At 67.3% G+C, this 40,706-nt stretch carries 36 protein-coding genes, 1 tRNA gene and 1 other RNA gene (1 of these 38 only partly in view); 17 read left to right on the top strand and 21 right to left on the bottom strand.

Annotated features, from left to right (window positions below):
* Nucleotides 1–536: 536 nt before the first annotated feature.
* Nucleotides 537–1,151, bottom strand: coding sequence for a DUF3159 domain-containing protein (locus tag ACYVDK_RS05245; protein WP_460518948.1), 615 nt, complete (start codon nucleotides 1,149–1,151; stop codon nucleotides 537–539).
* A gap of 451 nt (nucleotides 1,152–1,602) precedes the next feature.
* Here ACYVDK_RS05245 and ACYVDK_RS05240 point away from each other — a divergent pair, with 451 nt between their 5' ends.
* From ACYVDK_RS05240 to ACYVDK_RS05230, 3 genes are all read left to right on the top strand, one after another.
* Entirely contained in the window at nucleotides 1,603–4,149 is a 2,547-nt protein-coding gene (locus tag ACYVDK_RS05240) for a bifunctional lysylphosphatidylglycerol flippase/synthetase MprF (protein ID WP_460518945.1), read from the top strand.
* Entirely contained in the window at nucleotides 4,149–5,891 is a 1,743-nt protein-coding gene (locus tag ACYVDK_RS05235) for a bifunctional 3'-5' exonuclease/DNA polymerase (protein ID WP_460518942.1), read from the top strand. The genes ACYVDK_RS05240 and ACYVDK_RS05235 overlap by 1 nt, the downstream gene beginning before the upstream one ends.
* 124 nt (nucleotides 5,892–6,015) lie before the next feature.
* Nucleotides 6,016–6,861, top strand: coding sequence for a DUF1684 domain-containing protein (locus tag ACYVDK_RS05230; RefSeq protein ID WP_460518940.1), 846 nt, complete (start codon nucleotides 6,016–6,018; stop codon nucleotides 6,859–6,861).
* Between the two features lie 135 nt (nucleotides 6,862–6,996).
* Here ACYVDK_RS05230 and ACYVDK_RS05225 read toward each other — a convergent pair whose 3' ends face one another.
* From ACYVDK_RS05225 to ACYVDK_RS05215, 3 genes are all read right to left on the bottom strand, one after another.
* Nucleotides 6,997–8,274: an RNA polymerase sigma factor gene (locus ACYVDK_RS05225; RefSeq protein WP_460518937.1), complete on the bottom strand. Its 1,278-nt coding sequence runs from the start codon at nucleotides 8,272–8,274 to the stop codon at nucleotides 6,997–6,999.
* A gap of 10 nt (nucleotides 8,275–8,284) precedes the next feature.
* A complete protein-coding gene (locus tag ACYVDK_RS05220; RefSeq protein WP_460518934.1) occupies nucleotides 8,285–8,653 on the bottom strand; it encodes a YciI family protein in 369 nt (122 codons plus the stop codon).
* A gap of 316 nt (nucleotides 8,654–8,969) precedes the next feature.
* The gene (locus tag ACYVDK_RS05215) at nucleotides 8,970–9,701 is read right to left on the bottom strand and encodes a PadR family transcriptional regulator (protein ID WP_460518931.1); all 732 of its coding nucleotides are present in this window, start codon (nucleotides 9,699–9,701) and stop codon (nucleotides 8,970–8,972) included.
* Nucleotides 9,702–9,848: 147 nt separating this feature from the next.
* Between ACYVDK_RS05215 and ACYVDK_RS05210 the strand changes: the two genes are divergently transcribed.
* Nucleotides 9,849–10,352 carry a DUF3145 domain-containing protein gene (locus tag ACYVDK_RS05210; RefSeq protein ID WP_460518928.1) on the top strand — a complete coding sequence of 168 codons (504 nt, stop codon included), beginning with the start codon at nucleotides 9,849–9,851 and terminating at the stop codon, nucleotides 10,350–10,352.
* Between the two features lie 25 nt (nucleotides 10,353–10,377).
* On the opposite strand, the gene ACYVDK_RS05205 is transcribed toward ACYVDK_RS05210, so the two are convergent.
* The 6 genes from ACYVDK_RS05205 to aceE all read right to left on the bottom strand — a co-directional run bounded on the left by ACYVDK_RS05205 (nucleotide 10,378) and on the right by aceE (nucleotide 17,979).
* Nucleotides 10,378–11,616 (bottom strand): beta-ketoacyl-[acyl-carrier-protein] synthase family protein, encoded by a 1,239-nt coding sequence (locus ACYVDK_RS05205; protein WP_460518925.1) that lies wholly within the window; start codon nucleotides 11,614–11,616, stop codon nucleotides 10,378–10,380.
* Between the two features lie 95 nt (nucleotides 11,617–11,711).
* Nucleotides 11,712–11,960, bottom strand: coding sequence for an acyl carrier protein (locus ACYVDK_RS05200; RefSeq protein ID WP_460518922.1), 249 nt, complete (start codon nucleotides 11,958–11,960; stop codon nucleotides 11,712–11,714).
* A 55-nt stretch (nucleotides 11,961–12,015) separates the two neighbouring features.
* On the bottom strand, nucleotides 12,016–13,020 hold the full coding sequence (locus ACYVDK_RS05195; RefSeq protein ID WP_460518919.1) for a beta-ketoacyl-ACP synthase III: 1,005 nt from the start codon (nucleotides 13,018–13,020) through the stop codon (nucleotides 12,016–12,018).
* A gap of 4 nt (nucleotides 13,021–13,024) precedes the next feature.
* A complete protein-coding gene (locus ACYVDK_RS05190) occupies nucleotides 13,025–13,951 on the bottom strand; it encodes an ACP S-malonyltransferase (RefSeq protein WP_460518916.1) in 927 nt (308 codons plus the stop codon).
* 89 nt (nucleotides 13,952–14,040) lie between these two features.
* Nucleotides 14,041–15,243, bottom strand: a complete 1,203-nt coding sequence (locus ACYVDK_RS05185) for a PucR family transcriptional regulator (protein WP_460518913.1) — start codon at nucleotides 15,241–15,243, stop codon at nucleotides 14,041–14,043.
* A gap of 9 nt (nucleotides 15,244–15,252) precedes the next feature.
* Entirely contained in the window at nucleotides 15,253–17,979 is a 2,727-nt protein-coding gene (gene aceE / locus ACYVDK_RS05180; RefSeq protein WP_460518910.1) for a pyruvate dehydrogenase (acetyl-transferring), homodimeric type, read from the bottom strand.
* 195 nt (nucleotides 17,980–18,174) lie between these two features.
* On the opposite strand from aceE, the gene ACYVDK_RS05175 reads away from it, so the two are divergent.
* From ACYVDK_RS05175 to ACYVDK_RS05165, 3 genes are all read left to right on the top strand, one after another.
* Entirely contained in the window at nucleotides 18,175–18,642 is a 468-nt protein-coding gene (locus ACYVDK_RS05175) for a peroxiredoxin (protein WP_460518972.1), read from the top strand.
* A 42-nt stretch (nucleotides 18,643–18,684) separates the two neighbouring features.
* Nucleotides 18,685–18,757 (top strand) — tRNA-Val (locus ACYVDK_RS05170).
* A 64-nt stretch (nucleotides 18,758–18,821) separates the two neighbouring features.
* Nucleotides 18,822–19,304 (top strand): GNAT family N-acetyltransferase, encoded by a 483-nt coding sequence (locus ACYVDK_RS05165; protein WP_460518907.1) that lies wholly within the window; start codon nucleotides 18,822–18,824, stop codon nucleotides 19,302–19,304.
* 36 nt (nucleotides 19,305–19,340) lie between these two features.
* Here ACYVDK_RS05165 and ACYVDK_RS05160 read toward each other — a convergent pair whose 3' ends face one another.
* Nucleotides 19,341–20,336 (bottom strand): M23 family metallopeptidase, encoded by a 996-nt coding sequence (locus ACYVDK_RS05160; RefSeq protein ID WP_460518904.1) that lies wholly within the window; start codon nucleotides 20,334–20,336, stop codon nucleotides 19,341–19,343.
* A 13-nt stretch (nucleotides 20,337–20,349) separates the two neighbouring features.
* Between ACYVDK_RS05160 and ACYVDK_RS05155 the strand changes: the two genes are divergently transcribed.
* Complete coding sequence (locus ACYVDK_RS05155; protein WP_460518901.1) at nucleotides 20,350–20,709, top strand: hypothetical protein; 360 nt, start codon at nucleotides 20,350–20,352, stop codon at nucleotides 20,707–20,709.
* A 335-nt stretch (nucleotides 20,710–21,044) separates the two neighbouring features.
* Here ACYVDK_RS05155 and ACYVDK_RS05150 read toward each other — a convergent pair whose 3' ends face one another.
* Complete coding sequence (locus ACYVDK_RS05150) at nucleotides 21,045–21,536, bottom strand: dihydrofolate reductase (protein ID WP_460518898.1); 492 nt, start codon at nucleotides 21,534–21,536, stop codon at nucleotides 21,045–21,047.
* Nucleotides 21,533–22,342 (bottom strand): thymidylate synthase, encoded by an 810-nt coding sequence (locus ACYVDK_RS05145; RefSeq protein WP_460518895.1) that lies wholly within the window; start codon nucleotides 22,340–22,342, stop codon nucleotides 21,533–21,535. The genes ACYVDK_RS05150 and ACYVDK_RS05145 overlap by 4 nt, the downstream gene beginning before the upstream one ends.
* A gap of 238 nt (nucleotides 22,343–22,580) precedes the next feature.
* Between ACYVDK_RS05145 and ACYVDK_RS05140 the strand changes: the two genes are divergently transcribed.
* The 4 genes from ACYVDK_RS05140 (at nucleotide 22,581) to rnpB (ending at nucleotide 26,697) form a co-directional block, all read left to right on the top strand.
* Nucleotides 22,581–24,563, top strand: a complete 1,983-nt coding sequence (locus tag ACYVDK_RS05140; RefSeq protein ID WP_460518892.1) for a purine-cytosine permease family protein — start codon at nucleotides 22,581–22,583, stop codon at nucleotides 24,561–24,563.
* 52 nt (nucleotides 24,564–24,615) lie between these two features.
* Nucleotides 24,616–25,431, top strand: coding sequence for a Nif3-like dinuclear metal center hexameric protein (locus ACYVDK_RS05135; RefSeq protein WP_460518889.1), 816 nt, complete (start codon nucleotides 24,616–24,618; stop codon nucleotides 25,429–25,431).
* A 77-nt stretch (nucleotides 25,432–25,508) separates the two neighbouring features.
* Entirely contained in the window at nucleotides 25,509–26,237 is a 729-nt protein-coding gene (locus ACYVDK_RS05130) for a zinc ribbon domain-containing protein (protein ID WP_460518887.1), read from the top strand.
* Between the two features lie 72 nt (nucleotides 26,238–26,309).
* Nucleotides 26,310–26,697, top strand: an RNA gene (rnpB, locus tag ACYVDK_RS05125) — RNase P RNA component class A.
* A 43-nt stretch (nucleotides 26,698–26,740) separates the two neighbouring features.
* Here the strand turns inward: rnpB and ppgK are convergent.
* Nucleotides 26,741–27,520, bottom strand: a complete 780-nt coding sequence (ppgK, locus tag ACYVDK_RS05120; protein ID WP_460518884.1) for a polyphosphate--glucose phosphotransferase — start codon at nucleotides 27,518–27,520, stop codon at nucleotides 26,741–26,743.
* Between the two features lie 17 nt (nucleotides 27,521–27,537).
* Nucleotides 27,538–28,404 carry a type I methionyl aminopeptidase gene (gene map / locus ACYVDK_RS05115; RefSeq protein WP_460518881.1) on the bottom strand — a complete coding sequence of 289 codons (867 nt, stop codon included), beginning with the start codon at nucleotides 28,402–28,404 and terminating at the stop codon, nucleotides 27,538–27,540.
* 12 nt (nucleotides 28,405–28,416) lie between these two features.
* Between map and ACYVDK_RS05110 the strand changes: the two genes are divergently transcribed.
* Nucleotides 28,417–28,617, top strand: coding sequence for an SPOR domain-containing protein (locus ACYVDK_RS05110; RefSeq protein ID WP_460518878.1), 201 nt, complete (start codon nucleotides 28,417–28,419; stop codon nucleotides 28,615–28,617).
* Between the two features lie 71 nt (nucleotides 28,618–28,688).
* On the opposite strand, the gene panB is transcribed toward ACYVDK_RS05110, so the two are convergent.
* Entirely contained in the window at nucleotides 28,689–29,561 is an 873-nt protein-coding gene (panB, locus tag ACYVDK_RS05105; protein WP_460518875.1) for a 3-methyl-2-oxobutanoate hydroxymethyltransferase, read from the bottom strand.
* A 97-nt stretch (nucleotides 29,562–29,658) separates the two neighbouring features.
* Here panB and glnA (ACYVDK_RS05100) point away from each other — a divergent pair, with 97 nt between their 5' ends.
* Entirely contained in the window at nucleotides 29,659–30,996 is a 1,338-nt protein-coding gene (gene glnA / locus ACYVDK_RS05100) for a glutamine synthetase family protein (RefSeq protein WP_460518872.1), read from the top strand.
* 19 nt (nucleotides 30,997–31,015) lie between these two features.
* Entirely contained in the window at nucleotides 31,016–34,006 is a 2,991-nt protein-coding gene (locus ACYVDK_RS05095; protein ID WP_460518869.1) for a bifunctional glutamine-synthetase adenylyltransferase/deadenyltransferase, read from the top strand.
* Between the two features lie 117 nt (nucleotides 34,007–34,123).
* Here the strand turns inward: ACYVDK_RS05095 and glnA (ACYVDK_RS05090) are convergent, their stop codons facing one another.
* Nucleotides 34,124–35,548 carry a type I glutamate--ammonia ligase gene (gene glnA, locus ACYVDK_RS05090; RefSeq protein WP_460518867.1) on the bottom strand — a complete coding sequence of 475 codons (1,425 nt, stop codon included), beginning with the start codon at nucleotides 35,546–35,548 and terminating at the stop codon, nucleotides 34,124–34,126.
* A 137-nt stretch (nucleotides 35,549–35,685) separates the two neighbouring features.
* On the opposite strand from glnA (ACYVDK_RS05090), the gene ACYVDK_RS05085 reads away from it, so the two are divergent.
* The gene (locus tag ACYVDK_RS05085) at nucleotides 35,686–36,111 is read left to right on the top strand and encodes an RDD family protein (RefSeq protein WP_460518864.1); all 426 of its coding nucleotides are present in this window, start codon (nucleotides 35,686–35,688) and stop codon (nucleotides 36,109–36,111) included.
* 45 nt (nucleotides 36,112–36,156) lie between these two features.
* On the opposite strand, the gene ACYVDK_RS05080 is transcribed toward ACYVDK_RS05085, so the two are convergent.
* The 3 genes from ACYVDK_RS05080 to lipB form a co-directional block, all read right to left on the bottom strand.
* Complete coding sequence (locus ACYVDK_RS05080; protein ID WP_460518861.1) at nucleotides 36,157–36,858, bottom strand: DUF4191 domain-containing protein; 702 nt, start codon at nucleotides 36,856–36,858, stop codon at nucleotides 36,157–36,159.
* A gap of 62 nt (nucleotides 36,859–36,920) precedes the next feature.
* Entirely contained in the window at nucleotides 36,921–37,910 is a 990-nt protein-coding gene (gene lipA, locus ACYVDK_RS05075) for a lipoyl synthase (RefSeq protein ID WP_460518858.1), read from the bottom strand.
* Nucleotides 37,907–38,542, bottom strand: coding sequence for a lipoate--protein ligase family protein (lipB, locus tag ACYVDK_RS05070; protein ID WP_460518855.1), 636 nt, complete (start codon nucleotides 38,540–38,542; stop codon nucleotides 37,907–37,909). Before lipB ends, lipA begins: the two co-directional genes overlap by 4 nt.
* 189 nt (nucleotides 38,543–38,731) lie before the next feature.
* Between lipB and ACYVDK_RS05065 the strand changes: the two genes are divergently transcribed.
* Nucleotides 38,732–40,240, top strand: coding sequence for a protein kinase domain-containing protein (locus ACYVDK_RS05065; protein WP_460518852.1), 1,509 nt, complete (start codon nucleotides 38,732–38,734; stop codon nucleotides 40,238–40,240).
* A gap of 15 nt (nucleotides 40,241–40,255) precedes the next feature.
* On the opposite strand, the gene sucB is transcribed toward ACYVDK_RS05065, so the two are convergent.
* Nucleotides 40,256–40,706, bottom strand: partial view of a 2-oxo acid dehydrogenase subunit E2 gene (sucB, locus tag ACYVDK_RS05060; protein WP_460518850.1) — the 3' end only. 1,067 nt of this gene lie beyond the right edge of the window; the window shows 451 of its 1,518 coding nt (coding positions 1,068–1,518); its start codon lies off the right edge, out of view; it ends in the stop codon at nucleotides 40,256–40,258.

Below are 40,706 nucleotides of genomic sequence, written 5' to 3'. Positions count from 1 at the left end.
GCGACGGCACCCTCTATGACCCTGGCCACGCCCTCGCCGCTTGACAACGACATAAGGACACACACTTGAATGAAAAGCAACGTGATCACAGTGATCATATGGTCTTCAAAATCCGCGCAATTCCGCGGATTTTGCAGTGAAGCGCCCGCGTTCCAAGGCCTTGACTAGAGCATCGGACTCATAATCCGCCGGTCACGGGTTCAAGTCCCGTCCGCCCTACTTTCCGTGAGGACCGAATGCGGATCCGTCGCGTATCCCGCAGTACCGTTCAGGTCTTCGGCCCGTCGACAAGCCGCTTCGACGAATCGCGAAAGGGCCCCAGATTGTCCGCAGCGATTGAGCGCCCGCCGAGCAGGCGCAGAAGCCCAACCGCCGGCATCAGCCGAAGTCGCTGTAGCGACCCAGGTCGGCACCTGCGTTCGGTTCGTCGAGTTTGAGCAGCGTGGCACGCTACGCGCCCGGGCGTTGGAGACGCTGTTACGCCTTCATCCACGTAGCGCAGCCGAACGTATCGCGCCGACGCACGAACACGAATGTCAACTCGCCACCTGGGGCGCCGTGGTTGCATCCTTCTTGATGCGCGAGCGATACCAGCGCATTGTGAGGAGCCCGGCGACGACGACCGCGACGCCGACCAGGCGGCCGACGGCAAGGAAGACGGCCACCGGTAGGGCGAGCGCAAGCACGAGCACCGTAACGAAGTGCGCCACAAGAGTCGCGCCGACGATCGCAGTCAGCACACCGAGCTGCCGCGGGCTCATCGACCTGCGCAGGGGAGGTACCAAGGCTGCGACGGGGCGACGAATGGCGGCCGACGCCAACACCACCAAGCCGATCGGTCCGGTGAAGACTGCTTCGTGAGGTTCGAGCACGAGCGGGTTGCCGCCTGTCAGGGCGAGAAGCCCAATGAGAAGCATGAACATGACGATGGATGCCACGCCGATCGGATCGAAGCGCTGCTTGATGACGAAACCAATCGTCGTCACGATGACCGGGACGACTGCGCCGAGCAACAACGCAACAGTGTCGCTCGGTACGAGCGGGCGCGCCAGCTCGTAGACGCCGAACGGGATGACTGCGTTGAAGAACAGACTCGGCAAGAGCTTCTTCCAGGCGGCCGAACGTCGAGTCGCGTGATCTTGGGTTCGCATGACTTCGATCGTCGCGGCCCGGTCGTCAAGGCGAATCAATCTACGGGTGGACTGCGAACCAACCCGGGTGGATCTTGTGGGTGGATGTCCTCGGTTGACGATCCAGTCCAGGCGGTCGGGCGCAACCCGCGTGCGTGAGCGCCCACCATTAGTGAAATGCAGCACCGGCATTAGTGAAATGCAGCACCGACCCAACCTGTGAGGCGGCTCACGCTGGGCGGCAGCCCCGTGTGGCGGCCGTCTGTGTCGTGTGCGCCCGCTGTCACGTTTCTGAATACGCTGTTCAGCGGGGTCGTGCGGTCAGATCCGCGAGGAAGAATCGACTCGGCTGCACACGCACGCCGAAACGGAGGCGTCACATGGGCAACCGACATCGTCACCCGGTTCTCTGCGATCCGTGCTCGTGTCCTCAGTCGTCGTGTCATCCGCATGCCTTAGGGTTAGCGGTCGGATGACAGCTTCACCCACAAGCACACGTACGAAGCCGTCGGGTTCGCGCCTGCTGCGCGCTGCGCTCGACGGCGCCGCGAGCGCGCCGTTCACGATCGCCTACCTGGTCGTCGTCACGGTCGTCACACTGGTCTTGAGTACACCAGCCGGCGTGCGTGCTCCGGTGCGACGGATGCTCGGCACCGGCTTCGATCCACTGGGATTGTGGGGCCACTGGTGGAGTCCTGTCACCTCGCTGATCGTCGCCACCGATTACGTGGCGCTCGTCTTCGCGCTGGTGCTGGGCGGGATCGCATTGGCGATCAGCGAACGCCGCATGGGCACCTGGCGCACGGTCGCCGCGTTCTTCGCCACCGCCGTCGCCGCCGATGTGCTCGGCGCCACCCTCCAGACCGTGATCGGGTCGGCCGGCGGCATCTTCAACGAAGGCGTGCTCGACACACTCGTTCTCGACCCGCTGACGGGCGCGGCCGGCGCCGTCATGACGGCGAGTGCGTTTGCGTCGGTTCGCACCAGGCGGCGCATCCGGGTGCTCACGACCGTGATCGTGCTGATGTTCCTGCTGTATCGCGGCGGACCGGTCGACATGTACCGTGCGCTCGCCGTGCTGATCGGGTTCGCACTGGGCCTGGTGCTGAATCCGTCGGGCAGGTCGCGCAAGTGGGGTTGGAGTTCCCACCACGAGGTGCGCGTGCTCATGGCGTCGGTCGTGGCCACGGGCGCGATCGGGCCGATCATCGCGGCGTTGTCGAGGCATCCGCATGGTCTGCTCGCCCCGCTTGCGCTGCTGCTGGACAACGGCTCTTCTTCTGACCCGCAGGGATTGCGGGCGTGCACGGTCTATGCGGTGAGTCACTCCTGCGTGCAGGCGATCACGCTGGAGCGCATCGGCTCGTTCGGGCCGATCGTGCTCAGCGTGCTTCCCCTGCTCATGCTCATTCTGGTGAGCTGGGGGCTCGCCCGGGGGCGTCGTTTCGCTGTCGGGCTGGGCATAGCGATGAACGCCCTGCTGGCGTTCTGCGCCGCGTACTATCTCGGATTCCTGCCACGCACCGGCATCGCCGGTGTGCAGCGGCTTCCCGATCATGGCTCATGGGGCGTTGTCGCGTCCCTCGGCGCAACAGTGATAGCCCCGGTCGTGACGGCAGTGCTGCTGTTCGCCACCCGACGCAGCTTCACGGTGATGCCCACGCGGCGCTCGATCGTGCGCTATCTCACGATCGTTGGCGTCAGCGCCGGCGCCCTGATCGTGCTGTACGTGGGCCTGGGCTGGGCGCTGCGCGACATCGCCTTCGACCGGCCGATCAGCATCGGGGACCTGCTGCTCGACGCCGTCGAACGCTTCATCCCCGTCGAATTCCTGCACCGGGAGATCCCCGACTTCCTGCCGTCCTCGCTGGCAGGCCGCATCCTCTACCATGGCGTCGGACCGCTGTTCTGGCTGATCGCGATAGGTGCTGCCATCCCCCCACTGCTCGCCCGTCCTGCATCGACCGTGCACGATGCCGACCGCGCCAGGCGCATCCTCAAAACGTACGGTGGCGACCACCTGTCGTTCATGACGACGTGGCCCGACACCTCGTACTGGTTCGGACCGGAGGGGAGCACGGCTGTCGGCTACCGGGTCGTCGGCGGCGTCGCGATCACGATCGGGGCGGCGTTCGGCGATCCGGGCAGAGTGGCGGATGCCATGGCCGGCTTCGCACGCTACTGCGACGACCGCGGCTGGATCCCCGCCTTCTACAGCGTTGACGCGGGGGAGTGGGATGCCCACTTCGCCACGATCGGCTGGGATCGCCTAGTCGTTGCCGAGGAGGCCGTGATCGCGCCCCAGGCCTGGAGCACGACCGGCAAGAAGTGGCAGGACATCCGCACGGCCGTCAATCGTGCGAAGCGCGACGGCTACACACTGGAGTGGACGAGGCAGGTTGATCTGCCGCGCGAGACCGCCCGGCAGATCGCGGATCTCTCCGAGCAGTGGGTCGCTCAGAAGGAGCTCCCCGAGATGGGCTTCACGCTCGGCGGCCTCGACGAGCTGCACGACCGCGATGTCGCGCTTCTGCTCGCCAGGGACGGCGAGGGCGTGATCCAGGCGGTGACGAGTTGGATGCCCGGCTATCGCGACGGCCGCGTGCACGGCTGGACGCTGGACTTCATGCGGCGTCGCATCGACGGGCCGAACGGCGTGATGGAGTACGTGATCGCCGGTGCCGCCGAACGCGCACGCGACGACGGCATGAGCTACCTCAGCCTCTCCGCCGCACCTCTGGCGAGGACGACGACAGCGGATTCCCCCGACAGCGCGGTCGAGGCCGTCCTGGCGATGCTCGCTTCCTCTTTGGAGGCGATGTACGGCTTCCGCTCCCTGCTGTCGTTCAAACGCAAGTTCCAGCCCGAGCTGCGGCCGCTCATCCTCGCCTACCCGGACCCGGTCGCGCTGCCGGCCATCGGGCTTGCGCTGCTGCGCGCCTATCTGCCGGGGCTCACAGTTCGCGACGCCGTGGCCCTGCTCGGCCGACAGCGCAGCGAGGCTGCGCCCACGCGCTGATGCCCTCCCACCTCGTCGCACGACGAAGGGGCGGCGGCATCGCTGTCACGGGTCTCGGGGCCGACGTTGGGGAGGCGACCGATATCGAATTGGCCAGCGCGGAGTGGCCGGACTACGTCAGGAGCACAGAGCCGACACAGACGCGCTGGGCATGGAACAGCACCCGATCCTGGTACCCGCGACTGCTCTCGGACGGCATCCGGGTGGCCCGTTGCGTCGATCTCGCGCTCTGCGGCACGATCCTGCGCGCCGCCACCGCAACGGCACATTCTCCGCTGCACGACGCCGCACCGGCGTGGCCCGCACACGATCCTGTGCGCGAACCCGTCGCCGACGACGCGCTGTTCCTGCTCGACGACCCCGCTCGCCCCGAGGCAGAAGCCGACGAGGTGGCGGAGCTGCACGCCCAACTCGACGCCGTCGCATCCATCACGGATCGGGCGGCCGCATCCCGCCTGCGCCTGCTTCTGGCCGCCGAGTCCGCCGGTTCGCTGGTCGCCGCGGAGCTTCGGCACGCCGGCCTTCCGTGGCGCGCCGACGTGCACGAACGCCTTCTCATCGAGCTGCTCGGCCCGCGCGACCCGCTCGGCGGGCGGCCTGAGCGCATGGAAGCCCTGGTCGCGCAGATCCGCGCCGGCCTGGATGCGCCGAAGCTCAACCCCGATTCGCCCGGCGACCTCGTGAAGGCTCTGCAGCGGGCCGGCATCAATGCGTCCAGCACACGAGCGTGGGAGCTGCGCGAAGTCGAGCATCCGGCCATGCCCGTCGTGCTGGAGTACAAGAAGCTCGCCAGGCTGTACACAGCCAACGGCTGGGCTTGGTTGGATGCCTGGGTGCACGATGGACGCTTCCGTCCGGACTACCTGCCGGGAGGCGTGGTGACCGGGCGGTGGGCGACGAGCGGCGGCGGCGCATTGCAGCTGCCGAAGCAGGTGCGTCGTGCGGTGGTCGCGGACCCGGGATGGAAGCTGGTCGTGGCCGATGCCGCACAGCTCGAGCCGCGCATCCTCGCGGGTCTTGCCCACGACGAACGGATGGCGGCCGCCGGGCGCGGCCGCGACCTCTACGACGGACTCGTCGCATCCGGCGTCGTCGACAGCAGGCAGCACGCGAAGGTGGGCATGCTCGCCGCCATGTACGGCGGCACGACGGGCGACGGCGCCAGGGTGCTTCCGCGCCTGGCGCGCGCATACCCACGGGCTCTCTCGCTGGTCGCGGACGCGGCGGCCGCAGGGGAGCGCGGCGATCGGGTGAGCACGCTACTCGGCCGCACGTCCCCCCTGCCGTCGGAGGAGTGGCGCTCCGGGCAACGAGCCGCGTCGCTTCCGGGCGCCACTGCCGAGCAGGAGCGCCGAGCACGCTCCCGCGCCAGGGACTGGGGCCGCTTCACCCGCAACTTCGTGGTGCAGGGTACGGCCGCGGAGTGGGCACTGTGCTGGATGGCCGAGTTGCGCAATCGCCTAGTCGAGCTCGTCGGCGACGTGCCTGGTGGTGCAGCAGCGCCGTTCGACCGTAGCCGCCCATCTCGTGTATTTCCTGCACGACGAGGTCGTGGTGCACGCGCCCGCAGAGGTCGCGGACGAGGCTGCCGCCGCCGTCCGGGAGTCAGCGCGAGCGGCCGGGCGTCTCTTGTTCGGCGACTTCCCCGTCGAGTTCCCGCTCAGTGTCGGCATCGTCGACAGCTACGACCAGGCGAAGTGACGACGCAATATCCGCATCCGTCCCGGCGTTGCAGTTCGTGAGCGAAGCAGTTCAGGGGCCGAAGTCCAGACACCGACACAGCCCCGAGTCCGAATCGGTCCCCGGACCGAAAGCGCCCCGGGACCGAGATAGCACTGACGCAACCCGATATCAGAGGATGGATCCATGACCGACACCGCCGCAGCACCCTCGACCGATCCCGCCAAGCTCCTCGCGAACTTCCACGAGCGTCGGGAGTACTCGGTGCTGCAGCCGACCGGCAACCTGGCCCTGGTGAACACGCAGTGGATCACGGATGCCACGCCTCAGCCGGTCTGGGGCGCGGCGGGTCTCTGGTCGCCGCTGCCTGCCGGTGAGTCCGGCCTCGAGGTGACGGCAACAGCGGCAGACGGCGTTGTCGTCGACGGTGCCGTGGTCGACGGTGCCGTCGTCGTGCGAGGCAAGGACACCGACGACCCGAGCACCGTCGCGTTCAGCGACTCCGTGACGGGAACCGTCATCGGCAACGAGGCGGGCGAGTACGCGCTTCGGGTATGGGACGTCCGGTCGGAGGGCATCCAGGAGTTCGGGGCAATCGACGTGTTCCCGTACAACCCGGAGTGGGTCATCCAGGCGACGTTCACCCCGGTCGATGGCCTGTCCGTCGGCTTCGAGCACCTCAAAGACGAGGGCGCGACCCGCGAGCTGGCGATCCCCGGCGAGATCACGTTCAACAAGGACGGCGTGGCCTACGATCTGGCAGCGTTCAAGGCCGGGAGGGCGCTCCAACTCGTGTTCTCCGACGCCACGAGCGGGGACGACACCTACTCCGTCGGCCGCTTCCTGTTCGTTGCGCCGAACCCCGACGGCACGATCACGCTCGACTTCAACCGGGCCATCCTGCCGCCCTGTGCGTTCAGCTACGCCTTCAACTGCCCGATGCCGCCGAAGCAGAACCGGTTCGCGGTGCGCATCGAGGCGGGGGAGAAGAACGTGCTGAAGAAGGACGGCTCTCTGCTGCACGAGTTCTGATGCTGCACGAGTTCTGATGCTGTGCAGGTACTCCTGCTCTGCAGCTACTCCTCCTGTGCGAGCTCTGATCCTGAACAGTTCTGACCGACCCGGCCGCGCCCGATTTTGTCGCAGGCCGACGGCGGACGTCTGCACTCAGTTGAACGGAACCGCCTCGCTCGCCCTCCGCAGCAGCTCGTTGCGCTCTCGTTCGTTCGCCGTCAACGACGCAGCGGTGATGAACGCCTGCCGCGCCTCGGAGTGCCTCCCGAGTCGCTCCAAGAGGTCTCCGCGCACGGCAGGCAGCAGGGCGTACGTCGACAGCGACTTCTCCGTGCTGAGTGGTTCCAGCGCCTCGAGGCCGGCCTGCGGCCCGTAAGCCATGCCGACAGCGACCGCTCGGTTCAGCTCGACCACGGGTGACGGCATCCGTTCCACGAGAGCGTCATAGAGGCCGGCGATCTGCGGCCAGTCGGTGTCGTCGGCGCTCGGGGCTATGGCGTGACAGGCAGCGATCGCCGCCTGCAACGCGTATGGACCGCGCGCACCACCGAGCTCATCCGCGCGCGCAAGCGCCGCGAGGCCGTGCGCGATCAACAGCCTGTCCCATGCGGCGCGGTCCTGCGCCGCCAGAGGCACCGCGGCGCCATCTTCCGCCCGGCGCGCCGCGAACCGAGACGCGTGCAGTTCCATCAGCGCCACGAGCGCGTGCACCTCGGCATGGTCAGGCACGAGTTCGGCGAGCACACGGCCCAGCCGCATCGCCTCCTCGGCCAGAGTCGGGCGCATCCACTCGTCGCCGAAGGTCGCCGCATAGCCCTCGTTGAACACGAGGTACACGACCTCGAGCACCGACCCCAGCCGCTCGTCGAACTCGTCGCGATCCGGCACCTCGAACGGCACGTTCGCCGCTGCGAGCGCTCGTTTCGCCCGTGTGATGCGCTGGCCGATCGTGGTCGGCGGCACGAGGTAGGCGTGGGCGATCTCCTCCGTCGTGAGCCCGCAGAGCACGCGCAGCGCCAGAGCGACGCGCGAGGGCGCCGGAAGCACCGGATCGCAGCAGACGAAGACCAGTCGCAGGAGGTCATCGTCGATGCGGGTCTCATCCGGTTCGGCGGTCTCGTCGTCGCCAGCCCCGACCGCGGCGATCAGTCTGTACTTCTCGGCTGCACGCTCGTCGCGGCGCCACGCGTCGATCGCGCGCCGCTTGGCCACCGAGGTCAGCCAGGCAGCGGGATTGCGCGGGATGCCCGTGCGCGGCCACGACTGCATCGCCTCCACCAGGGCGTCCTGGGCGAGATCCTCGGCCCGGCCGAGGTCGCCCACCATCCTGGCCAGCGTCGCGACCACTTTGGCAGCCTCCAGGCGCCACACCGTCTCGATCTCCCGCGCCACCGTCGCCGCGTCTGCCTGCGTCACTTCGTCCGATGCCACCGCGCCCCCTTCATCGCGCACTCCCGATCGCTCGACGGAGCACGTTCGTGTCGAATCGGTCCACGATCCCGCGCACTTCGATGCATCCGTCGGTCGCAGGGCACCGTCTCGCCCATTCGACGGCCTCGTCCCGCGACGCGACTTGCAGCATCCACATCGCGACCGGCATGGGCTCGTGCCGGAAACGATCGGCGACAGTTCGCCGCGCGCCGTCGCAAGCGACGAGCACGCCGGAACCGCGCTCGAGGTGTTCACCCGCCAGCAGAACTCCGGCCCTGATGAGCCGCTCGTCGTATGCCCTCATGGCTTTCCGCTCCGCCTCGCCCTGTGACAGATCCTCCACTGACTCGGATGCCCGCAGCATCAGCATGTACTTCATTCCTCATCCCCGCCTCGTACGACGCCGTCGTGACGGCCGCGCATCGATCAGCGCTCGTCATGACGTCGAACGGGTGCCGCCGGTTTCGACACGACTGCGCTGTCCCCGTGTGGATTCGACAGTCGTATGGGCGGCTGCGACCGTGCGGCTCCGCCCCCTCCTGGTGATCATCACGGCCCCGGCCAGCAGATAGAGCACGCCCTGCGCCTCCAGCAACACAAGCAGCCCCGTCAACGGCTGCAAGACTCCCGCAGCGAGCAGACCGAGCTCGGCATCCGTGCCGTTCAGACTGTCCGTGACGTCAGCACGAGCCGCGTCACCTCGTCGCGACGTCGCGCGCGGACCGCGCGATCGTGCCGGCCTCTGGCATACCCGCCTCGATGTTCCTCGCCGGCCGGCCACGCTTCGGCGACTCCGCCGCGAGCGGCACACCGTCGCCCATTCCGCGCTCCCGGGCGCTCCGCAGCCGCGAAACGACATCCTGGAGCCACCGCAGCTCCGCCTCCGCAAATGCGACACGGGAGTCGAGTACGAGCAATTCTGCGAGCTGCTCGGGATTCGTCGGAGGCGAGACTGCGGACCGTGCTGCGATCAGGTCTGCGAGCGCAAGCCCGGTCGTCACACGCTGCTGGGCCACCACTTCGCGCGCATCGACGCCTGGCAGCGTCGCAGCCAGCGCCAGCTTGATCGCCAGTTCGTCGCGCACAGTTCCGGAGTCCCGCGCCACTGGCGATCTCAGCCAGTCTGCGACTGCGGTGCTGCCGGCATCCGTGATCTTGTAGAACACGTGGCCCTGCGCGTCGGTTCCGGCCTTCTGCACCAGACCGTCACGCTCCAGCCGGTCGAGAGTGTTGTAGATCTGACCGACGTTGAGCGGCCACGCCGATCCGGTCCGCCGATCGAACTCCGTTCGCAGCTGGTAGCCGTAACACGGCCCCTGATCGAGGATGGCGAGAATGCTCTGGCGAACGGACAACGGCGCTCCCGGCGATGAGTCGTACTGGCTGTATACGCGGTATTGATATACCCGGAATGCGTTTGTGGCCAAGGCGACTCGCCGCTGATGCATACTCGGGATCCGCGCCCCGCTAATCACAGTCTTGTGATTCCGCCCCCCATCGGGAGATAATGCTTCGGTCAGTGTTCATCGTTCGTGGTCGTAGGGGAAGACGCACCAGATCGAACGGAGGACACCATGGCGTCAATAAAGGCTCGAGGGGTGCTCTACGTGCACTCCTCTCCTCGCGCGCTCTGCCCCCACCTGGAGTGGTCGGTCGGGCGCGCCCTCGAACGCCCGGTCAACTTCCAGTGGCAGAAGCAGCCGGTGCTGCCCGGCGCGCTGCGTAGCGAGTTCTTCTGGGAGGGCGAGCGCGGCACAGCGGCACGTATCGCCTCCGGACTGCTCGGCTGGCAGCACCTTCGATTCGAGGTGACGGAGGATGCCGGCCTCGGCACGGACGGCGGCCGCTGGATCCACACGCCCTCGCTCGGCATCTTCCACGCGCAGACCGACACCGCCGGCAACACCGTGATCCCCGAGGATCGCGTGCGCTATGCGATGGAACTCGCCGGTTCGAGCGCCCACGACCTGCAGCACGAGCTGAGGCTGGCGCTTGGTCAGGCATGGGACGACGAACTGGAACCGTTCCGGCACGCGAGCGACGACGCTCCCGTCATCTGGCTGCACAAGGTCGGCTAGAAGGCTTGGAGCGGTCGCCGCGTGATCAGTCGACGCTGCGGAACGCGACGACCGCGTTGTGCCCGCCGAACCCGAACGAGTTCGACACGGCCAGCTGCGGCCCATTGCCAAGCGTCTGTGGCTCGCCTGAGACCGACAGCGGGATCTCCGGATCCTGCTGCGTGATGTTGATCGTCGGTGGTGCCACGCGGTCGTGCAGGGCCAGCACGGTGAACAGCGCCTCGAGAGCACCCGTTCCACCCAGCAGATGCCCTGTGGATGCCTTGGTCGCAGACGTGGGAATGTCGTCCACCCGATCGCCGAACACCGAGCGGAGTGCGACGTACTCCGCGATATCGCCCACCGGCGTGCTCGTCGCATGCGCGTTGATGTGGGTCACCTGGTCCGGCGTCCCCTCCGCGCGCTCGAGCGCGGCCAGGAGCGCTCGTCTGGCACCCTTGCCCTCGGGGTCGTTCGCAGTGATGTGATAGGCATCCGCACTCACCCCTCCGCCGGCGAGTTCCGCGTAGATCCGGGCTCCGCGCGCCAGAGCGTGTTCCTCGGTCTCCAGCACGAGGCTGGCTGCGCCCTCGCCCATCACGAACCCGTCGCGGTCGATGCTGTACGGCCGGGAGGCGTGTTCCGGGTCGTCGTTGCGCTTCGACATGGCCTGAGCCGAGGCGAATGCCGCCATCGTGATCGGGTGGATGGCGGACTCGGTGCCACCGGCGATCACGACATCGGCGAGATCGAGCTGGAGATGCTCGTAGGCGTTCACGATGGACTCGGTGCTGGATGCGCATGCGGATGCCGTCGTGCGCGCGAAAGCGCGGGCATGGAAATGCATCGATACGGCCGCTGCCGGCGCGTTCGGCATCAACATCGGAACGGTCAGTGGCATGACGCGGCGTGGACCGCGCTCGCGAAGCGTGTCCCAGGCATCCAACAGCGTCCACACACCGCCGATGCCGGTCGCGTAGTCCACTCCGAGGCGGTCAGGGTCGACGTCGGGCGCACCGGCATCGGCCCATGCCTCCTTCGCCGAGACCAGCGCGAACTGCGCCGCCGGGTCGAGACGCTTCGCGACTGGGCGCTCGAGCACGGTCTCCGGCCGCACCTTCGCCTCTGCGGCGAACGTGATGGGCAGTTCGTACTTCCCGACCCACTCGTAGCCGAGTGTGTGCGTTCCGGACTCGCCCGCCAGCAGTGCGTTCCAGCTTTCGACAGCCGTTCCGCCCAGAGGGGAGCTGGCACCGATACCGGTGACGACGATCTTCTTGGTCATGAGTCTCTTCAGCCTCGGGCGCACGAGAAGCGCCGTTTCGTGGTGAATGGAACGTAATGTGCCGTCGGCGCGACTCACGCCGCGCCGACGGATGATCAGGCCTGGGCGTTGACGATGAAGTCGACGGCGTCACCAACGGTCTTGAGGTTCTTGACCTCTTCGTCGGGGATCTTGACGTCGAACTTGTCCTCGGCGTTGACCACGATCGTCATCATCGAGATCGAGTCGATGTCGAGGTCGTCGGTGAAGGACTTGTCCAGCTCGACCGTGTCGGTCGCGATGCCGGTCTCGTCGTTGATGAGCTCGGCCAGACCGGCCAGGACCTCTTCGCGGGAAAGTGCCATTTCTTCGTTTCTCCTTGGGATGTCGGGTGACAGCAGAACAGTCTAAGTGGGCTGTTCAGGGCAGCACGACGACCTGCGCCCCGAACACGAGGCCGGCGCCGAAGCCGATTTGCAGAGCGAGCGTGCCGCTCAGTTCCGGATGTTCCGCCAGCAGCCGGTGGGCGGCGAGCGGAATCGAGGCGGCTGACGTATTGCCGGTCGTCTCGATGTCGCGGGCGATGACGACGGACTCGGGGAGCTTGAGCTGCTTCGCGAACTCGTCGATGATGCGCATGTTCGCCTGGTGCGGAACGAACGCGGAGAGGTCGGCGGGCGTGATCCCTGCCGCCTCGATCGCTCGTCTGGCGACCTTCGCCATCTCCCACACCGCCCACCGGAACACGGATGGTCCGTCCTGCCACAGCGTGGGCCATGACGCGTCGCCGTCGCGGAACTCGATCAGTGTGTGATCCATGCCAACGGCATCCGCCCGAGAACCGTCGGAGCCCCACACTGTCGGGGCTATGCCTGGCACGTCGCTCGGGCCGATCACCGCCGCGCCCGCGCCGTCGCCGAGCAAGAACGAGATGCTTCGGTCGGCGGGGTCCACTACGTCGGAGAGCTTTTCCGCCCCGATCACGAGCGCGTAATGCCCAGCACCCGCACGAATCAGCGCGTCGGCTTGCGCGATGGCGTATGCATAACCGGCGCACGCGGCGTTCACGTCGTATGCGGCAGCGGGATTCGCTCCGACGCGATCTGCGACGACCGCGGACATCGAAGGCGTCTGCCGAACGTTGCTGATGGTCGCGATGAGCACGAGATCGATCTCGGCGGGTGCGACACCTGACTTCTCGATCGCCTCGTGGGCGGCTTCCGTCGCCAGATCGATCGCCAGCACGTCGCGCGGAGCCCTGGCCCTCGTGACGATCCCGGTGCGCTGCCTGATCCACTCGTCGGACGAGTTGATCGGCCCGACGAGGTCGTCGTTCGGCACGGCCATGCTGCCGCGTGCGGCGCCGAAGGCGAGGATACGCGTGTACTGGGCGCCGGTCGACTGACGGAGGCGAGGTGCGCTCATCGGCTCAGGCGCCGCTTCCGGCGTTGAGAAGATCAAGCGCGGTGGCCACATCGTCCGGCGTCTTGATGGCCACGGTGGGCACGCCCTTCAGCCCCCGCCTGGCGAGACCGGTAAGAGCACCGCCCGGCGTCAACTCGATCAGGCCGGTGATGCCTGCCAGCTCGAAGGATGCCATGCACAGGTCCCAGCGCACTGGAGACGCGACCTGCCCCACCATCAGCTCGAGGAACTCCGTTCCTGAGTCGACGACCGAACCGTCGCGGTTGGTCCAGATCGTCAGAGCCGGGTCGTGAGCCGTGAAGTTCGCGGCCTCTTCGGCCAGCCCGTCGCGTGCAGACTGCATGTAGCGGGTGTGAAAGGCACCAGCGACCTGAAGGGGCACCACACGTGTCCCGCGCAGCGGCTCCTCGCCGAGGCGCGCGAGCGAGTCCAGGTCACCCGCGACCACGATCTGTCCGCCGCCGTTGTAGTTCGCGGGTTCGAGGCCGAAGCCTGCGACGTATTCGACGACGGCATCCTGGTCGCCTCCCAGCACTGCGCTCATGCCGGTGGGAGCGGATGCCGCAGCATCGGCCATCAGCAGCGCGCGTGCACGCACGAACCGCAGAGCGTCTTCTTCAGACAGAATGCCCGCACCCGCGGCGGCAGCGGCCTCACCCACGGAGTGGCCGGCGATGCCGGCGACCACGGCGCCCGGTGCTGCCGCGCGGAGCGCTCGCAGTGCGAGCAGACTGGCCGCGACGATGAGCGGCTGAGCGAGAGCGGTGTCGCGAATCGTCTCGGCATCGGACTCCGTGCCGTGCTTCGCCAGATCGACGCCGGCGACCTCCGAGTAGTGGGCGACGAGGTCACGCGAGGCGGCATCCTGCAGCCAAGGCGCGAGGAAACCAGGAGTTTGCGAGCCCTGTCCGGGGCAGGCGACGACAATCACTGCTCTAGTCTGCCAATCCTGAGTACGCTGCCCGTGTCGATCATCCATGAACTCGGGCGGAATCGTTTGTCGGTGTCGTACAGCACACGTCATCGCCGCCGTATGGGCGCATCCGGTTCGTTGATCGAGCCGACGATGAGTGCCGCCTGCAGGATGAGCGCCTCACGGGCTCCTGTCGCGTCCCAGCCGATCACATCCGTGACCCGTTTGAGTCGGTAGCGCACCGTATTCGGATGCACGAAGAGCTCGCGCGCCGTCGCCTCCAGCGACCGGCCGTTGTCGAGGTAACTCCAGAGCGTGTTCAGCAGCTCGGGGGAGTGCGCCTGCAGCGGCCGGTAGATGCGGTTGACGAGCGTGCTCCTGGCAAGCGGATCGCCGGCGAACGCGCGTTCGGGCAGCAGGTCGTTCGCGTGCACCGGTCGCGGGCAGTTGCGCCACCCCTTCGCCACGGCGAACCCGGCAAGGGCCGCTCGGGCGCTCTTGGATGCGTCGACGAGCCCCGGCACCTCGTGCCCGAGCACGAGATGGCCCGGCCCGAACTGCGGTTCCAGTTGCTCCGCGATCTCCATGAACCCGATCGAGTTCGAGGGGCCGACCTCCTCGGGTTCGCTCGCCCTCGGCTGTGCGCGCCCGATCACCAGCACCAGGCGGGAGCCCTGCACGCCGATGAGCACGTCTGCGCTCATGTGCCGCGCAATGCGCCGCAGCTGGTCGACGTCCAGCTGCTTCGGCGCCGTACCGACCAGAACGCTGACCTCGCCATGGCCGTGCCAGCCGAGCGCCGCGATCCTGCTGGGCAGCTCGTCGTCGTATTCCCCGGTGAGGATCGAATCCACCACGAGAGCTTCCAGACGCGCGTCCCACAGTCCGCGGGCCTCCGCGGCACGTGCGTAGACATCCGCGGCCGCGAAAGCGATCTCCCGCGAATACAGCAGGATGGCCTCGCCGAGCTCCTCGTTGCCACTCGTGCGCACGCGGTCCTCGACCACCTCGACGACGACGCGGATGAGCTGAAGCGTCTGCTGCAGCGACACGGACCGCAAGAGCTCGCGGGGCGCCGCCCCGAACACGTCGGCGGCGATCCACGGCGTAGAGCGTGGGTCGTCGAACCATGAAATGAAGGACGTGATGCCGGCCTGCGCCACGAGCCCGACAGCCGACCGCCGACCCGGCGGCATCTCGCCGTACCAGGGCAGCGTGTCCTCGAGCCGTTTCAGCGTCGCCGTTGCGAGTTCGCCCGAGATCTTACGCAGCCACGCGAGCGTCTCCTCTTTGCTCCTCGGCTTCGCCACGCCCGCTGCCTAGCTCTCGCCGCCGGCGACTCCCGTGGTGCCCGCATTGACGTCGTAGAGCCGGTAGCGCTCGATCGCCTGTGCGGGCACCGACGGGTCCACCTCGCCGCGCGCGGCGAGCAGCTCAAGCGCACGCACCACCATCGACGGACCGTCGATCGTGAAGAACCGCCTCGCCGCGGCCCGGGTGTCCGAGAACCCGAAGTCGTCAGCGCCGAGCGTCGCGAACTCGCCAGGCACGTAGGCGCGGATCTGGTCCGGCACCGAGTGCGCGTAGTCGGTGGTGGCGATGAACGGTCCCTGCGCGTCGGCGAGCCTGCTCGTCAAGTAGGGAACGCGCTTCTCCTGACCCGGGTTCAAGAAGTTGTGCTCGTCGGCGGCGAGGCCGTCGCGACGCAACTCGTTCCAGCTCGTCACGCTCCAGACATCCGCTCGAACGCCCCAGTCGTCGGCCAGCAGCTTCTGCGCCTCCAGCGCCCAGGGCACCGCGACACCGGATGCCAGCAGTTGCGCACGCGGACCCTCGCCGGCGGCGCTGCTCAACTTGTAGATTCCGCGAACGACGCCTTCCACGTCGAGGTTCTCCGGCTCTGCCGGCTGCACCATCGGCTCGTTGTACACCGTGAGGTAGTACATGACGTTCGGGTCGGGGTGGTTGCCGCCGTACATGCGCTCGATGCCGCTGCGCACGATGTGGCCGATCTCGTAGCCGTATGCCGGGTCGTAGGAGACGACGGCCGGATTCGTGGCCGCCATCATCGGCGAGTGCCCGTCCGCGTGCTGCAGACCCTCACCGGTGAGGGTCGTGCGCCCCGCGGTGGCTCCTATGATGAACCCTCTGGCCATCTGGTCACCGGCCGCCCACATGGCATCCCCTGTGCGCTGGAACCCGAACATCGAGTAGAACACGTAGATCGGGATCAGTGGCTCGCCGTGCGTGGCGTATGAGGTCCCCACGTTCGTGAACGCCGCCATCGCGCCGGCCTCGTTGATGCCGACGTGGATGATCTGGCCCTGAGCGCTCTCCTTGTACGACAGGAGAAGCTCGCGGTCCACCGACGTGTAGTGCTGCCCGTTCGGGTTGTAGATCTTCGCGTTCGGGAAGAACGCGTCGATTCCGAAGGTCCGGGCTTCGTCGGGGATGATGGGCACGATGCGGTGCCCGAAGTCCTTCGCCCGCAGCAGGTCCTTCAGCAGGCGCACGAACGCCATCGTCGTGGCCACCTCCTGCGTTCCCGAGCCCTTCTTCGAGATCGCGTACGCGTTATCGTCGGGCAGCGGGATCTGGGTGTGCTTCGTACGACGCTCCGGGATGAACCCGCCGAGCGCGCGGCGACGCTCCAGCATGTACTGGATGGCCTCGTCGTTCTCGCCCGGGTTGTAGTACGGCGGCAGGTACGGGTTCTCGGCGAGCTGCTCATCCGTGATCGGGATGTGCATGGAGTCGCGGAACTTCTTGAGGTCCTCCAGCGTCATCTTCTTCATCTGATGGGTCGCGTTGCGGCCCTCGAAGTGCGGACCGAGGCCGTAGCCCTTGATGGTCTTGGCGATGATGACCGTCGGCTGGCCCTTGTGCTCGAGTGCGGCCTGGAACGCTGCGTACACCTTGCGGTAGTCGTGGCCGCCGCGTTTGAGGTTCCAGATCTGCTCATCGGTGTAGTCCTTGACGAGCTCGAGCGCACGGGGGTCTTTGCCGAAGAACTGATCGCGCACATACGCGCCGTTCTCTGCCTTGTACGTCTGGTAGTCGCCGTCAGGCGTCGTGTTCATGACGTTCAGCAGAGCGCCCTCGGTGTCGCGCGACAGCAGCGCATCCCACTCCCGGCCCCAGATCACCTTGATCACGTTCCATCCCGCCCCGCGGAAGAAGCTCTCCAGTTCCTGGATGATCTTGCCGTTGCCGCGCACCGGCCCGTCGAGGCGCTGGAGGTTGGCGTTGACGACGAACGTGAGGTTGTCGAGGCCCTCGTTCGCGGCCACCTGAAGCTGGCCGCGGCTCTCCACTTCGTCCATCTCGCCGTCGCCGAGGAAGGCCCAGACATGCTGGTCGGAGGCATCCTTGATGCCTCGGTTCGTCAGGTACTTGTTGAGCTGAGCCTGGTAAATCGCGTTGATCGGGCCGAGTCCCATGGAGACGGTCGGGAACTGCCAGAACTCCGGCATCAGCCGCGGGTGCGGATACGACGAGAGCCCGTTCGGCGCGTGCGACTTCTCCTGGCGGAAGCCGTCGAGCTGGTCGGCAGTGAGCCGTCCCTCGAGGAATGCACGTGCGTAGGTGCCGGGGGAGGCATGCCCCTGGATGAAGATCTGGTCGCCGCCGCCCGGGTGGTCCTGTCCCCGGAAGAAGTGGTTGAACCCCACCTCGTAGAGCGCTGCGCTGGATGCGTAGGTCGAGATGTGCCCGCCCACGGCGATTCCGGGGCGCTGTGCGCGGTGCACGAGGATGGCCGCGTTCCAGCGGATCCACGCCCGGTAACGGCGTTCGATGTCCTCGTCACCGGGGAAGTGCGGCTCGTTCTCTGGGGCGATCGTGTTGATGTAATCCGTCGTCGGAACCATCGGGACGCCGAGGTGGAGCTCCTTCGACCGCTTCAAGAGGTTCAGCATGATCTCCCGAGCACGCTGGCGGCCCTCCGCTGCCACGAGAGCGTCGAGGGACTCCTGCCATTCGGCGGTCTCCTCAGGGTCCGAGTCGATGTAGTTCATCGAATACGGGTCCTGGTCGTTGACAGTCACCGCGACCTCTTTCTTTGTGTGGATCGATCGTGGGTCGCGCTCGGCACTGTCGGGTTGCGACAGTCGGCGCGCCGTACGCAACTCTAGCGTCGCAGGCGACGGCCTGTGGCCTGCGGTCTATGCTGTCGTACCGTGTGCGTGCGTCGCACGGACGACGGATGGACGACGACACTCGCCGGTGCGAAAGGAGAGACGGTGGCTCTGGAGAACGACACTCAGGCACCTGATTTCGAGCTGCCCAACCAGTTCGGCGAGCACGTTCGGCTCAGCGACTTCAGGGGCAGGAGCGCCGTCGCTCTCGTCTTCTTCCCTCTCGCGTTCTCCGGTACGTGCACTGGGGAGCTCTGCGAGTTGCGCGACAACCTCGAGCTGTTCCGTGCGGACGGTGTGGAACTGATCGGCATCTCGGTCGACTCCAAGTTCACTTTGCGCGCCTGGGCCGAGCACGAGGGATACCGGTTCACTCTGCTCAGTGACTTCTGGCCGCACGGCGACACGGCCAAGCAGTACGGCGTCTTCCTCGAAGACAAGGGTTTCGCGAATCGCGCGACGTTCCTCATCGACTCTGCCGGCATCATCCGCGAGAGCTTCATCACTGCTCCCGGAGAGGCGCGCACGCTGGCGGCGTACCGTATCGCGCTCGAGGAGCTGAAGGCCGCCTGACCCCGTTCCGGCCGCTGTGGCTCGACTAGACTTTCAGCCCGCGGGCCTTTAGCTCAGTTGGTAGAGCGCCACGTTTACACCGTGGATGTCGTCGGTTCGATCCCGGCAGGGCCCACTTCATCGAGTGAGCGACGAGGGTGCGCGTGCCTGAGCGCGGAACACGGCGCACACTTGTGAGTATGGGCTGGCGCGTGGCCGAAGTCGATGCCGCTGAGACGTATGCGCTTCGCCGTGACCTGTTGCGCCGCGATCGGGCCGACCTCGATCTGCACATGCCGGACGACGATGTTCCCGGTGCTTTCCATCTGGCGATCACGGTCGACCCGGGTTCCGTGGTCGGTGTCGCGACCGCCATGCCTGCTCTCCCGGAGTTCGCGGCGATGGCACCAGCGTGGCGCCTCCGGCAGATGGCAGTAGCTCCGGAACTGCAGGGATGCGGGCTGGGCACAGCCCTGTTCGACGCCATTCTGGAGCGCCTTCGCGCTCGGGGCGCGGCGACGCTGTGGGCCGAGTCACGCGATACCAGCCTGGGCTTCTACGTCGCCAGGGGCATGCATCCGGTGCCGGGCCACCACCACTCGGTTGCGGGCGTCGACTACACCGACGTCGTGCTCGACCTGCGTAACGCCTCGAGACCCGCCGCGAACGTCGACTCTGCCTGAGCGGGCGCGCCATCACCATCGCCGAAGCGGTTCCGATCAGGACGAGCCGAGAATGACGCCCCTGTCTGAGAAGAACGGCGTCGGGTCGATCGCGGTGCCGTTCACCCGCACCTCGATGTGCAGATGGCACCCGGTCGACTCTCCTGTGCTGCCGACCCGTGCGATCGGTTGCCCGGCCGTGACCTGGTCACCGGGTGCGACCATGATCGTTCCGTCGGCGATGTGCCCGTACGCGGTCTGCACCCCGTCGCCATGGTCGATCAGGATGAAGTTCCCGTATCCGCTGTACGGGCCGGCATAGCTGACGGTGCCGTCGGCGGCCGCGACGATCACGCTCATGCATGCGGCTCCGATGTCCACACCTGGGTGGAAGAGCGGGGTGCCCGCGGGTCGCGACGGCCGGGGGCCGAAGACATCCGTGATGGGGCCCCTCACCGGGTCGACCCAGGTACCCGGCGCGAGCGTGAAGTCGTCGCTGAAGGCGCCATCCGCACCGTTGCTCGATGCGGCGACCATGGCCTCGGTCGCCGCGTCAACGGATGCCTGCGCGGCATCGACCGCGGACTGCGCTGCCTTCTTCGCGGCTCGCATCTGCGCCAGGGGAATCGACGCCAGCGCGGCATCCGCTTTCGCCGCCGCCGCCTTCATCTCATCGGCATGCTTGGCCGTCGACTCGGCACGCCTCGTCAGTGTGTCGAGCGGGCCGTGCAGACTGCCGAGCTGGTTCGCGGCGGTGAGACGTTGCAGCAGGTTGGCGTCGCCACCGGCCGCCTCATCTCCGAATATCGCGCCGATCGTCGTCGTGGTCTGATCGGCGTGCGTCTGCTGCAGCGCGACCATGAGCTTGGCCACAGCCGCCTTCGCGGAACTCTCTCCGGACTTCGCGATTGTGTCGGCCGAGGTCGCGAGATTCTTCGCGTTCGCGTATGCGGTCTCCGTGGCGTCGTACTCCGACGTCGCCGAGTCGAGCAGCGACTGCGCGGCATCGAGAGCATTCTGCGCCTTGTCGATCGCCGTCTGCAGCTTCTGCATGGCGACGTCGCTGATGCCCGAACCCTCGACGGCAGCCGGCGTGCTGTCACCATCGCTGGTCGGAGTCGAGGAGGGCGTGTCGGTATCGGGCGGCTGGGTGGTAGGCGTAGGAGTTCCGCTCGGGGTCGGCGCGCCGGTCGGGGTGGGGGTTCCGGTCGGCGTCGGCGTGCCGGTTGGAACGGGCGTACCGGTCGGCGTCGGGCTGCCCGTTGGACTCGGTGTGCCGGTTCCCGGACCCGGCGTCGGCGTCGGCGTGGGTGTACTCGTCGAGCATCCGTTGACGCAGTCGTCGGCAGGAATGGCGCCGATGCCCGAGGCGGAGGCCGTCAGAAGCACGACGAAGAGAACCGCGGTTCGGCGGATCGCCGCGTGACGCGCGGACTTCGCCGCCGAGGCCTCAGTGATGTTCTCGTGATCCATGCATGCCACCGTGCCGGTGTAGCGCCCGACACGTTTTCGAGTCTGGCACCCTGACCGAAGCGCGGCAACGGGGCGTCGTGCTTTCTGGGATAATGGACGACATGATCGAAGCGCTGCTCTGGGGATTCATCGGTACCGTCGGCTTCGTCGGACTGATCATCGGCCTCGCGGCAGCCTTCCAGATGGGCAAGACCGGCTACCGTCAGCACTGATGCGATCGGCACCGATCCGTCAGCACCGCTCGGATCAGCACCGATCCGGCCGCCTCTGCTGTCGCTGGCCCCGGGCTCAGCGCCGCAGGTACGTCAGGAAGCGGTAGCGAAGTCCCGTTTCGGATGTCGCCCAGCCGCCCTCCGGTTCCGTGCCGACGAGCATCCACTCGTCTCCGATGGCGGGTGCGCGGGTATCGCCTGCAAGTTCGGCGTCGATCTCCGTGACCTCGAGTCGATCGGCACGCCCGATCGACTCTGCATAGATCTCGCCGCCGCCGGTCACCCAGACATCGCCCGACAGCATCCCGAGCGCTTCCCCCACCGACCCGGCTCGCTCGGCGCCCGTGGCCGACCAGGTCGCGTTGCGGCTCACGACGATGTTCCGCCTGCCGGGAAGCGGACGGAAGCGCGGTGGGAGCGATTCCCACGTCTTGCGTCCCATGACGACATCGCCGCTCATCGTCAGTGCCCTGAATCGCCTGCTGTCCTCGGGCACTCGCCACGGAATGCCGCCGCCTGCGCCGATCACACCGGAACGCGCCTGCGCCCAGATCAGTGCGATCGTCATACGGCCACGGCGGCGCGGATGGTCGGATGGTGCTGGTATCCGATCACCTCGAAGTCCTCGAACCGGTAGTCGAAGATGTTCTCCGGATGCCTGATGATCGCCAGGTGAGGTGCCGGGTACGGGTCGCGCGTCAGCTGCTCCGTGACCTGCTGGACGTGGTTGTCGTAGATGTGGCAGTCACCGCCCGTCCAGACGAACTCGCCGACGTCGAGCCCGACCTGGTCAGCCACCAGATGGGTGAGCAAGGCATAGCTGGCGATGTTGAACGGCACCCCGAGAAAGAGGTCGGCGCTGCGCTGGTACAGCTGGCAGGAGAGCCTGCCGTCTGCGACGTAGAACTGGAACAGGACGTGGCACGGCGCCAGCGCCATGTTCGGGATCTCCGCGACGTTCCACGCCGACACGATCATCCGGCGGGAGTCGGGGTCGCTGCGAAGCGTGTCGAGCACAGCCGAGATCTGGTCGAGCTGCCGGCCGTCGGGTGTCGGCCAGGACCGCCACTGAGCGCCGTACACCGGACCGAGGTCGCCGTCGGCATCCGCCCACTCGTCCCAGATCGTCACACCGTGGTCCTGAAGCCAACGGATGTTCGAATCGCCGCGCAGGAACCAGAGCAGTTCATAAGCGATTGATCTGAAGTGCACCCGCTTCGTCGTGATCAGCGGGAAGCCGTCGGCAAGGTCGAACCGGAGCTGGCGCCCGAAGACGCTGCGGGTACCGGTGCCGGTTCGGTCCGACTTGTGCGTTCCGTGTTCGAGAACGTCGCGGAGCAGGTCTTCGTAGGGGGTGGGGATCGCCGCGTCCATGTTACGAAGATCGTACGTCGTCCGACCCGCACGCACGGATGCCTCGCTGCTCTCCCCTCAATCGCCCATATCGCGGCTTCGCCACTCACGGACTCAATCGGGTCGGCAACGCGAACGAGTTCGCGCTGCTCTCCCCTCAATCGCCCATATCGCGGCTTCGCCACTCACGGACTCAATCGGGTCGGCAACGCGAACGAGTTCGCGCTGCTCTCCCCTCAATCGCCCATAGACTCACGCTATGGGGGCCGACGCGGGGGAGCCGGGAGCTGTCGACGTGCCCGAACCCGTGCGACGACGGGCCACGTTCGTGCCTCGTACCGGCGATCACGGTGACGCGCCCGATGAAGGCCAAGTCGATGCGTCCGACCTGCACGACGACGACGAACTCGCCGGCGCGCTGGAGAACGAGGTGTCGCTGCTCACGGCATCGCTGCCGATCATCCGCCCGGAATCGCTGTTCCTGCCCGTTCAGCCGCAGCAACCGCCCTACGAGCCGCGCACGGACGCGGAGAGGGAGATAGCGGCGCAGGCCGAGTCGGGCGACACGCTCGCAGCCATCGAGCGTCTCGAAGCATTACTCTCCGGCAGAGCGGCCCCGTTGCCCGCAGAGGCCCCGCCGCCACGTGAAGAGCCGCCGCCCGATGAGCCACCCGTCCGTGACGCGGGGCTCGACGCGGATGTCGGTGACGACGCCGACGACGTGCCAGCCGACGTGCATGGGCTCGCGCCGATCGCCACGCCCCGGGTCCGCACGAACGAGGGCGTCCTCTCCGCCGGCCGACCCGAGCCTATGCCCGTGTTCGCCATCGAGCGCTCCGGCACGGAGCCGACTCCGCGGCAGTACCGGGTCGGCCAGGCGAGTCGCCTGTTCTGGCTCTGGTTCCCGGTCAGCGCGTCGGTGCTCGTGGTGGGGCTCGGTGCCCTCCTGGTTTCGGCAGGCCTCAATCTGATCCAGGTGGGCGCCGCCGCTCTGCTGGGCATCGCGCTCTCGTTCATTCCGTTGGGGCTGTCATCGTTGACCGGTGCGTGGAGCGGTCAGCCCACGGTCATCGTCTCCCGGGCGACGTTCGGCGTGGTCGGGAACACGATCCCGGCCGCACTGATACTGGTGGTGCGCATGTTCTGGGGAGCGGCGTTGCTCTGGCTGCTTTCCGTCACCATCGCCGACTCCGCCGTCAGAGCCGGCTGGACGACCGATCACGACCTCGTGCTGTGGTCCTCGTTCGCCGTCGCCGCGGCGGTGAGTATCGCGGTGGCGCTCGTGGGCTATGCACTGGTCGCCGCCGTGCAGGCGATCGCCACGATCGCGACGGCGTTGCTGGCGCTCGCGATCGTCGTGGGCGCGTGGCCACGATCGGGCTGGGACGGCATCGGCAGAGCGCCGTTCGGCGAGTGGATCTTCGTCGTCGAGGGCGCCGTTCTGGTATTCAGCCTGCTGGGGCTTGCGTGGGCCAGCGCGGGCGGAGACCTCGCCCGGTACCAACGTGTGCGCTCCGGGGGGACGGCGAGTGCGCTCTGGGCCGGTCTAGGGGCATCCGTGCCGCTGATGATTCTGGTCGTCTTCGGCGGGGTCGTGGCCCTCGCCGAACCGACTGCAGGGGGCGGGTTCACGGCCGATCCGGTAAGGATGCTCGTGGCCGCCACTCCGCATTGGTTCGCCGTTCCCGTGATCGCGTCCATCGCCGTCGGTCTCGTCTCGGCCCTCGTGGTGAGCATCTACTCCGGCGGATTCGCGGTGCAGGCGGTGGGCATCCATCTGCCGCGTTGGGCGAGCGTGCTCGCGCTCGGCGTGATCGCGGCCGCCTTGGGCGCCGGCCTCGTCGTCGCCGTACCGGATGTCCGCACCCTCGTCCTCGCCTATCCCACAACTCTCGCGGTACCGGTCGCCGCCTGGACCGGCATCTTCACGGGCGACTTCCTACTGCGAAACCGCCGCCTGGCAACCGACTCCCTGCTGAACCGCGGACGAGTGTATCCGGACTGGCGCTGGGCGAACGTGGTCGGCCTTGTCGTCATCAGCGCGATCGGACTGGGGTTCATGCGCGCCGATACTCCCTGGCTGCGGTGGGAGGGATACCTGTACCGGCTGATGGGTGTCGCCCCGCACGGCCCGCTCGCAAGCGCCGACCTCGGCGTCCTTCTTGCGCTGGCGCTGGGCCTCGCGCTGGGTGTCGTCGCCGGCCGACGTGCCGTGCCCGCACAGGAGTCCGCCAGCCGATGAATTCCGCTGTTCCGCCCGGATGCGATGGCCGGCAACGCCGTAGGCTCGAACGGTGCCTACGATCGCCGAATTCCTGTCCGTAGTCGAGCGGCTCTGGCCGGTGTCGGGTGCCGAGCAGTGGGACGCCCCAGGGATTGTGACCGGCGACCCGCGAGCATCCGTCTCCCGGGTGCTCCTCTCGGTGGATGCCGTCTCAGACACGGTCGACGAGGCCGTGAACGGCGAGTACGACGTGCTGCTCGCCCACCATCCGCTCCTGCTTCGCGGTGTCACCAGCATCGCGGAGGACAGATACAAGGGCGCCATCGTCGCGAGACTGATCCGCGGCGAGTGCGCGCTCGTGACCGCGCACACGAACGCCGACGTCGTGCCGGACGGGGTGTCGGACGTCTTCGCCTCGCGGCTCGGTCTAGTGGATGCCCGACCGCTGGTTGCGGGCGCGAACGAACGTTCCGGACTCGGCCGGGTAGGTGGGCTTCCCGAAACCACGACACTCGGACGCCTTGCACGCAGCATCGCCGACATGCTGCCGCCCACTGCCACGGGGGTGCGCGTCGCGGGGGAGTACACACAGCCGGTGACCACCGTCGCGCTGTGCGGCGGCGCGGGCGATGCGTTCCTTGCCGAACCGGCCGTGCGCGCAGCAGACGTCTACATCACGTCCGATCTGCGGCATCATCCAGCGTCCGAGGCTATCGAGCAGGCACGCCTAGCCGGGGGGCCTGCTCTGATCGACGTATCGCACTGGGCCGCGGAATGGCTCTGGCTCGATGTGGCCGCACGACAGTTGCGCGATGCGTTGCCCACCCTCGACGTCGTGGTCAGCGAGCTGCGAACGGATCCGTGGGACTTCACGGTCGTGCAGTGACACCCGGCGATCGCGAGGGCGCTGTGCAATAACGTAGAGCAGATCGATACCGGAAAGACCACGACGAGATGAGTGCTGTGAAGGCTGATCCACGCAACCAACGCGAACTGCTGCGGGTTCAGGAGCTCGACACGTCGATCGCGCAGGCGACGCGCTCGATCGCGAACCCGTCGCAGCTCAAACTGCTCGCGGAACTCGAACCGCAAGCCGCCGAGGTCCGTAGCCGTCGACTCGGCGTGACGGGTGAGTTGGAGGACGCCCGGAAGGAGCTCTCCCGCCTCGAATCGGATGTCACGGTCGTCGAGGCCCGAATGACACGAGACTCCGAGCGCGTTCAGCACACCGCATCGGTGAAAGACGTCGCGGCTCTGGAGGCGGAGCTGCAGTCGTTGCGAAAACGTAGAAGCGATCTCGAAGACATCGAGTTGGCGATCATGGAACGCATCGAGACGCTCGAGGGGCAGTTGGCCGCCATCGACGTCGGAGGCGCCGAGATCGAAACGAAGGTGTCGCAGCTCGAGTCCGAACGTGTGGCAGAGGTCGAGGCCATGGACCGCAAGCGAGCCGATGCCGCGGCGGACCGCACCGCGATCGTATCCGGCCTTCCCGCCGAGCTCGTCGCGTTGTACGAGAAGCAACGCGACCGCTACGGCGTCGGTGCGGCCCGCCTGGTAGGAGGGGTGTCGCTCGCCTCGAACATGAAGCTGTCGCCCTCCGACCTGGCCGATGTTCGCTCGGCTGCTGACGATGAGGTCGTGCTCTGCCCCGACAGCGGAGCCATTCTCATCCGCGACGAGAACGTCTGACGAGCTGACGCCTACGACGACGGCCGGGCGCGTTCGTACGGATGCCCGCCGTCGGCTACCCTGGAGTGCGAACGGGCCGGCAAGACGGTCGCGTCGGCGTCCGTGTGACGGGTGCCGCCGAGGAACGTCCGGGCTCCACAGAGCAGGACGGTGGGTAACGCCCACCCGGGGTGACCCGCGAGACAGTGCCACAGAAAACAGACCGCCTTCGCGCACGCGCAAGGTAAGGGTGAAACGGCGGTGTAAGAGACCACCAGCGGCCGGGGCGACCCGGCCGGCTCGGCAAACCTCGTCCGGAGCAAGGTCAGACAGGGAACCATGAGGCTGCTCGTCTCGTTCCCGGGTAGACCGCTAGAGGGTCACGGCAACGCGGCCCCGAGATAGATGGCCGTCCAGGATGTGCGGTGCCCCAGGCACCGCAGTGTCCGAACAGAACCCGGCGTATCAGCCGGCCCGTTCCCTCGCTCGGCAGCGTGCTCCGCTGCGAGTGCGTCCGGAGCGGATCAGGCCGCGGTGATGGGCCGTTTGTGGTGACCACGCGACGCGAGAGCCGCCGCGCCCAGGATGCCTGCGTTGTTGCGGTGCATCGCGGGCACGATCTTCGTCTCGATGTCGATCTGGTCGCCGAACTCATCCCAGTGCTTCGATACGCCGCCGCCTACCACGAAGAGGTCGGGGGAGAAGAGGAACTCGACAGTGCGGTAGTACTTCGTGAGTCGCTTGCTCCAGTGCTCCCAGTCGAGGTCATCGCGCTCCTTCGCCGAGTACGCGGCGCGGCTCTCCGCGTCGTGCCCGCCGATCTCGAGGTGCCCGAGCTCGGCGTTCGGCACCAGCACGCCGTCGTAGATCAGCGCGGAGCCGATGCCGGTGCCCAGAGTGGTGAGGATGACGAGGCCGTCGACATCCTTCGCAGCACCGAACTCCGTCTCGGCATACCCTGCGGCGTCGGCGTCGTTGACGAAGAGGATGTCTCGCTCGAGCGCCTTCTCGAAGAGCTTCTCCGCCTCGAGGCCGACCCACTTCTTGGAGATGTTCGCCGCCGACATCGTGCGGCCGTTCTTCACGATGGCGGGGAAGCAGACCCCGATCGGCGCATTCGCGTCGTCGCCGGCGAGAGCGTCGAGCACCTTCCTGGTGGTCTCGATGATGTCGTCCGGCTTGCCGCCATCGGGAGTTGCCAGCTTGACCCGGTCGCTGACCAGCTCGCCGGACTTCAGGTCGACGATGCCGCCCTTGATCCCCGTTCCGCCGATGTCGATCCCGATAGCCGTCGTGGAGGTCATGAAGGAAATCTACCGGCTCATTCGAGCGTCAGGATCTCGGCGCCCCGCTCCGTGACGACGAGCGTGTGCTCGAACTGGGCGGTGACCGACTTGTCTTTCGTGGTCACTGTCCAGTCGTCTTCCCAGAGATCCCAGTCGCTGCTGCCGAGCGTGAGCATCGGCTCGATGGTGAAGACCATGCCGGGCACCATCTCGGTGTCGTAGGTCGGCGCGGAGTCGTAGTGCGGGATGATCAGGCCGGAGTGGAACGAGCGGCCCACGCCGTGCCCGGTGAAGTCCCGGACGACGCCGTATCCGAACCGCTTCGCGTAGGACTCGATCGCCCGGCCGATCACGTTCACCTGGCGCCCGGGCGCGACCGCCCTGATGCCGCGGTTCAGCGCCTCACGGGTGCGCTCGACGAGATGCGTCACCTCTTCGGATGCCTGTCCGACGATGAACGTCTGGTTGCTGTCGCCATGCACGCCGTTCTTGAACGCCGTGATGTCGACGTTGACGATGTCGCCCTCTTCGAGCATCGTGTCGTCGGGGATGCCGTGGCAGATGACCTCGTTCACCGACGTGCAGCTGGACTTGGGGTAGCCGCGGTAGCCGAGCGTGGACGGGTAGGCGTGCTGCGCGACGAGGAATTCGTGGGCGACCGCGTCGAGCTCGTCGGTCGTGACACCCGGCCGGGCGTGCTCTCCGACGAGGGCGATCGCCCGTGCCGCGATGCGCCCGGACTCGCGGATCAGCTCGATCTCCTCAGCCGTGTACATGTCGCCGCGATCGTCGGGCGCCGGGCCGGGACGCCCGACGTATTCCGGTCGGGGGATGGAAGCAGGAACGGGGCGCCGGGGCGAGACGCGACCCGGGGCCAGGTGGCCGGAGAAGTCCTTGGGCATAGGATCAACCCTATGGCCGACGCGTACGACGACGACATGGTGCACAAGTACTGGTACAACACCAAGACTGGCCAGGTCGAGCAGGGTCTCAAGTCGCCGCTCCCCGATCGGCTCGGCCCGTTCGACACCCGCGAGGGCGCCGAACATGCGTGGGACAAGATCCGCGAGAACAGTCAGCGCTGGGCTGAAGACGACTCCGCGGAAGGCAACTGACGCACGACGGGCTATCAGGACGGGCCGCCCCTCATGGCGGTCCGCTCAGACGCGGCTGAAGGTCAAGCCGTTCAGTAGCTGTGCTCAGGTCCCGGGTACTCGCCCTGCTCGACGTCCGCTCGATACCGTCGTGCCGCGTCTCCGAGAACGCCCTTGAGATCGGCGTACTGACGCACGAAGCGCGGAACACGACCTGTGGTGAACCCGGCCCAGTCCGTCCAGACCAGCAGCTGTCCGTCCACATCAGGGCCGGCGCCCACGCCGATGGTCGGGATGCCGAGTTCCTTCGTGACCTGCGCCGCGGCATCCGCCGGCACCATCTCCAGCACCACGGCGAAGGCTCCGGCCTCCTCGACGGCGTGCGCATCGGCGAGCAGCGCTTCCACGCCCGACTCGCCTCGCCCCTGGATGATGTGGCCGCCGAGCTGGTGCTCGCTCTGCGGCGTGTAGCCGATGTGGGCCATCACCGGAATGCCGGCGTCGACGATGCGGCGGATCTGTTTCACACTTCTGCGACCGCCTTCGAGCTTGACGGCGTGCGCTCCGGTCTCTTTCATGAATCGCACCGCCGTGTGGAGGGCGTCTTGCACGTCGGTCTCATATGAGCCGAACGGCATGTCGGCCACGACGAACGCGCGCCGCACGGCGTGCGCTACGGCGCGGGTCAGCGGGATGAGGTCGTCGACGCGCACCGGCAGCGTGGTGTCGTACCCGAACACATTGTTGCCTGCTGAGTCGCCCACCAGCAGGAAGTCGATGCCCGCCTCGTCGAAGATCTGGGCGCTCAGCATGTCATAGCTGGTGAGCCCGGTGATCTTGATTCCGCCGGCCTTCGCGTTCTGGAAATGCCTGGTGCGCACGCGGCGGGGACCGCCGTCGGAACCGCCGCCATACGGCCGTTCCTCTGCAGGAGTGGACGACGGTTCGCTTGCCGGCTCAGCCATGGCGGTCAGTCTATCCGCGCCGGTACAACCACTAATCTGGAGCCGAGAGAATTCCGCCCCACCGTCACCGGCCGCCAGCGCGAGGAAAGGGATCTTCATGGACAAGCAGCGCGACTTCGTGCTCCGTACCATCGAGGAACGCGGCGTGAAGTTCGTTCGCCTCTGGTTCACCGATGTCGTCGGCACGCTGAAGTCCGTGGCGATCGCGCCAGCAGAGGTGGAGGGTGCGTTCACGGAAGGCCTCGGTTTCGACGGCTCGGCGATCGAGGGGCTCACCCGCACGTTCGAGTCCGATCTGCTCGCGCATCCGGATCCCACGACATTCCAGATCCTGCCGTGGCGTGGCGAGGTCGACCCCACGGCCCGCATGTTCTGCGACATCACGACGCCGGACGGTGAGCCGGCGGTGGCGGACCCCCGCAATGTGCTCAAGCGCACGCTCGAGAAGGCAGCGGAGCGCGGATTCACGTTCTACACGCATCCCGAGATCGAGTTCTACCTGTTGAAGTCGTCGAAATTCGGCGAAAGCGGCCCAGAACCGGTTGACTCCGCCGGGTACTTCGACAACGTGCCGGGCGGGACCGCGCACGACTTCCGTCGCCGGTCGGTGCGGATGCTGGAAGACCTCGGGATCTCGGTGGAATTCAGCCACCACGAGGTCGGCCCCGGGCAGAACGAGATCGATCTTCGCTACGCCGATGCCCTCACCACGGCCGACAACATCATGACGTTCCGCACCGTGGTCAAAGAAGTGGCCATCGAGCAGGGCGTGTATGCGACATTCATGCCGAAGCCGCTCACCGGGCATCCTGGAAGCGGCATGCACACGCATCTGTCCCTTTTCGAGGGCGACACGAATGCATTCTTCGCACCGGGTGCGCAGTACCAACTCTCCAAGGTGGCGAGGAACTTCATCGCCGGTGTTCTTCAGCACGCTCCGGAGATCACTGCCGTCACGAACCAGTTCGTGAACTCCTACAAGCGGCTGTGGGGCGGTGACGAAGCACCCAGCTACGTGTGCTGGGGTCACAACAACCGTTCGGCACTCGTGCGGGTTCCGCTGTACAAGCCGAGCAAGGGGCAGAGCGCGCGGGTCGAGTACCGCGGGATCGACTCCGCCGCGAACCCGTATCTCGCGTTCTCCCTGCTGCTGGCAGCGGGGCTCAAGGGCATCGAGCAGGAGTACGACCTGCCGCCGGAGGCGGAGGACGACGTGTGGGCGCTGAGCGACGCCGAACGGCGTGCGCTGGGTTACCACGCGCTGCCGTCCAGCCTCGACCAGGCGGTGCAGCGCATGGAGGAGTCCGAGCTGGTCGCCGAGACGCTGGGAGAGCAGGTCTTCAACTACGTGCTCGCCAACAAACAGCGCGATTTCCGGGAGTACCGTGCACAGGTGACGCCGTACGAGCTGCGCACCAACCTCGAGATCCTCTAGACGTCGAGGGTTCTGCCGCATGCCACCGATCACGTTGACCGCTCTGGCCAGAGCGGGCTTCGTGGGTCTCTCGGACGCCCGGTCGCGCCTCGACGAACTCGTCGGGCTCGGCGGCCCGCCCGCGGAGTCGGCCCTGCAGCTCGTCTCCGACGTCGCCGATCCGGATGCTGCGCTGGAGCGCTTGCTCGCACTGCTGCGCCGCCGCCCTGACGAGACCACCGCCCTTTTCCACGACGCGGATGCCCTCCATCGGCTTCTGCAAGTGCTCGGGGCATCCAGCGGGCTCGCCGAGTTTCTGATGCGCCGCCCCGAGGCGTTGAGTGTTCTGAGCAGTCCCACCGGCCGGCTCCCCACGGAGGAGGAACTGCGCGGCGACCTGCTGCAGTCGGTAGGAGCACGCAACGGGGTGGCATCCGTCTCAGGGGAGGACGCCTGGATCGCCCTGCGCGCCCGCTACCGCACCCGCCTCACCGAGATCGCGGCCTTCGACCTGCAGCAGAGCGACCCCGTCGACGGGCTCGGGGCGATCGCACGTACGCTCGCCGCCCTCGCCGGCGCCGCTCTCGACGCCTCGCTCGCGATCGCCAGGGCCATGGCGGGCGGCACCGGTCCGGGAACCTTCCCCGCTGCGGATGTCGCGGGCACGAAGCTCGCGGTGATCGGCATGGGAAAGACCGGGGCCGAGGAACTCAACTACCTGAGCGACGTCGACGTCATATTCGTGGTCGAGGGCGACGAGGCCGCCGGAGTCTCGGCCGCCAGGGCTGTGGACATCGGCAACCGGTTGGCGACGCTGACCATGCGCGGAATCGACGAGTTCGCGATCGAGCCGCCGCTCTGGGAGGTGGACGCCAACCTTCGCCCGGAGGGCAAGGACGGGGTGCTGGTGCGCACGCTCGAATCACACCTCGCCTACTACGACCGCTGGGCGCAAGGCTGGGAATTCCAGGCACAGCTGAAGGCCCGACCGATAGCAGGAGACCAGGCGCTCGGGCGCCGCTACACGGAGGCCCTCGCACCATTCGTCTGGTCGAGCGCCGAGCGGGAGAACTTCGTCGAGTCCGTGCAGCGCATGCGTGAGCGGGTGACTGCGAACATCCCTGCCGACGAAGTCGATCGACAGCTGAAGCTCGGACCCGGCGGATTGCGCGACATCGAGTTCACGGTGCAGCTGCTGCAGCTGGTGCACGGCCACACCGATCCCTCGGTCCGAGTCGCGGGCACGTTGCCCGCCCTCGACGCCCTTGCCGCCGCCGGCTACATCGGGCGTGCCGAGGCCGCCGAGTTCGCGCGGGACTACCGCGTTCTGCGTCTGCTCGAGCACCGCATCCAGCTCTCCGAGCTTCGCCGCACCCACCTCATGCCGCGCGACGAGCACCGGCTGCGCGTGCTCGCGAGGTCTACCGGCATCGCCGCGGGTGCAGGCGAGCTCACCGATGCCTGGGTCGCCGTCAAGCGCCGGGTACGCGGCCTGCACGAGCGCCTCTTCTACCGTCCGCTGCTCGCCGCGGTGGCCGCGCTGCCCGGAGACGAAGGCGCGCTCACCGGCGAGCACGCACTGACGAACGAACAGGCGCAGGCACGCCTGGCCGCCATCGGCTTCATCGACCCACAGGGAGCGTTGCGGCACATCGCCGCTTTGACGACGGGCGTCTCGCGCCGCGCGGCCATCCAGCGCACCCTGCTGCCGGTGATGCTGCAGTGGTTCGCAGACGGCGCCGACCCCGATTACGGGCTGCTCGCCTTCCGTCGGCTGAGTGAGGATCTCGGCGGAACGCACTGGTTCCTGCGCATGCTCCGCGACTCCTCGGGTGCTGCGGAGCGGCTGACACGCGTGCTGTCAGGGTCCCGGTTCGCCGGCGAGTTGCTCGGACTCATCCCGGAGAGCGTGGCGTGGCTCGACGACGACGAAGACCTGCGCGCCAGGTCGCGCGCCGCACTCGACGACGAGGTCGCGGCGATCCTCGACCGGCACGAGACCCCTGACGCCGCGGCCAAGGCGATCCGCGCTGTGCGCCGCCGCGAGGTGTTGAGGCTCGCGTTCGCCGGCATCCTCGGCGTCGCGAACGTCACCGAGCTCGCCGTCGGCCTCACCGACATCACCGAGGTGACGATCACGGGCATCCTGTCTGCGATCCGTGCCGACACGCCGGCACCGATGGAGTTCGCCGTGATCGCCATGGGGCGGTTCGGTGGCAGGGAACTGGGTTTCGGGTCGGATGCCGACGTCATCTTTGTCTTCAGCCCGCACGATGGGGTTCAGACAGCCGCCGTGCACCCGGCGGCACTATCGATCGTCTCCGAGCTCAACCGGCTCACCGACGACACACAACTGCCGTTCGAGCTCGACCTGGACCTGCGGCCGGAGGGCAAGAACGGCACGCCCGCCCGGTCTCTGGACTCCTACCATGCGTACTACCAGCGGTGGTCGCTCACCTGGGAGGCGCAGGCGCTCTTGCGGGCGCGGGGGATCGCGGGCGATGACAGCCTGCTCGCCGAGTTCCAGCGGTTGACCGATTCGGTGCGGTACCCGTCTTCAATCTCCGAACGCGACGTGCGTGAGGTGAAGCGCATCAAGGCGCGCGTGGAGAACGAGCGCTTACCGCAGGGTGCCGACCCTGCCAGGCATCTGAAGCTGGGCCGAGGCTCGCTCAGCGACGTGGAGTGGCTGGTGCAGCTTCAGCAGCTGCAGCATGCCTCGGCATCGCCGGCCCTGCGCACCACTTCGACGCTCGACGCTCTCGCCGCATCGGTCGAGCTCGGATTCCTGGAATCGACGGATGCCGACCGCCTGCGCGAGGCGTGGATGCTCGCATCCAGGGCGCGCAGCGCCGTCACACTCTGGGCGAACAAGACGTCCGACCTGTTGCCGTCGGAACGAATGGCGCTGGACGGGGTCGCGCGCCTGCTCGGATACCCCCGCGGATCGGCGAGCGCCCTGGAAGAGGAGTACCTCGCCGTCACGAGACGCGCGCGCGCCGTGTTCGAGCGCAACTTCTACGATTCCTGAGCTGGGCGACGAAGTGCTTCCCGGCGGTCGAGTTTGTCCATCCCACCGCCATGCGGGCTCAGACGACGAAGCGGGCCGTCCCGAGGGCCGGCCCGCTTCGTCTCACTCCTCGAGCGATCAGACGCCGTAGTAGAGCTCGAACTCGAACGGGTGCGGACGCTGCGCGAGGGGCTTGATCTCCTTCTCGCGCTTGTAGTCGATCCAGGTCTCGATGAGTTCCGGCGTGAACACGTTGCCCGCGGTGAGGAAGTCGTGGTCGGCCTCGAGAGCGTCGAGCACGGCATCCAGCGTTCCCGGCACCTGCGGGATGGCCTTTGCCTCCTCGGGCGGCAGCTCGTAAAGGTCTTTGTCGACCGGCTCGTGCGGCTCGATGCGGTTGCGGATACCGTCGATGCCGGCCATCAGCTGAGCGGCGAAGGCGAGGTACGGGTTGCCCGAGGCATCCGGAGCGCGGAACTCGATGCGCTTGGCCTTCGGATTCGTGCCAGTGATCGGGATGCGGATGGCGGCCGAACGGTTGCCTGCCGAGTACACCAGGTTGACGGGAGCCTCGAAGCCGGGGACCAGGCGGTGGTACGAGTTGACCGTCGGGTTCGTGAACGCCAGCACGCTCGCCGCGTGCTTGAGCAGACCGCCGATGTACCAGCGAGCGAGATCGGAGAGCCCGCCGTATCCTGCCTCGTCGTAGAACAGCGGCTTGCCCTCGTTCCACAGCGACTGGTGTGTGTGCATCCCGGAGCCGTTGTCGCCGAACAGCGGCTTCGGCATGAACGTGGCGGTCTTCCCCCACTGCTCGGCCGTGTTCTTGACGATGTACTTGAACTTGAGGATGTCGTCGGCCGCGTGCACCATCGTGTCGAAGCGGTAGTTAATCTCCGCCTGTCCGCCGGTACCGACCTCGTGGTGGGCGCGTTCGAGAATCAGGCCGGCGTCGATGAGCTTCAGCGAGATGTCGTCACGCAGATCCGCCTGCTTGTCGACGGGGGAGACGGGAAAGTAACCGCCCTTGTACGGGGTCTTGTTGGCGAGGTTTCCGCCCTCTTCGGCGCGGCCGCTGTTCCAGGCCGCCTCCTCGGAATCCACGAAGTGGTACGCGGTGTTCTGCTTCACCTCGTATCGCACGTCGTCGAAGATGTAGAACTCGGCTTCCGGAGCGAAGAACGCCGTGTCGGCGATACCCGTGGACGCGAGGTACTTCTCTGCCTTCTTCGCGACCTGGCGCGGGTCCTTGCCGTACACCTCGCCGTTACGCGGATTGAAGATGTCGAACACCATCACCAGCGTCCGCTCCGCCCGGAACGGGTCGACGTATGCGGTGGAGACGTCGGGGATCAGCTGCATGTCGGACTCGTGGATCGACGCGAATCCGCGGATCGACGAGCCATCGAAGAGCTGCCCGACCGAGAAGAAGTCCTCATCGACGGTAGAGGCGGGAATATTGAAGTGCTGCTGCACACCGGGGAGATCGGTGAACCGGATGTCGAGGAATTTGACGTCCGTGTCCTTGATGAACTTGAGCACCTCGGACGAATCACTGAACATGTGGTTTCTCCAAGAAGGTGACGGGAGGCGGATCGCGCTGCGCGAGCAGCCGGTGAAAGGCTATGGGGCGGCGATTTCCCCACCGTATCGCGATTGTTTCGGGGATGTTACGCAGCCGACGGCGATAAGCTCGCCCGGTGCCCAGCTCCACCACTCCGCGCCGGTTCGGCGACCTAGCACCGAGCAACTACCCGGGTGAGCGGCTCGGGTTTCCCGAGACCGGATCCGGATCGATCGCGCGACCCGGGCGGCGCATCCTCGCTCTGATCGTCGACTGGGCGATCGCCAGCGTGCTCTCCTTCGCCTTCTTCCATTACGACAGCTGGGCGACTCTCGGCATCTTCGCTGTGCTGCAGTACGTGTTCATCCCGACGATCGGCGGAAGCATCGGACACCGCGTCCTGGGCTTGCGCCTCGTGGCGTTGAACGGAAGCTGGGTCGGGATCTGGCGCCCGCTCGTGCGCACCGTGCTGCTCTGCGTCGTGATCCCGGCGCTCGTATGGGACTCCGACCAACGCGGTTTCCACGACAAGGTCGCGGGCACAGCACTGCTGCGCGCGTGACAACGCCCCCGGCTGAGTCGTGACAGCGCGCCGGTCGGCGTGTGCTCAGCGAGCGCGCTGCGGGCGCACCTTCAACGGGTCGACGCCCTTCGGAATGGGCATCTGGGTCCCCAGCGAACCAAGCCGATTGTCGACCGCGAGCACCTCGGGCTTCGTCAGCGCCGCCTTGATCTTGGCCATCCGGCCAGCGAGTTTGTGCAACGGGACGGCATCCGGATCCGGGCCGACATTGAACACGTTGATCGGCACGTTCGGCACGATGCGGGCGATCTTGCGCCGTTCGTCCTCGACCATCTTGCGGGTACGGGTCGCAGGGCCCTCGCCGATCAGCACGATGCCGCCGCGGCCGACCGCCCGGTAGACCGCGTCGCGCGTGCGACCGTTCACGGCCACCGGCATCTCGCTGCCTCTCCAGGAGCGTTTGAGCGAGCTTCGCAGCACAGCGCCGACCGCACCTGGCTGGCCCTCGATCTGCGAGTAGGCGGCGCGTTCGGCCCGCCGGCCGAGAACGATGATGGCACCAAGCGCACCCAGGAGCACGCCGGCCACGATCCACAGCACGAGCGAGAACACATTGCCGCCGGTGAGCGTGAACGCGAGCACCACGCCGATCGCGGCGCCGAGCAGCAGCGTGCCCAGCATGTACCACTGAGCGCGCGAGTCGTAGCGGCGGGTCATCTGGAAGACCTGCCACATCTGCTTGATGCGGCCGGGTTCCTTCGTCGCTGCGGTGTCCTTACGTGCCATGGTGTCCAGGATACCGGCTCAGCACGGCACGGAATGCGGCCGACGGCGCCGGTTCGGCAAGCTCAGCCGACTGCCTGAGCGAAGCCGAGCGAGGCATCCGCCAGCGCGTTCAGGTGTGCCGGGATCGTGCGTCCCTTCGCCGTCATCGACTGTGCCCACAACCGGCCGGCGCGGTACGACGAGCGCACCAACGGGCCGGCGAGCACGCCGAGGAATCCGACGGCCTCCGCCTCCGCCTTGAGCTCGACGAACTCCTCCGGCCTGACCCAGCGCGCGACCGGCAGGTGCCTGGGACTCGGCCGCAGGTACTGCGTGATCGTCAGGATGTCGGTTCCGGCGTCGTGCAGGTGGCGCAACGCGTCGCTCACCTCGTCGCGTTCCTCGCCCATGCCGAGGATGAGGTTGGACTTCGTGATCATGCCGGCGTCACGCGCCTGGGTGATGACATCAAGCGACCGCTCGTAGCGGAAGGCCGGCCGAATGCGCCTGAACAGCCGCGGCACGGTCTCCACGTTGTGCGCGAACACCTCGGGTTCTGCATCGAACACCCGGCGCAGATGTTCACTCTGCCCGGAGAAGTCCGGTACCAGGATCTCGACCCCCGTGCCAGGAGCCTGGCGGTGGATCTGCCGGATCGTCTCCGCGTACAGCCAGGATCCTTCGTCGACGAGGTCGTCCCGCGCCACGCCGGTCACCGTCGCATACCGCAACCCCATGCGCGCCACGGTGTCGCCGACTCGGCGCGGCTCGTCGGTGTCGAAGTCGGCAGGCTTGCCCGTGTCGATCTGGCAGAAGTCGCACCGCCGCGTGCACTGGCTCCCCCCGATGAGGAACGTGGCCTCGCGGTCCTCCCAGCACTCGTAGATGTTGGGGCAGCCAGCTTCCTGGCACACCGTGTGCAGCCCCTCGGACTTCACCAGGCCCTGGAGTTGCGTGTATTCCGGTCCCATGCGCGCGCGGGTCTTGATCCACTCCGGTTTGCGCTCGATCGGCGTCTGTGTGTTGCGGGTCTCCAGTCGCAACAGCCTTCGCCCGTCGGGTGCGGCGTTCATGCGGCGACTCCGATGACGGAGTCGAAGTGCGCGCGCACCAGGGGAGCGGCCTCCTGAGGCGTCACGGGGCGACCCAGCTCGCGAGAGATCGTCGTGACTCCGGCATCGCGGATGCCGCACGCCACGATGTGCTGGTACGGCTCCAGGTCATTGCTGCAGTTCAGGGCGAATCCGTGCATGGTGACGCCGGAGGCGACGCGGATGCCGATGGCCGCGATCTTCGCGTCCGGCCCGTCGGTCGACACCCACACTCCGCTGCGGCCCTCGACACGGTGCCCGGCGACGCCGAGGTCGGCGAGCACGTCGATGAGCATCCCTTCCAGCCGTCGCACGTAGCCGACGACGTCGACCGGCTCGGCGAGACGCAGGATCGGATACCCGACGAGCTGACCGGGGCCGTGCCAGGTGATCTTGCCCCCGCGGTCCACATCGATGACCGGAGTGCCGTCCGAAGGACGTTCGTCCGGTTCGGTTCGTTTGCCCGCCGTGTACACGGAATCGTGCTCGAGCAGGATGACGGTGTCTGGCGCCCGCCCGTCGACGACAGCAGCGTGCACGGCACGTTGCTGGTCGAGAGCGTCGAGATACGGCACGGAGTTGGCGCTTAGCCCCGTGACGACGTAGTCGATCACCGGTCGAGTCTATCGCGGCGTTGCCGCTCACAGACTCCATCGGATCCGCCCACGCGAGCAAGCTCGCCGGGCCGACCCTCGATCGCCTCTGAGCGCTCTCCTCCTCCCCATCCCGCACTCGCGGTCAGCGCCTCACAGAGAGGCTGCACAACGTCGGGTGGAGACTGCGGCGAGGCCATGCTGACACCCATGGCAGGCAAGAGACGCAGGCACCGTGATGCTTCGCCCGACTCGACGATGGAACGCGATCACGCCGCCGCCGTCTGGAGCGAGCTCGGCGGATATCGACTGCTGCGCACGATCGGTCGCGGCGAGCACTGCGTCGCGTACCTGGCGTCCGGCGACAGCGGCCAGGTGGTCGTGAAGGCCTACGCCGACGACACCGAGGCGGCGCGGGTCGCCAACGAGGTCGCCTGCCTCAGCGGAGCCGCCTCGCCGCATGTGGTGGCGGTCGTTGACGTCTCGTCCGCGCCCGACCGGCCCATGTGCATCGTGCTGGAGAGACTGTCCGGGCGCACGCTCTCGGACTGGCTGCGGGATCGCACCTTCCTCGACACGGGCGAAGTCGTCACTGCGGCCGTTTCAGTGTTGCGCGGCATACGAGCCGTCCATCAGGCGGGGTGGGCGCACGGGAATCTCGCGGCGTCGAGCATCCGTTTCGACGAGAGCGGATGTCCGGTGCTGCTCGGCTTCGGATCCGCCATCCCTGCGACTCCGGCAGAGATGACTGCGGACTGGGAAAGGTGCGTGACGGTGCTGGACGCGATCCTCAGCCGCGCCGAGACGATCGATCCCGACGAGATGGAACGAGTTCGTATACCGATGGGTCGGCTCCACGCCGAGGGCGCGGCCGAGGCCGCCGCTGTGGACGAGGCCGAACGAGCACTGTTCGCTTTAGGGCCGCCCGCGCCGCTCACGATGGGTACGAGCTCTCACCCGACGACCGCACGGTCGCGTGGGCCGCACTCGGCCGAGGCGACGCTCGGCACCCCCGTCGGTGACGCAGCTCCTCAGACTCGAACCGGTCGAGAAGGCCTGTCTCAGCTCACTCGCGGTGTGCCCGACGAGGTGCCGAAAACCACCGCGATGGCGCGACGCGTCATCGGAATGCTGGCTCACGCCATGGAGCACGGCGTCATGGCTGCGGTCTCCGGCCGGTTACGTCGTCTCCTGAGCGGGCGCAGCAGACCCGTTCTGATCGGTTCATGCGGCGCGGTCACCCTGACAATCGTGGCGCTGCTCGCCCTGCCGAGCACATCGGCAGGGCACGCGGAGGCGCCCAGGTCGACTCCTCCGGCACGCGCGACGACCGGAGCGCCCTCGCCGGTTCCGTCACCTGTCCACCCGATGAGCATTCCCACGAATCCGGGGACACTGCCGACCGGCGACGACGACCCGGTGCACGCCGCCTTCCATCTGCTCCAGTCCCGCCGTTCCTGTCTGGAGAACGGCGACAACGGATGTCTGACCGCCGTCGATCAGGCCGACTCGCCTCTGTTCGCGGCCGACCGGGCACTGATCGCAGGCGGTCAGATGGGGCGACCGGTGCCGGAGCTCGATCAGTTGTCGCTGACCGAGACCATGGGCGACGTTGCCGTCGTCTCGGTGGCGCCGACGGACGAGACGACGAAGCCGGCTTCGGCCTTGCTGATCAAGACCGAAGCCGGCTGGCGTCTTCGCGCGTTGTTCGAGAGCTAAGGCGCGTGTCCGTTCTCAGACGCCGAGGTCGGCGTCGAAAGCCCCCTCTTCCAGACGGTTCTTCACCGCGACGAGGAACCGCGCAGCATCCGCACCGTCGACGATGCGGTGATCGTACGACAACGCGAGGTAGACGGTGGAACGGATCGCGATGGAGTCGGTGCCGTCGGCGTGCACCACGACCGGCTTCTTCGAGACGATGCCGGTGCCGAGAATCGCCACCTGCGGCAGGAAGACCAGCGGAGTGTCGAACAGTGCACCGCGCGAGCCGGTGTTCGTGACGGTGAACGTGCCACCAGCGAGCTCGTCCGGCTTCAACTTGTTGTCACGGGTGCGCTGAGCGAGGTCCGCGATCTGCTTCGAGAGCTGGGCGATGTCAAGATCGCTGGCGCTACGCACGACCGGCGTAAGCAGTCCGCGTTCGGTGTCGACGGCGATGGAGATGTTCTCGTGGTCCGGGTAGACG

This window comes from Humibacter antri, from assembly GCF_054777235.1.
Note: the sequence above shows the minus strand (reverse complement) of the source record. Positions and strands in the feature narration are given on the sequence as shown.

What these genes read in the sequence shown, in the direction of transcription:
- ACYVDK_RS05245 (WP_460518948.1), bottom strand. Translation starts at nt 1,151, where the DNA reads ATGCGAACCCAAGATCACGCGACTCGACGTTCGGCCGCCTGGAAGAAG.
- ACYVDK_RS05240 (WP_460518945.1), top strand. Translation starts at nt 1,603, where the DNA reads ATGACAGCTTCACCCACAAGCACACGTACGAAGCCGTCGGGTTCGCGC.
- ACYVDK_RS05235 (WP_460518942.1), top strand. Translation starts at nt 4,149, where the DNA reads ATGCCCTCCCACCTCGTCGCACGACGAAGGGGCGGCGGCATCGCTGTC.
- ACYVDK_RS05230 (WP_460518940.1), top strand. Translation starts at nt 6,016, where the DNA reads ATGACCGACACCGCCGCAGCACCCTCGACCGATCCCGCCAAGCTCCTC.
- ACYVDK_RS05220 (WP_460518934.1), bottom strand. Translation starts at nt 8,653, where the DNA reads ATGAAGTACATGCTGATGCTGCGGGCATCCGAGTCAGTGGAGGATCTG.
- ACYVDK_RS05210 (WP_460518928.1), top strand. Translation starts at nt 9,849, where the DNA reads ATGGCGTCAATAAAGGCTCGAGGGGTGCTCTACGTGCACTCCTCTCCT.
- ACYVDK_RS05205 (WP_460518925.1), bottom strand. Translation starts at nt 11,616, where the DNA reads ATGACCAAGAAGATCGTCGTCACCGGTATCGGTGCCAGCTCCCCTCTG.
- ACYVDK_RS05200 (WP_460518922.1), bottom strand. Translation starts at nt 11,960, where the DNA reads ATGGCACTTTCCCGCGAAGAGGTCCTGGCCGGTCTGGCCGAGCTCATC.
- ACYVDK_RS05195 (WP_460518919.1), bottom strand. Translation starts at nt 13,020, where the DNA reads ATGAGCGCACCTCGCCTCCGTCAGTCGACCGGCGCCCAGTACACGCGT.
- ACYVDK_RS05165 (WP_460518907.1), top strand. Translation starts at nt 18,822, where the DNA reads ATGGGCTGGCGCGTGGCCGAAGTCGATGCCGCTGAGACGTATGCGCTT.
- ACYVDK_RS05160 (WP_460518904.1), bottom strand. Translation starts at nt 20,336, where the DNA reads ATGCAGAAGCTGCAGACGGCGATCGACAAGGCGCAGAATGCTCTCGAT.
- ACYVDK_RS05155 (WP_460518901.1), top strand. Translation starts at nt 20,350, where the DNA reads ATGCCCGAACCCTCGACGGCAGCCGGCGTGCTGTCACCATCGCTGGTC.
- ACYVDK_RS05150 (WP_460518898.1), bottom strand. Translation starts at nt 21,536, where the DNA reads ATGACGATCGCACTGATCTGGGCGCAGGCGCGTTCCGGTGTGATCGGC.
- ACYVDK_RS05145 (WP_460518895.1), bottom strand. Translation starts at nt 22,342, where the DNA reads ATGGACGCGGCGATCCCCACCCCCTACGAAGACCTGCTCCGCGACGTT.
- ACYVDK_RS05140 (WP_460518892.1), top strand. Translation starts at nt 22,581, where the DNA reads ATGGGGGCCGACGCGGGGGAGCCGGGAGCTGTCGACGTGCCCGAACCC.
- ppgK (WP_460518884.1), bottom strand. Translation starts at nt 27,520, where the DNA reads ATGACCTCCACGACGGCTATCGGGATCGACATCGGCGGAACGGGGATC.
- map (WP_460518881.1), bottom strand. Translation starts at nt 28,404, where the DNA reads ATGCCCAAGGACTTCTCCGGCCACCTGGCCCCGGGTCGCGTCTCGCCC.
- ACYVDK_RS05110 (WP_460518878.1), top strand. Translation starts at nt 28,417, where the DNA reads ATGGCCGACGCGTACGACGACGACATGGTGCACAAGTACTGGTACAAC.
- panB (WP_460518875.1), bottom strand. Translation starts at nt 29,561, where the DNA reads ATGGCTGAGCCGGCAAGCGAACCGTCGTCCACTCCTGCAGAGGAACGG.
- glnA (WP_460518872.1), top strand. Translation starts at nt 29,659, where the DNA reads ATGGACAAGCAGCGCGACTTCGTGCTCCGTACCATCGAGGAACGCGGC.
- ACYVDK_RS05095 (WP_460518869.1), top strand. Translation starts at nt 31,016, where the DNA reads ATGCCACCGATCACGTTGACCGCTCTGGCCAGAGCGGGCTTCGTGGGT.
- glnA (WP_460518867.1), bottom strand. Translation starts at nt 35,548, where the DNA reads ATGTTCAGTGATTCGTCCGAGGTGCTCAAGTTCATCAAGGACACGGAC.
- ACYVDK_RS05080 (WP_460518861.1), bottom strand. Translation starts at nt 36,858, where the DNA reads ATGGCACGTAAGGACACCGCAGCGACGAAGGAACCCGGCCGCATCAAG.
- lipA (WP_460518858.1), bottom strand. Translation starts at nt 37,910, where the DNA reads ATGAACGCCGCACCCGACGGGCGAAGGCTGTTGCGACTGGAGACCCGC.
- ACYVDK_RS05065 (WP_460518852.1), top strand. Translation starts at nt 38,732, where the DNA reads ATGGCAGGCAAGAGACGCAGGCACCGTGATGCTTCGCCCGACTCGACG.